The sequence below is a fragment of the Bacillus sp. AFS023182 genome (assembly GCF_002560575.1).
GTDB lineage: Bacteria > Bacillota > Bacilli > Bacillales > Bacillaceae_G > Bacillus_A > Bacillus_A arachidis.
Genome location: NZ_NTRO01000013.1, coordinates 114,047 through 171,717 on the forward strand (window position 1 = coordinate 114,047; position 57,671 = coordinate 171,717).

The 57,671-nt window shown below is 35.5% G+C and carries 62 protein-coding genes and 4 pseudogenes (2 of these 66 running past the window's edge); 36 read left to right on the top strand and 30 right to left on the bottom strand.

Annotated elements, in window-relative coordinates; all coding sequences use genetic code 11:
- Together CN288_RS07165 and CN288_RS07170 are read left to right on the top strand one after the other, a co-directional pair.
- Positions 1-8, top strand: partial view of a YuzD family protein gene (locus CN288_RS07165; RefSeq protein ID WP_026594208.1) — the 3' portion only. 301 nt of this gene lie to the left of the window's left edge; 8 of the gene's 309 nt are visible here — the last part of the coding sequence; its start codon lies beyond the left edge, outside the window; the stop codon is at positions 6-8.
- Positions 9-92: 84 nt separating this feature from the next.
- Entirely contained in the window at positions 93-899 is an 807-nt protein-coding gene (locus CN288_RS07170) for a nucleotidyltransferase domain-containing protein (protein WP_243764993.1), read from the top strand.
- A 109-nt stretch (positions 900-1,008) separates the two neighbouring features.
- On the opposite strand, the gene CN288_RS07175 is transcribed toward CN288_RS07170, so the two are convergent.
- The 5 genes from CN288_RS07175 to CN288_RS07195 form a co-directional block, all read right to left on the bottom strand.
- The gene (locus CN288_RS07175; RefSeq protein WP_081811128.1) at positions 1,009-1,167 is read right to left on the bottom strand and encodes a YqbF domain-containing protein; all 159 of its coding nucleotides are present in this window, start codon (positions 1,165-1,167) and stop codon (positions 1,009-1,011) included.
- Between the two features lie 189 nt (positions 1,168-1,356).
- Positions 1,357-1,560 carry a zinc ribbon domain-containing protein gene (locus CN288_RS07180; protein WP_051588622.1) on the bottom strand — a complete coding sequence of 68 codons (204 nt, stop codon included), beginning with the start codon at positions 1,558-1,560 and terminating at the stop codon, positions 1,357-1,359.
- 11 nt (positions 1,561-1,571) lie between these two features.
- On the bottom strand, positions 1,572-2,360 hold the full coding sequence (locus CN288_RS07185) for an ABC transporter permease (protein WP_026594210.1): 789 nt from the start codon (positions 2,358-2,360) through the stop codon (positions 1,572-1,574).
- The gene (locus tag CN288_RS07190; protein ID WP_098302028.1) at positions 2,344-3,003 is read right to left on the bottom strand and encodes an ABC transporter ATP-binding protein; all 660 of its coding nucleotides are present in this window, start codon (positions 3,001-3,003) and stop codon (positions 2,344-2,346) included. The genes CN288_RS07185 and CN288_RS07190 overlap by 17 nt, the downstream gene beginning before the upstream one ends.
- Positions 3,004-3,115: 112 nt before the next feature.
- Positions 3,116-4,186 carry an NAD(P)/FAD-dependent oxidoreductase gene (locus CN288_RS07195; protein WP_098302029.1) on the bottom strand — a complete coding sequence of 357 codons (1,071 nt, stop codon included), beginning with the start codon at positions 4,184-4,186 and terminating at the stop codon, positions 3,116-3,118.
- A gap of 449 nt (positions 4,187-4,635) precedes the next feature.
- On the opposite strand from CN288_RS07195, the gene CN288_RS07200 reads away from it, so the two are divergent.
- The 5 genes from CN288_RS07200 to CN288_RS07220 all read left to right on the top strand — a co-directional run bounded on the left by CN288_RS07200 (position 4,636) and on the right by CN288_RS07220 (position 7,524).
- Positions 4,636-4,875, top strand: coding sequence for a YuzB family protein (locus CN288_RS07200; RefSeq protein ID WP_026594213.1), 240 nt, complete (start codon positions 4,636-4,638; stop codon positions 4,873-4,875).
- 452 nt (positions 4,876-5,327) lie between these two features.
- Entirely contained in the window at positions 5,328-6,194 is an 867-nt protein-coding gene (gene dapF / locus CN288_RS07205) for a diaminopimelate epimerase (protein ID WP_098302030.1), read from the top strand.
- A gap of 41 nt (positions 6,195-6,235) precedes the next feature.
- Entirely contained in the window at positions 6,236-6,589 is a 354-nt protein-coding gene (locus CN288_RS07210; protein WP_026594215.1) for a HesB/IscA family protein, read from the top strand.
- Positions 6,590-6,826: 237 nt separating this feature from the next.
- Entirely contained in the window at positions 6,827-6,976 is a 150-nt protein-coding gene (locus tag CN288_RS07215) for an FbpB family small basic protein (protein ID WP_170833692.1), read from the top strand.
- Positions 6,977-7,170: 194 nt separating this feature from the next.
- A complete protein-coding gene (locus CN288_RS07220) occupies positions 7,171-7,524 on the top strand; it encodes a YxeA family protein (RefSeq protein ID WP_026594216.1) in 354 nt (117 codons plus the stop codon).
- Between the two features lie 32 nt (positions 7,525-7,556).
- Here the strand turns inward: CN288_RS07220 and CN288_RS07225 are convergent, their stop codons facing one another.
- The gene (locus tag CN288_RS07225) at positions 7,557-8,009 is read right to left on the bottom strand and encodes a DUF523 domain-containing protein (protein ID WP_026594217.1); all 453 of its coding nucleotides are present in this window, start codon (positions 8,007-8,009) and stop codon (positions 7,557-7,559) included.
- Between the two features lie 84 nt (positions 8,010-8,093).
- Between CN288_RS07225 and CN288_RS07230 the strand changes: the two genes are divergently transcribed.
- The gene (locus CN288_RS07230; RefSeq protein WP_026594218.1) at positions 8,094-8,975 is read left to right on the top strand and encodes a helix-turn-helix domain-containing protein; all 882 of its coding nucleotides are present in this window, start codon (positions 8,094-8,096) and stop codon (positions 8,973-8,975) included.
- A 17-nt stretch (positions 8,976-8,992) separates the two neighbouring features.
- Here CN288_RS07230 and CN288_RS07235 read toward each other — a convergent pair whose 3' ends face one another.
- From CN288_RS07235 to CN288_RS07250, 4 genes and pseudogenes are all read right to left on the bottom strand, one after another.
- Positions 8,993-10,240, bottom strand: coding sequence for an MFS transporter (locus CN288_RS07235; RefSeq protein WP_026594219.1), 1,248 nt, complete (start codon positions 10,238-10,240; stop codon positions 8,993-8,995).
- Positions 10,241-10,469: 229 nt separating this feature from the next.
- Positions 10,470-10,787 (bottom strand): DUF4870 domain-containing protein, encoded by a 318-nt coding sequence (locus CN288_RS07240; protein ID WP_026594220.1) that lies wholly within the window; start codon positions 10,785-10,787, stop codon positions 10,470-10,472.
- Positions 10,788-10,965: 178 nt separating this feature from the next.
- Positions 10,966-11,315, bottom strand: a pseudogene (locus CN288_RS07245) (GyrI-like domain-containing protein); the annotation flags it as partial.
- 79 nt (positions 11,316-11,394) lie between these two features.
- Positions 11,395-12,384: an NAD(P)/FAD-dependent oxidoreductase gene (locus CN288_RS07250; RefSeq protein ID WP_026594221.1), complete on the bottom strand. Its 990-nt coding sequence runs from the start codon at positions 12,382-12,384 to the stop codon at positions 11,395-11,397.
- A gap of 475 nt (positions 12,385-12,859) precedes the next feature.
- Here CN288_RS07250 and CN288_RS07255 point away from each other — a divergent pair, with 475 nt between their 5' ends.
- Entirely contained in the window at positions 12,860-14,068 is a 1,209-nt protein-coding gene (locus tag CN288_RS07255) for an NAD(P)/FAD-dependent oxidoreductase (protein WP_026594222.1), read from the top strand.
- Positions 14,069-14,142: 74 nt separating this feature from the next.
- Here CN288_RS07255 and CN288_RS07260 read toward each other — a convergent pair whose 3' ends face one another.
- Positions 14,143-14,577 carry a DUF5391 family protein gene (locus CN288_RS07260; RefSeq protein WP_026594223.1) on the bottom strand — a complete coding sequence of 145 codons (435 nt, stop codon included), beginning with the start codon at positions 14,575-14,577 and terminating at the stop codon, positions 14,143-14,145.
- Between the two features lie 259 nt (positions 14,578-14,836).
- Between CN288_RS07260 and CN288_RS07265 the strand changes: the two genes are divergently transcribed.
- The 6 genes from CN288_RS07265 to CN288_RS07290 all read left to right on the top strand — a co-directional run bounded on the left by CN288_RS07265 (position 14,837) and on the right by CN288_RS07290 (position 19,292).
- Complete coding sequence (locus CN288_RS07265) at positions 14,837-15,331, top strand: NUDIX domain-containing protein (protein WP_026594224.1); 495 nt, start codon at positions 14,837-14,839, stop codon at positions 15,329-15,331.
- Positions 15,332-15,346: 15 nt separating this feature from the next.
- The gene (locus tag CN288_RS07270; protein WP_026594225.1) at positions 15,347-15,664 is read left to right on the top strand and encodes a YuiB family protein; all 318 of its coding nucleotides are present in this window, start codon (positions 15,347-15,349) and stop codon (positions 15,662-15,664) included.
- 85 nt (positions 15,665-15,749) lie between these two features.
- Positions 15,750-16,376 (top strand): 3D domain-containing protein, encoded by a 627-nt coding sequence (locus CN288_RS07275; protein WP_026594226.1) that lies wholly within the window; start codon positions 15,750-15,752, stop codon positions 16,374-16,376.
- Between the two features lie 299 nt (positions 16,377-16,675).
- Entirely contained in the window at positions 16,676-16,930 is a 255-nt protein-coding gene (locus CN288_RS07280; protein ID WP_098962706.1) for a hypothetical protein, read from the top strand.
- A 132-nt stretch (positions 16,931-17,062) separates the two neighbouring features.
- Positions 17,063-17,413, top strand: a complete 351-nt coding sequence (locus CN288_RS07285; RefSeq protein WP_098302032.1) for a DUF6080 domain-containing protein — start codon at positions 17,063-17,065, stop codon at positions 17,411-17,413.
- Positions 17,414-17,807: 394 nt separating this feature from the next.
- Positions 17,808-19,292 (top strand): leucyl aminopeptidase, encoded by a 1,485-nt coding sequence (locus tag CN288_RS07290; RefSeq protein WP_098302033.1) that lies wholly within the window; start codon positions 17,808-17,810, stop codon positions 19,290-19,292.
- A 68-nt stretch (positions 19,293-19,360) separates the two neighbouring features.
- On the opposite strand, the gene CN288_RS07295 is transcribed toward CN288_RS07290, so the two are convergent.
- The 3 genes from CN288_RS07295 to cdaS all read right to left on the bottom strand — a co-directional run bounded on the left by CN288_RS07295 (position 19,361) and on the right by cdaS (position 21,722).
- Entirely contained in the window at positions 19,361-20,500 is a 1,140-nt protein-coding gene (locus tag CN288_RS07295) for a mannosyltransferase family protein (RefSeq protein ID WP_026594228.1), read from the bottom strand.
- A 163-nt stretch (positions 20,501-20,663) separates the two neighbouring features.
- A complete protein-coding gene (locus CN288_RS07300; RefSeq protein ID WP_026594229.1) occupies positions 20,664-21,023 on the bottom strand; it encodes a hypothetical protein in 360 nt (119 codons plus the stop codon).
- A gap of 90 nt (positions 21,024-21,113) precedes the next feature.
- A complete protein-coding gene (cdaS, locus tag CN288_RS07305; protein WP_090693892.1) occupies positions 21,114-21,722 on the bottom strand; it encodes a sporulation-specific diadenylate cyclase CdaS in 609 nt (202 codons plus the stop codon).
- A 203-nt stretch (positions 21,723-21,925) separates the two neighbouring features.
- Between cdaS and CN288_RS07310 the strand changes: the two genes are divergently transcribed.
- The 10 genes from CN288_RS07310 (at position 21,926) to CN288_RS07355 (ending at position 33,308) form a co-directional block, all read left to right on the top strand.
- Positions 21,926-23,653 carry a phospho-sugar mutase gene (locus CN288_RS07310; RefSeq protein WP_098302034.1) on the top strand — a complete coding sequence of 576 codons (1,728 nt, stop codon included), beginning with the start codon at positions 21,926-21,928 and terminating at the stop codon, positions 23,651-23,653.
- 265 nt (positions 23,654-23,918) lie between these two features.
- The gene (locus CN288_RS07315; RefSeq protein WP_026594232.1) at positions 23,919-24,260 is read left to right on the top strand and encodes a hypothetical protein; all 342 of its coding nucleotides are present in this window, start codon (positions 23,919-23,921) and stop codon (positions 24,258-24,260) included.
- Complete coding sequence (locus tag CN288_RS07320; protein WP_026594233.1) at positions 24,253-24,591, top strand: EamA family transporter; 339 nt, start codon at positions 24,253-24,255, stop codon at positions 24,589-24,591. The genes CN288_RS07315 and CN288_RS07320 overlap by 8 nt, the downstream gene beginning before the upstream one ends.
- A gap of 18 nt (positions 24,592-24,609) precedes the next feature.
- Complete coding sequence (locus tag CN288_RS07325; RefSeq protein ID WP_098302035.1) at positions 24,610-26,535, top strand: DUF2142 domain-containing protein; 1,926 nt, start codon at positions 24,610-24,612, stop codon at positions 26,533-26,535.
- 27 nt (positions 26,536-26,562) lie between these two features.
- Positions 26,563-27,279, top strand: coding sequence for a glycosyltransferase family 2 protein (locus CN288_RS07330; RefSeq protein ID WP_026594235.1), 717 nt, complete (start codon positions 26,563-26,565; stop codon positions 27,277-27,279).
- A complete protein-coding gene (locus CN288_RS07335) occupies positions 27,276-27,674 on the top strand; it encodes a DUF2304 domain-containing protein (protein WP_026594236.1) in 399 nt (132 codons plus the stop codon). Before CN288_RS07330 ends, CN288_RS07335 begins: the two co-directional genes overlap by 4 nt.
- A 389-nt stretch (positions 27,675-28,063) precedes the next feature.
- Positions 28,064-28,954 carry a UTP--glucose-1-phosphate uridylyltransferase GalU gene (gene galU, locus CN288_RS07340; protein ID WP_090693883.1) on the top strand — a complete coding sequence of 297 codons (891 nt, stop codon included), beginning with the start codon at positions 28,064-28,066 and terminating at the stop codon, positions 28,952-28,954.
- A 140-nt stretch (positions 28,955-29,094) separates the two neighbouring features.
- A complete protein-coding gene (locus CN288_RS07345; RefSeq protein ID WP_026594238.1) occupies positions 29,095-30,102 on the top strand; it encodes a glycosyltransferase family 2 protein in 1,008 nt (335 codons plus the stop codon).
- Positions 30,103-30,114: 12 nt separating this feature from the next.
- Positions 30,115-30,537 (top strand): GtrA family protein, encoded by a 423-nt coding sequence (locus CN288_RS07350; protein WP_026594239.1) that lies wholly within the window; start codon positions 30,115-30,117, stop codon positions 30,535-30,537.
- A gap of 92 nt (positions 30,538-30,629) precedes the next feature.
- Positions 30,630-33,308 carry a YfhO family protein gene (locus CN288_RS07355; protein WP_098302036.1) on the top strand — a complete coding sequence of 893 codons (2,679 nt, stop codon included), beginning with the start codon at positions 30,630-30,632 and terminating at the stop codon, positions 33,306-33,308.
- Here the strand turns inward: CN288_RS07355 and CN288_RS07360 are convergent.
- The 5 genes from CN288_RS07360 to CN288_RS07380 form a co-directional block, all read right to left on the bottom strand.
- On the bottom strand, positions 33,303-34,706 hold the full coding sequence (locus CN288_RS07360; RefSeq protein ID WP_098302037.1) for an O-antigen ligase family protein: 1,404 nt from the start codon (positions 34,704-34,706) through the stop codon (positions 33,303-33,305). The genes CN288_RS07355 and CN288_RS07360 overlap by 6 nt on opposite strands.
- 12 nt (positions 34,707-34,718) lie before the next feature.
- Positions 34,719-35,786 carry a glycosyltransferase gene (locus CN288_RS07365; RefSeq protein WP_026594242.1) on the bottom strand — a complete coding sequence of 356 codons (1,068 nt, stop codon included), beginning with the start codon at positions 35,784-35,786 and terminating at the stop codon, positions 34,719-34,721.
- A complete protein-coding gene (murJ, locus tag CN288_RS07370) occupies positions 35,779-37,335 on the bottom strand; it encodes a murein biosynthesis integral membrane protein MurJ (RefSeq protein WP_026594243.1) in 1,557 nt (518 codons plus the stop codon). The genes CN288_RS07365 and murJ overlap by 8 nt, the downstream gene beginning before the upstream one ends.
- A 192-nt stretch (positions 37,336-37,527) precedes the next feature.
- A complete protein-coding gene (locus tag CN288_RS07375) occupies positions 37,528-38,124 on the bottom strand; it encodes a biotin transporter BioY (protein ID WP_098302038.1) in 597 nt (198 codons plus the stop codon).
- 50 nt (positions 38,125-38,174) lie between these two features.
- The gene (locus CN288_RS07380; RefSeq protein ID WP_098302039.1) at positions 38,175-38,918 is read right to left on the bottom strand and encodes a DUF3298 and DUF4163 domain-containing protein; all 744 of its coding nucleotides are present in this window, start codon (positions 38,916-38,918) and stop codon (positions 38,175-38,177) included.
- Between the two features lie 93 nt (positions 38,919-39,011).
- On the opposite strand from CN288_RS07380, the gene CN288_RS07385 reads away from it, so the two are divergent.
- Entirely contained in the window at positions 39,012-39,389 is a 378-nt protein-coding gene (locus CN288_RS07385; RefSeq protein ID WP_090693865.1) for a hotdog fold thioesterase, read from the top strand.
- A 152-nt stretch (positions 39,390-39,541) separates the two neighbouring features.
- Here the strand turns inward: CN288_RS07385 and CN288_RS07390 are convergent, their stop codons facing one another.
- The 3 genes and pseudogenes from CN288_RS07390 to CN288_RS07400 all read right to left on the bottom strand — a co-directional run bounded on the left by CN288_RS07390 (position 39,542) and on the right by CN288_RS07400 (position 44,216).
- The gene (locus tag CN288_RS07390; RefSeq protein WP_098302040.1) at positions 39,542-41,413 is read right to left on the bottom strand and encodes an LTA synthase family protein; all 1,872 of its coding nucleotides are present in this window, start codon (positions 41,411-41,413) and stop codon (positions 39,542-39,544) included.
- Positions 41,414-41,617: 204 nt separating this feature from the next.
- Positions 41,618-42,994 carry a glycine--tRNA ligase gene (locus CN288_RS07395; RefSeq protein ID WP_098302041.1) on the bottom strand — a complete coding sequence of 459 codons (1,377 nt, stop codon included), beginning with the start codon at positions 42,992-42,994 and terminating at the stop codon, positions 41,618-41,620.
- A 485-nt stretch (positions 42,995-43,479) separates the two neighbouring features.
- Positions 43,480-44,216: pseudogene (locus CN288_RS07400) on the bottom strand (DNA alkylation repair protein).
- A 98-nt stretch (positions 44,217-44,314) separates the two neighbouring features.
- On the opposite strand from CN288_RS07400, the gene CN288_RS07405 reads away from it, so the two are divergent.
- On the top strand, positions 44,315-44,776 hold the full coding sequence (locus tag CN288_RS07405) for a hypothetical protein (RefSeq protein ID WP_098302043.1): 462 nt from the start codon (positions 44,315-44,317) through the stop codon (positions 44,774-44,776).
- A 263-nt stretch (positions 44,777-45,039) separates the two neighbouring features.
- Here CN288_RS07405 and CN288_RS07415 read toward each other — a convergent pair whose 3' ends face one another.
- Entirely contained in the window at positions 45,040-46,365 is a 1,326-nt protein-coding gene (locus CN288_RS07415; protein WP_026594252.1) for an ArsB/NhaD family transporter, read from the bottom strand.
- Positions 46,366-46,644: 279 nt separating this feature from the next.
- Here CN288_RS07415 and kapD point away from each other — a divergent pair, with 279 nt between their 5' ends.
- A complete protein-coding gene (gene kapD / locus CN288_RS07420; protein WP_098302045.1) occupies positions 46,645-47,268 on the top strand; it encodes a 3'-5' exonuclease KapD in 624 nt (207 codons plus the stop codon).
- A gap of 40 nt (positions 47,269-47,308) precedes the next feature.
- Here kapD and CN288_RS07425 read toward each other — a convergent pair whose 3' ends face one another.
- Positions 47,309-47,692 (bottom strand): kinase-associated lipoprotein B, encoded by a 384-nt coding sequence (locus CN288_RS07425; RefSeq protein ID WP_026594254.1) that lies wholly within the window; start codon positions 47,690-47,692, stop codon positions 47,309-47,311.
- Between the two features lie 153 nt (positions 47,693-47,845).
- Between CN288_RS07425 and CN288_RS07430 the strand changes: the two are divergent.
- The 3 genes and pseudogenes from CN288_RS07430 to CN288_RS07435 all read left to right on the top strand — a co-directional run.
- Positions 47,846-47,929, top strand: a pseudogene (locus CN288_RS07430) (DJ-1/PfpI family protein); the annotation flags it as partial.
- Between the two features lie 27 nt (positions 47,930-47,956).
- Entirely contained in the window at positions 47,957-48,133 is a 177-nt protein-coding gene (locus CN288_RS28665; RefSeq protein WP_170833691.1) for a hypothetical protein, read from the top strand.
- A 69-nt stretch (positions 48,134-48,202) separates the two neighbouring features.
- On the top strand, positions 48,203-48,745 hold the full coding sequence (locus CN288_RS07435) for a superoxide dismutase family protein (protein WP_098302046.1): 543 nt from the start codon (positions 48,203-48,205) through the stop codon (positions 48,743-48,745).
- A gap of 36 nt (positions 48,746-48,781) precedes the next feature.
- Here the strand turns inward: CN288_RS07435 and CN288_RS07440 are convergent, their stop codons facing one another.
- Positions 48,782-49,933, bottom strand: a complete 1,152-nt coding sequence (locus tag CN288_RS07440) for a MalY/PatB family protein (RefSeq protein WP_098302047.1) — start codon at positions 49,931-49,933, stop codon at positions 48,782-48,784.
- Positions 49,934-50,050: 117 nt separating this feature from the next.
- On the opposite strand from CN288_RS07440, the gene CN288_RS07445 reads away from it, so the two are divergent.
- Positions 50,051-50,302, top strand: coding sequence for a DUF1871 family protein (locus CN288_RS07445; RefSeq protein WP_026594257.1), 252 nt, complete (start codon positions 50,051-50,053; stop codon positions 50,300-50,302).
- Between the two features lie 99 nt (positions 50,303-50,401).
- Here the strand turns inward: CN288_RS07445 and CN288_RS07450 are convergent, their stop codons facing one another.
- Both CN288_RS07450 and CN288_RS07455 read right to left on the bottom strand, forming a co-directional pair.
- The gene (locus CN288_RS07450) at positions 50,402-51,241 is read right to left on the bottom strand and encodes an alpha/beta fold hydrolase (protein WP_026594258.1); all 840 of its coding nucleotides are present in this window, start codon (positions 51,239-51,241) and stop codon (positions 50,402-50,404) included.
- 96 nt (positions 51,242-51,337) lie between these two features.
- Positions 51,338-52,300 (bottom strand): 2-hydroxyacid dehydrogenase, encoded by a 963-nt coding sequence (locus CN288_RS07455; RefSeq protein WP_026594259.1) that lies wholly within the window; start codon positions 52,298-52,300, stop codon positions 51,338-51,340.
- A gap of 243 nt (positions 52,301-52,543) precedes the next feature.
- On the opposite strand from CN288_RS07455, the pseudogene CN288_RS07460 reads away from it, so the two are divergent.
- A pseudogene (locus CN288_RS07460) lies at positions 52,544-52,729 on the top strand (winged helix-turn-helix transcriptional regulator); the annotation flags it as partial.
- Positions 52,730-53,069: 340 nt separating this feature from the next.
- Complete coding sequence (yugI, locus tag CN288_RS07465) at positions 53,070-53,414, top strand: S1 domain-containing post-transcriptional regulator GSP13 (protein ID WP_026594260.1); 345 nt, start codon at positions 53,070-53,072, stop codon at positions 53,412-53,414.
- A gap of 114 nt (positions 53,415-53,528) precedes the next feature.
- Here the strand turns inward: yugI and CN288_RS07470 are convergent, their stop codons facing one another.
- On the bottom strand, positions 53,529-53,762 hold the full coding sequence (locus CN288_RS07470) for a DUF378 domain-containing protein (RefSeq protein ID WP_026594261.1): 234 nt from the start codon (positions 53,760-53,762) through the stop codon (positions 53,529-53,531).
- Between the two features lie 355 nt (positions 53,763-54,117).
- Between CN288_RS07470 and CN288_RS07480 the strand changes: the two genes are divergently transcribed.
- Both CN288_RS07480 and CN288_RS07485 read left to right on the top strand, forming a co-directional pair.
- The gene (locus tag CN288_RS07480) at positions 54,118-55,470 is read left to right on the top strand and encodes a glucose-6-phosphate isomerase (protein ID WP_026594262.1); all 1,353 of its coding nucleotides are present in this window, start codon (positions 54,118-54,120) and stop codon (positions 55,468-55,470) included.
- Positions 55,471-55,659: 189 nt separating this feature from the next.
- Positions 55,660-56,070, top strand: a complete 411-nt coding sequence (locus CN288_RS07485; RefSeq protein WP_026594263.1) for a YugN-like family protein — start codon at positions 55,660-55,662, stop codon at positions 56,068-56,070.
- On the opposite strand, the gene CN288_RS07490 is transcribed toward CN288_RS07485, so the two are convergent.
- Together CN288_RS07490 and CN288_RS07495 are read right to left on the bottom strand one after the other, a co-directional pair.
- Positions 56,057-57,055: a potassium channel protein gene (locus CN288_RS07490; RefSeq protein ID WP_098302048.1), complete on the bottom strand. Its 999-nt coding sequence runs from the start codon at positions 57,053-57,055 to the stop codon at positions 56,057-56,059. The genes CN288_RS07485 and CN288_RS07490 overlap by 14 nt on opposite strands.
- 103 nt (positions 57,056-57,158) lie before the next feature.
- Positions 57,159-57,671, bottom strand: partial view of an MgtC/SapB family protein gene (locus CN288_RS07495; RefSeq protein WP_026594265.1) — the 3' portion only. Its footprint extends 168 nt past the window's final position; the window shows 513 of its 681 coding nt (coding positions 169-681); its start codon lies off the right edge, out of view — the gene reads right to left on this strand; its stop codon occupies positions 57,159-57,161.

The window sequence follows — 57,671 nt, forward strand, 5'->3', positions numbered from 1 at the left end:
ATTTATAATATAAAAGCCTTTGTGGTTGCAAAGGCTTTTCTTATATATCTATATGGAAAAAATAGTTATTAAAGGTAATTTTATTAAGGAGGATGCATGTGAAGGGTGTAGTGAAACAGGAGTTGCCAGAGGAAGTAACGAGTCTAATGGAGCAATATGTGATGGGATTACAAGATATTTTCTTAAATGAAAAATTAATTGGGGTGTACGTATACGGTTCAATCGCTCTAGGTGCATTTCATTTGGGGACGAGTGATGTTGATTTTGTAACGGTAACGAGGGAGACAGTCAGTGAATTTGAGAAGTTGCAAATAAGTGATTTACATAAAAAATTGAGTAAAAATAAGCTCGGAGGACGGATGGACGGTATGTATATCCCGCTTGCTGATTTAGGAAAGAATAATCAAGAGATAGAGCAGTATGTCTATTGTGCTGATGGGAAAGTTAACGTAGGTCACTGGGATGTGAATGCTGTGACGTGGTGGACGTTAAAGAACCATGGAATTACTGTGACTGGAGAAGAAGCAAGTGAACTTCCGTTTGAGGTCTCATGGAATAGGGTTGTAGAAACAATGAAATATAACGTAGAGCAATACTGGGGTGAAAAGGCATCACGTACATATTTGTTTTTAATTGAAGAATGGGTAGAATCAGCCGTTGTAACGATGGGCCGTATTTTGTATACGTTAGAGCATAAAACAATTGTTTCAAAAGATGAAGGATTACAATATATGATGAAATCGTCCACTGATAAATGGATGCCTTTGCTACAAGAGGTAGAGCGGATACGTCATAATAAGGGAAAGAAACGAACGATTTCCATTTGGAAGCGGGCAGATATGACGAAGAAGTATTTGCTTAGTGGGATAGAGGAATGTCGGAAGAAGTGGGAAGGGTAGTTTATTTCAAAAATTAAGATGGTGCGGATATAAAATAGTAAGACCTCTGTAGTAGTTACTATAGAGGTCGGTTTGTAGATGAAGTTATACACTACTTAGCTACTCATTATTATGCTGTGGAAGTATCCTCGTCTTTACGTACTTCAAAAAACTCATTTTTGCACAAGTATTTAAAAATTCTTTGTGTAACTTGCTCTTCTTGATCTAATAAGAAGCGATGATCAAACGCGTAGAATGATTGTCCTTGAATTAATTTAACGTAATACATTATATATACCTCCATTATAGAACGATACAAATTTAAAGATTCATTACTTATAATATCCATAAATTGGTTTAAAATACTTAGAATGTTAATCAGGGATCTTAAATAGAAGTATGAAGAATGCAAATATGAAAATAAATACTGTAATCAATAAGGAGATAGTTAATATAAAAGAGTTNNAACTCTTTTATATTAACTATTTTTCCATCGCTCTAATTTATTTTCAACAAGCTGTTTCATCTCGCCTACTGTAATATGCGGAAGGGCGAATTTTTCATTTTCATAGCAATGACTGCAATACGTTGTACTTTTTTCTCCATTTTTTTCTGTACCGCCACCATTTTCATCTTTTGAAAATGGCATGCCACAGCTTTGACAGTTCTTATGTTTCTTCATGAAATTCGCCTCTAAGATTCCATCTTTTTTAACTGACACCGCCTATTAAAAAATGTTTTATACCCAAGTTGTAAAAAGATAATGACAGAAAAAGCTGTACTTCCGGAAATACCAAGTATAATCACAATTTGATATTGAATGGCGGTAAACGGTGAAATTCCTGATAAAATTTGTCCTGTCATCATACCTGGGAGACTAATGATTCCCATTCCGACCATAGAATTAATCGTTGGCAAAATAGCTGAGTCGAAAGCATCGCTTATAAGTGGGGTAGCTGCTTGTTTTGGGGTTGCTCCCAGCATCAGTGCACCTTCAATTTGCTCACGTTGTGATTTCATAGTTTTTAAGAATGTATTTGCACCGAGTGACACACCGGTCATGGCATTACCAATGAGCATTCCAGCGATTGGAACGATATATTGCGGAGCATACCAAGGGTCGTGTCCAATAATGACAAAGATAAATAATAAAAGTGGCCCGATTGATCCTGCAATCATTGAGAGTGCGGCCACACGTTTTAACTCTTTTGACATAGGGATATTAACTCGCTTATAAATGTTAAAAATAGCAAATGTAGTAATAGAAGTAATAATAGCAATTGTATAAAATGGATTACTATTTTCAAATATGTATGTAAGTACGTATGCAACAAGCACAAGTTGAATGGTCATACGGAATGTAGCGATCGTAATTTGTTTTTCACGTGGTATTCCTTTTAATTTTACAAGGCCGATTAAAATGATAATGAAAATATATGCTGCAGCAAGTTGCCAAAGTTGTAATTCAATAACGCCCTTCAAATGCGTGCACTTCCCTTCTAATAGCACCTTTTGTTTTATTAATTTCAATAATGTCGTCTGCTATTTCTTCTGGAAGTAGTTGTGAGTGGGTAATAAAGATAACAGTTTTCTTTTTTTGTTTCGCAATTGTAGTGAAATTTTTCATGACGCGTTTTTCTGTATCAACATCTAATGCAGATGTTGGCTCATCTAATAAATAAACGGGCGGATCCATAAGTAAAACACGAGCTAAGGAGAGTCTTTGTTTTTCACCACCGGATAATGAGGAAGCGATATCTGTTAACTCTTTTTCTAAGCTTACAATTGCGAGAGCTTCTTGTAGTGCTTCATCAGGTGGTAAAGATTTCTCCGAAAAGCGAAGCCCTATTAACAAATTATCTTTTACTGTTCCGTCAAATATTGGAGGAGTTTGTCCTAGCATAACGACTTCACGACGTAATTGAATAGGCGGATAAGACGAAATGGGGGTATCGTTATATTTAATTTCGCCAGTTGTTGGTGATTGTAGATCATTGAGCAGGCGAAGTAACGTACTTTTTCCGCTGCCACTTTCAACGATGATGCAGGTGGTTTTTTCTTTGTGGATCTCTAAGTAAGGAATATGTAAGATGTCTTTATATGTTACGTCTTTTAATAAAAACATAATTTTCTCCTTTCTGATTCTATATAAATTCAATTTGTTTTTATATATTCATATCGTATCAAAAAAGGAGAAAAATAGAAAAAACAAGAGCGACCCGCTCTTGTTTTTCTGTTTAGCCATTATGATGTTTGTACATCCATAGAATACCGGACTTTAAAAGTCTAGGCACTCTGCCCATTAATGGTTGATTTGCCAATAATCCAAATCCATGTTTCTTACCGAGAGAGCCGAGAACGCCTTTTAATTTAATAACAGGTAGTTCATCAGGAAGTGGCTCATTGTTCCAACGTTTTAATAATATTTGGACAATTTGTTCACCTTGGCCTTCAGCAAGTTGTGCAGATGGTGCATGTGGAAGAGAAGCGCAATCTCCTACAACATAAACATGCTCATTGTTCGGAATATTATGATATTTTGTTAATACAACCCGTCCGCTACTATCTTGCTCGACTGGAAGGTTTCGAACAACTTCGTTTGCTTGAATACCTGCTGTCCATACGATTGCATCGCATTTAAGCGGTTCATCATGGTTGTACACAACATTTGGTTCTACTTTCGTAATGTCAGAGTTTCGTATAATCGTAACATTATGCTTTACGAACCACTCTTCTACGTATCTACTTAATTTTTCTGGGAATGGGAATAAAATGCGATCCTTTCTATCAAATAAGTAGATCTTTAAATCAGAACGACTTTCCCGAAGTTCACTTGCAACTTCAACGCCGCTTAAACCAGCACCGACAACAGCGACAGTTGCATTCGGTTCCAAACCATTTAATTGTTCGTACGTTTTACGAGTTTGTTCAATTGATTGAAGGCTATGTGTATATTCTTTCGCACCTGGTACGTTATGATATTTGTCTTCGCAGCCAAGACCAATAATTAAGTCATCATATTCGACAACTTCGCCTCCATCAAGATGAACGGCTTTGTTTTCAAGGTCAACATTCGTTACAGTGCCGTATTGAATGTTGAGACGCGGGTGTTCAGGAAATGGAATGCGAATATGCGTTTCTGAAATTGTACCCGCTACTAATGCGTAATATTCTGTTTTAAAACAGTGGTATGGTACTTTGTCGATTAATGTCACTTGGACATCATCTGGAAGTTGATTGCTTGGAAGAAGCCGTTGCAGAATTCTCATGCCACCGTAGCCACCGCCCAGTAATACGAGGTGTTTCATGATGGATTACCCCTTTTCTGTTGAAATATCCCCTAATCATACAATTATATATTGAAAAAATATTTTGACTTTACTCACTCAAATTATATCGAATTTGTGAACAAATAACAATGCATGAATGTGTACTCTGTTGTACAATAAGAAGAAAAGTGGACAAACTGTTTTGATTTGTATGTTGGAAAAACAACAGATAGGTTAGAAAAAACGATAGAAGCTGCCATTTCCTTCGGGTGAAACCAGAAGAGGGAAATGAGTGGAGATCTTTTTCTGATTTCATAGCAGTGATTTATATGTTGGGAAATCCAAGTGAATTGATATAGAGAAGATCTTTCGATTTGAAATGAAGTAGTGAAGCAACGAAATATTGTAGTAGGTGTAATGGAAACAACAAGAAACAGCTTAGTTTTCTTAGTATAGATTTATTTTTTTGAGGTACAGGGGGGATAGTTTTGATTAAGCCATTAATCGAGTTTTGTGTAGGTAACCTTGCGAGTGGATCACAAGCAGCGTTAGAAAAATTAGAAAAAGATCCGAATTTAGATGTCATGGAATATGGTTGTCTGGGGTATTGTGGTATTTGTTTTGAAGGTCCTTTTGCACTGGTGAATGGTGAAGTTGTACAAGGGACAACGGTAGAAGAGCTTGTGAAAAATGTATATGATTATTTAGATGAAAACCCAATGTTTTAAGGCGTTGCACTTGAGCAACGTCTATTTTATTTGTTTCATCAGAGTGAAAATTCTTTTAGAGGAAATGCTAACAAAGAATTTGAGCTTTAGAGGTGACAGAATAAATATTATTTAGGTACTCGCTGGTCTTTTCGGTTTTCCAGATGTGTCACTGCAATTTATATTAGATTACATGTTTTCATTGCTTGCTTTTGTCATTGGTGTACCATGGACAGAAGAGGTCATTGCAGCTGAGCTGGATATTAAGTGCTGCAATTGCAAGGACGTTTGTATGAATAAAAAAAGGCCCTTTCCGAGAAGGGCTTTTTTCTTACACAATGTGTGTAAGAACGGCTCTTATATAAAGGCCATCAAAATGTTGTCAAATATGAGAAACGGGGGACGTTCTTATTGTGTTCCAAAAGCATGCATTTTATACTTAGAACAACAAATTTTTTTTGGAGTGAATGAGGATGAACCAATTTTCTTTTACAAAAATGCATGGTCTTGGGAATAGTTATATATATGTAAATATGTTTGAAGAACAAATTCCAGAAGAGGCACTATCTCTTGTAGCGGAAAAAGTATCAAATATCAACACTGGAATTGGTGCGGATGGAATGATTTTAATTTGTCCATCAGAAGTAGCACAAGTGAAAATGCGCATGTTTAATAATGATGGCTCAGAAGGAAAAAGCTGCGGGAATGGACTGCGCTGCGTAGCGAAATATGCGTATGAGCATAAACTAGTAGAGGAGAATATTTTTACAATAGAAACATTGGCCGGAATCGTAACGGCTGAAGTGACAGTAGAAGACGGTATCGTTACCTTAGCTAAAATTGATATGGGAGCACCTCGTTTAACTCGTGCAGAGTTACCGATGCTTGGAGAGGGAGAAACGCCTTTTATTCGTGAAGATTTCCTATACAATAATCATCGCTATGCGTTTACTGCTGTTTCGATGGGGAATCCGCATGCGGTTATTTTCGTTGATGATGTGGAAGAAGCACCACTTACAACATTAGGTCCAGTACTTGAGACGCATGAGATGTTCCCGGAACGAGTGAATGTTGAATTCATTGAAGTTGTAAATGAAAATGAAATGAATTTCCGCGTTTGGGAACGTGGATCAGGTGTGACGCAGGCGTGTGGCACAGGGGCATGTGCAGCAGTTGTGGCAGCAGTATTGAATGAAAAAATGAAGCGTGGTGAAGAAATTACGGTTCATTTAGCGGGCGGAGATTTAATGATTGCCTGGACAGAAGAAGGGAACGTTTTGATGAAAGGTCCAGCGGAAGTAATTTGCCGCGGAGTGTATGAGTACAAGATAGGAGCGTAAAGATGTATAATAGAACGAGAGATGAAAGGAAGGTGGATTTCATGATTGATGTAACAGAACAAGCGGCATTTCAAATTAAAGATATGTTAAAAGATGCTGAAGAAGGAGAGAAATACGTTCGCCTTGCTGTACATGGCGGTGGATGTAGTGGTCTTTCTTACGGCTTAGGATTTGAAAGAGAACCAAATGAAGATGACACAGTTCTTGAGTTTTATGGTGTTGAATTTGTTATTGATAAAGAAAGTGCTCCGATTGTTAAAGGAGTAAAAATTGACTATAAGCAATCGATGCTTGGCGGTGGATTTACAATCGATAACCCGAACGCAATCGCATCGTGTGGATGTGGATCATCTTTCCGTACAGCTTCGAATGCTGGTAAGCCAGAAGAGTGTTAATCATAACCTTCTCACAAATGAGTGAGAAGGTTATTTTTTATTATTTTACAAACTAGTTGTGAAATAATTGTTTTCATTAAATTCACATAATGTTCAAACAAATAGGTTTAAAAACTCGGAAGTTATAGTACTCTTGAATTAAGAATAATTTTTCGACAAATAAAGACAAAAAATTTATGGTAATCGAAAAATTTTATTTTATATCTGTGATTACACAGACAATAAGGAGAAATGATTATGGCGAACAAACGTTGTAAATTACTTCATAAATCGTTTAAAGAATTGGTAAAAGAAAATAAACAAAAGATATTAAATGATAAACAAGAGATGGAAAAAATTGAACAACGTATTGAACAACGTTATACAATTAATAAATCGGCTTCCTAATTAAGATACGAAAACGTCGTTGATATACAAAAAAGAAGATAATCGACTAGGTACAGTAGTTGGTTATCTTCTTTTTTGTTTTTTTAGTGTGTAATCTTACAAAAGTGTAATGCTCATGTCACGTTTTTGAATTTCTCCTTAAATGAAAAGGGATTATGATAGCAGTATAATAAAAAACACATGAGGTGAAAGACGTGAAAAGATATATTGCACTTTTTAGTATTTTAGTTGTATTTGCTAGCTTGTTAGTTGGTTGTGATTTAAACCGTATGGGAAAAGATACGTATTATGTTCAAATTACGGCTGATGGAAAAGAATACAAGGGAAAATCTGATAATGGTACACCATATACAAATTACCAATATAAATTAGCGGGATTTGATGAAGAGGGTAAAGAAAAAACAATGGAATTTAATGCGCAAAAAAATCTTCGCAAAGAAGCGTTTCTACATGTATACTACTCCGATAAAAAAGGTGTGACAGCTTGGGAAGAAGTGAAAAAAGACGAGCTGCCTGCAAAAGTGAAAGAAAAATTAGGTGTGAAATAATGAAGAAGGAGTTGGGGTATGGGCCAGCTCCTTTACTTATTTTCAAAATCTTCTTCTGAAATGACTGTAAAGCCATGTCTTCGAAGCAATGCAGTTGTTACACCGTAACCCTCTTGTTTGTTTCCATTAAATTCGCCCGTATAAATGGTGGAGCTTCCGCAAGACGGACTACGTTCTTTTAAAATGATGTATTCGGGATGTAGATCTTTTATTTCTTTTAATGCTTTATAAGCGCCTTGGACAAAGGCTTCTGTTACATCGTTCCCCTCTTTATCTATCACCTTTGCTTTGCCGTCTAGTACATCATCACCATTGCCACCAATAATTTCTGCTGAGGGGCGTGGCGTTGGTAATCCACCTAATACTTCTGGACAGACAAGAACGGTTTCTTCTTTCTGCAATAGCTCTTCTATTTTTGAGATTAGATTGTCATTTCCGTCGTAACGACAAGCAATACCAGCTAAACAGGCACTAATTACAATCATGGTTTCTACCTCAGTTCATTAAGAAAATTTTTTGAAAACGCCCATTTTGCTTCATGGGACCTATGTATATATGGGGTGATGAAAATGGGAACTTTCTATAACTTAATGAAAACATATAGCGAATTTCAAAGTAAAGAAGAATTCAATGTATATCAGCAGCAAATTTTCGTACGTTATCAAGCTGATATAAATAAAACAGATTTTTTAGTAATTCGTTTGTTAGGGAGATATGCAATTAATGAAAAACAAAAAACAGTAGGAGTCGCTTGTCCGTTAATGGAAACAATTGCGACTAAAATAGGAAAAAGTATTCGTACGGTGCGTCGCTCTGTTGCGAAATTAGAAGAACTCGGGATTATTGAAAGGATCCCTACGAAAGAGAGACATAAGCGCGGGGGATATAGTGCAAATTTGTATGTGTTTCGTAAAGCTGCCATTGACCGCATGGATGGCCGTATGAAAATGACCGCATGTGAAAATGTGGAAAATGTAGATGGGTGTAAGAAGGAAGAGGTGCGAGAAGAAAGGGAAACGATTCTTTTTAAAAACTCTTCTAAAGAAGTACAAAAGAAAAAAACAACGTATGAGCTTGATGAGACATATTGTCGTCATGATATTCCGGCTAAGTTTGTACATGCGATTGTACCAATGTCACGGAATCCACAAACAATTAATGTGCTTTGGAGTAAAGTAGAACTGGCTTATAAAAAGAGCGGATTATTAGAGCAAGGTGTATTTTTGGAACAGCTGCTTGTTGATGAAGATATTCAGGAAAAGCTTATCTGGCGTGTGAAAAGTGTTGTCAGAGCGTATAAGTTAGGGGAAATTCGGAAAGATGTTAAGGCTCTTTTGTATAGTACGATGCGAGATCTATTTTTAGATATTGAGTTAGAATGGGGGGCGGCTATAAGAAGGAACACGAAGGTGACGTTATTTGATCCATTCAAAAAAGAGTCATGCGTGTAATACATGACTCCTCTTAATCAATCAAATTTTCGTACAACAGGAACGCGAATCGCAACAAATAATACGAAGATAATAACTGCGATAGCGCCGCTTTTCATAATCGTCACAATCGGAATACCAGCAGCAAGTGCGAGTGATGTGAATGCATAGGAAAGCGGGATGAAGCCCATGGATGAAAGCATCATTAAGCTCATGACACGGCCCATCATTTCTTCTTTGACGGTAGATTGAATCATCGCCATTAATGGAACGATGGCCATGGCAATTGTAATACCGTAGAAGGCGCCTGCGAGTAGTGCTTGCCAAAGTGCTGTACTGAAGTTAATAGATAGGAAGAAAACGCCAGATAACAGCATCATAATGATACAAAATAAGCCGCGTCTACGATTAATGTTCTTAAGACCAACAATGACGGCACCGATTGCCATGCCTGCTCCAACAGCAGCTTCTAAATAACTAAATTGAAGCGAGTCACCATGAAGAACGTTTTTGACAAATAGCGGGAAACCAACTTGCATTGGACCGATTAAAAATAGATTTAAAAAGGCACTACAGATGAGAAATGTTGAAAGAAAAGGCGATTCCTTTACGTATAAAATTCCTTCTTTAATAGATGTAAACATACCTTTATCTTTATCTGTTTTTTCTTGTACTGTAAATTGTATTTTTTGGACGAGTATAGCAGCAATAATGAGGAGCAGAATGGTAATGGAAAAGATGGTCTCATAATTACTAAACTTAATGAGAATCCCACCAAGTACAGGTCCTAAAATTACTGATGCTTGGTTCGTCATTTGTGTAAGTGAATTCGCCTGTGTTAAGCGATGTTTTTCTACAAGTTCAGGGAGAATGGAACCGTCTGCTGACCAAAAGAAGGCATCAGCTAATCCGAACAACAAAGCAAACAAAGCAAATGTATATAAGGTCACATGACCAACGATAAACCAAGTTAAAATCGTTGCGACAAGAAGTGCACGAACGATATTTGAGTAAAACATAATATTTTTTTTCGGGAATTTATCTGCGACAGCTCCCCCAACAATCATAAAGACGAGCCTTGGTACGCTAAGCGCAACAAAGACAACGCCTAGTGAGGCCTCAAGATTTAATGTTTTTGCTATGTACCACGTTTGAGAAAATGTAAAAAAGGCTAAGGCAAAACTTGAAAATAGAGTAGCTGCCCAGAGGAATAGGAAGTTTGTATTTTTTAATAAAGGTGTTCCACTTTCTGCTGGAGCAGGTTTGTTTTGTTGTAGTTCCTCCATATTGCTTCCTTTCTATGTAACCATTTTGAATGGATATAAAATCCTATTAACAATCGTTTTATACAGTTTTTAATATTTCTATACTGCACTTTTTCATTGTAGACAATAATTGCACATTTGCCCAGTGGATTTTTTAAGGCAAGATAAGAAGAAGCGAATGTGATTCCGGTAGAAAATAAAAAAACCATCAGACGTTCTCTTCCCTTGGAGTAGTTGATGGTTTTTCTTGTTAGGATTTCATAACTTGGATTCCTTTTATGATATTCCAGATAAAGAAGTACAGGCTAATGATACCGCAAATACATACAGTGATAATAGCACCGATACCAAGTGTTACATCGGGCTCATTGGAACCGAGTCCCATAATTCCTAATACAATCATCGATATAAAGGCTGCAATACTTGGAATAATATGTGTCCATAAAGCTTTTTTTGCATGAGCTTTCGTCTCGCTGTCACCGAAAATCCAAACGATGATTGGGAAAAGAAGCGGTGCAAAGAAAATACTCCAGTAGGAAAAGGCGGATAATAATTTGTTTCCGTTCATGTAGGTCACCTCATAAGCTAGTGTTTGTTATTATACGTTTAGTATGCAGGCAAATGGAGTGAGGCACTATCGTTTTATCTTACAAAAACATGACAGTTTTGTAAGATTTGATGAGATAGGGTATATAAGGGCGCCGATATAATAAAAGTGTAGTGTAATCATGCAAAAAACGTAGCGATTATTCGCTGCATTTTTTGTGGAAAGAGTGTAAATCGATGAATTTAGCTAGTGCAATATAAATATCAATTTGGGCATCATTTGGATCAATAGATGTTCACCGTATCGTTCAAAGTCTATCGTGAAAGCGCGGTTGTTTTCTTTTGACCAGTTCCAAATATCTTGCCATGCTTCTGCGATAACTTTTGATATTGGACCTTTTCGAGTTGTAAATAACGCATATGTACAAGCAGGGATTGCAAGAGGTGTCATATTTTTCGGGATATTTTCCAATGAAGAAACTGGCATGCCAATTGTGTATCTATATGCTCCGGTTTCATCGGACTCATAATTTGAATACACTGCTAGTGTTACTTGTGAAGGTTGGCTAGGAGTTAATTTATTCAAAAAGACTCCTTCTGTATGAAAGGAGTCCGCTTCACTTTATATATTAAAACATACTAGAACTATGCATTGGTTGCAGTTTTGCATTTGGATCGAAGTAAGCTTTGGCATTGTTTACCGCTGTTGGTGCTTCACCAAAGCCACATGCAATTAGTTTTACTTTTCCTTCATATGTACAGATGTCACCAGCTGCGTAAATACCAGAGATGTTTGTTTCCATTTTAGAGTTTACAACGATGCTGTTCTTTTGAATGTCTAAGCCCCAGTTTTTAATTGGACCAAGAGAAGAAACGAAACCATAGTTTACGATGACATCATCAACGTCAATAACAACCTTTTCTTCTGTTTTCACATGTTGCAGAACAACTTGTTCAATTTTGTCTTCACCAATTAGTTCAATTGGAACGTAAGGTGTTTTTACGTCTGCTCGAGAGTTCATTAAGCTTTCTACGCTGTGCTCATGAGCACGGAATTTATCACGACGATGAACGATTGTTACTTGTTCAGCGATTGGTTCTAACATCATTGTCCAGTCTACAGCAGAGTCGCCGCCGCCAAATACAACGACGCGTTTCCCAGTGAATTTTTTCATATCATCAACGAAGTAGTGAAGGTTTTTTTTCTCGAATTTTTCTACTCCTTCTAATTCTAAACGGCGTGGTTGGAAAGCTCCGTTACCAGCTGTAATAATGACAGATTTAGAATAGTGTGTTGCTTTATTTGTTACAAGCTTAAATACGCCATCGGCTTGTTTTTCAAGTGTATCAACTGCTTCTTCTAAGCAAATAGTCGGCTCAAACTTTTTCATTTGTTCTTTTAAATTATCAACAAGTTCTTGCGCACGTACTTTTGGGAATCCGGCTACGTCATAAATATATTTTTCAGGGTATAGTGCGGATAATTGTCCTCCAAGTTGCGGTAAGCTTTCAATAATTTTTACACTTGCCTGTCTCATGCCGCCATAAAACGCTGTGAATAATCCTGTTGGACCTCCACCGATAATCGTTATGTCGTAAACTTTTTGATTTTCTGTCACTATTTATTCCCCCTATAGATGGAATTTAGATATTGATTCCATATATTGTTCATATGTATACGGAAATCCTGCAAACAATATTGCAATTTACAATAAAAATGATAACATATTTCAGTTTAGAATACTGCAAGAAATGACTGAATTATATGTAAGCTTCTGCATAGATAGGATGAAAATGTATAAAATATACCGAGTAGGAAAATAGATGAAAAAAAGGTTAAAAAACCCTTGAAAACGCTATGTTATTTTAAAATATTGATAATTCTCTAGGCGCTTGAATTATGAAATAAAACCGACTAATATAGGAAAGTATTATGTTAATTTTTTATGACAAATTTCGTACGATTTTTTGAATACGTTTTGTTATGCTTGAGAATGTGAGGAATTCCACATTCTTGACAAATTGAGTGTTTAGCACTTTGATTTTATTTTTGATTTTGATTACTTATTATATAAAGAAAAGGGTTGTGATTCGGTGAAAACTCCAAAAATCGTAGTTTTAGGTGCAGGTTATGGCGGGATGATTACGACTGTTCGTCTGCAAAAAACATTATCTGTAAGTGAAGCTGAAATTACGTTAGTAAACAACAACAGCTATCACTACCAAGCAACTTGGTTACATGAAAGTGCAGCTGGTACATTACACCATGATAAAATCCGTCTCGATATTGAAGACGTTATTGATACAAACAAAGTAAACTTTGTGCAAGATACAGTTGTAGAAATTAAGGCTGCTGAAAAGCGCATTATCTTAAAAAATGGTGAGTTAACATATGATTACTTAGTAATCGGCCTTGGTTTTGAATCTGAAACATTCGGTATTAAAGGTTTGAAAGAGCATGCATTCTCTATTACTAACATTAATGCGACTCGTCAAATTCGTGAGCATATGGAATACAAGTTCTCTCAATATGCGACAGAAAAACGTGATGAGCTAGTAACAATTGTGGTTGGTGGTGCAGGATTTACAGGTATCGAGTATGTAGGTGAGCTTGCAAATCGTATTCCTGAACTTTGCAAAGAATATGATGTTCCACGTGAAAAAGCACGTATTATCTGTGTAGAAGCTGCTCCAACAGCGCTTCCTGGTTTCGATCCAGAATTAGTTGAGTATGCGGTAAAACAATTAGAGAAAAAAGGTGTAGAATTCCGAATCGGTACAGCAATTAAAGAAGCAACTGAAGAAGGTATTCTAGTTGCAAACGGTGATGATGCTGAGTTACTTAAATCTGAAACTGTTGTTTGGGCTGCCGGTGTTCGCGGTAACGGTATTGTGGAAGAGTCTGGCTTTGAAGCAATGCGTGGACGTGTAAAAGTTGATGAGTATATGCATGCTCCAGGTCATGAAGATGTATTCATGGTTGGTGACGCAGCGTTAATCATCAATGAAGAGATTAACCGTCCATATCCACCGACAGCACAAATTGCAATTCAACAAGGTTACAACATTGCACACAACTTAGCTGTGCTAGTTCGTGATAAAGGCGAAATGAAGAAATTCGTTTTCGATAACAAAGGATCTGTATGTTCATTAGGACATGACGATGCAATGGGCGTTGTGATGGGGAAAAAGTTAACGGGATGGAAAGCTTCCTTCATGAAGAAAGTAATCGATAACCGTTACTTATTCTTACTTGGTGGACCTTTATTAGTTCTGAAAAAAGGTAAACTAAAGTTCTTTTAATATATAGTAGAAAAGAGCAGAAGCGGCTATGAGTCGCTTCTGCTCTTTGTGTTATGTAAGCTTTTCTTAAACTTCTATCGTGCATTCAGTGTATAAGTAGAAGTTCTTTTTGAACGAAAAGCAACAAAAAACCAAATTACATTTGTGATGGATACTGCTACGCAAAGCATGATGACTCCTAAGAAAGAAGAGGCGTTATAGTCACTTACGCGCATTGTAATAAATACGACTGTAAGTATCACGAGATGTATGAATAGCCCCATACCGCAAAGAAAAGCCATGATGAATCGCATTGCCTGTATTCCTCCTATATAAAGAAGTAGAGGTACAATATAAAATAGTAAAATCATGCCGATTGATTTCCACATGCCTAGAGAGTTAAATTTATTTGCATTAGGTCCCAAATCAGCAAGTGGTGAAAGTGAAGTGGCAATTAAGAAAGAGCAGAAGAGTAATGCGGAAACTAATGTTACAAATACAATCCTGGACTTTTGTGATAGATTTCTCATTTTACTTTTTACTCCTTTCGCAATGAATAGGTGTGATGTAATATTCAAAGCAGAATTTTGAAGGGATTCGAGGTCTTTCTACAGAGGAAAGAATACCCTATATTCACATTATATCAAATATATGGAAATTAAGAAGGGTAGAAAGAAATGTAGTAACTGAGGAACAAGGGAAGATTATATTATTCTCACTGAAAAATATAGTATAATACATAGAAAAGAATGAATATTCTGTTCGTTTGACTGAAAGGGGTTTTACATCATGGGAAAGCGTGGGAATGTTTGGCTAGCTGTAAGTGGATTAGTGACTACAAAAGATGGTCGCTGGCTCTTCGTTAAGAAAAAATACGGGGGGCTAAAAGGAAAATGGTCATTGCCGGCTGGTTTTGTAAATGAGGGAGAAACGATTGATGAAGCTGTTAAACGTGAAATTTTAGAAGAGACAGGAATTCGGGCGCATATAAAAGGGGTTATTGGAATTCGTTCTGGAGTTATTCGTGATGAGATTAGCGATAATATGATTATTTTTTTACTCGAACCAGAAGGAGAAGAAATCACTGTACAAGAAAAGGAATTGTCTGAAGTAGCATTTTTACATCCAAAAGATATTGCATATAATCAAGATGCTTCTATATTAATTCGATATTTACTGGAAGGTCATACAGAATCACTTCTGAAGATGGATACAACATTAAATCCAGGAGATCAATTTGGATATACAGCCTATCATGTATTTACGGCAGGAGATAAGAAATAGAAGGAGTGGGAAAAAGTGAGTATTCCAGTATTACTTATTTCAATGATGTTATTTTTTATACTTTTCTTTGGAATTGGATTTTTACTCAATATGATTTTACGTGCTACTTGGGTAATGGTTATCATTTATCCAATTGTTTGTATGCTGATTATTAATAAAGCAAGTGTCTGGGACTACTTTTCAAAGCCGAAAGAAACATTTTCCTCATTTGGAACAAGTGTCTCGCATCTTGGACAAGCCGATCTTTTTATTCTATCCACAGGGTTAATAGGGGCGATTTTATCAGGAGTTGTGATAAAGAAACTTCGGAAAAGTGGTTATCAAATGTTCTAATCTCCAGTTTACTGGAGATTTTTTTTCTGCATATTTCTTAATCGTATAGGGAATGATGAACGATGAAGGAGTGTGGAATATAAAAATGTTAAAACGATATGGTATTCGCATTATGATGACTTGTTTACTTGTAGTCGCATTATGTGTGACATGGCAAGCGTTCACTGGAGTGTCTGTACTGGAGCTTGTAAAAACATATCAAGAAAGCAATGTAAAAGAAGTACATGCAGCAGAAAGAGGGCACCAAGTTGTTCCGAGTAAAGAAGTGATAAATGCTTTAGAACAGGGGAAAGACTGGTCTAAATATCGTGTAATGGAAATGACAGCAACTGGTTATACGTCAGGTGTAGAATCAACCGGTAAAAACCCTGGTCATCCAGAGTATGGCATTACATATTCAGGTGTAAAGGCTAAAAGGGACATATATTCTACAATTGCAGCTGATTTACGTGTATTTCCAATTGGGACCATCCTTTTTGTACCAGGCTATGGATATGGCGTGGTAGCAGATAAAGGTGGCGCTATAAAAGGAAATAGACTCGATTTGTACTATGATACGGTTCAAGATGTGTATAGTCAATGGGGTAAGAAAAAAGTAAATGTATATGTAGTGAAAATGGGAAAAGGTAAGTTTACAGAAGAAGAGTTAACGATGTTAAATCAAGACGAAACGATGCAAGTGTTCCGTGGTCAATATTTAAAACAAAGGTAGTCTAGTGGTAATAACACTAGACTACCTTTGTTTTTTATTTGAAAATATATTGGTTATTATTTGGAATGTATTGTCAACTGTGTTTGGAATGAAACTGATTTGTTATATATGTTTACTAGATTGGCTAAGTATATTTTTTTGTAGCCTCTTTTTTCATGAAAAGATTTATGATATGATTTTTTAGGTTGGACAATTTGTGTAAAAATTTTCTAATTTTTTTCAAAAGGTAATAAAGTATTTTTTAGAAATAGAAAAGTGTAAATTTAGTTGCGATTTGTTTTGTGTACTATCCATTAATTATGAGAGAAAAAATAGCAACTAAAAATTTTCATATTTCAAATATATTTTTTGCTTTTATTACAGCTGGAGTTACAATAACAAATTCAGCGATGTGGTTTATTGCGAGTATTTTGGTATATAAAGGAACGAAGAGGAAACTTATTTGGACATTCATTCCTATCATTCTTGTAGTCGCGGCATTTATAGGGGTTATGCTAGTGAATCAAGTGACTTTGCAAGAAGCGATAGGAGGTAGTACCCGTTTTACTCTTTAACAAGAATTTTCAAAAGAGTATTTAAGTTCTAAAATAGGGATGTTTATTCATTCACTTCTAGGATCACCTTTAATTTTGGGTAATATTTCTGAGGTTCTTTTACGGACACACCAAGATTTTCCATGATTCAATTTGTTACCATCTCATCCATTAAGAGGATGGATTGTAATTATAACTGTATATGGAACGATTTTATGGGTTATGGCAAAAAATATATTAAAAGATCGTTTTGTTCTATTTTTGGTAGGGTGCTTAGGATTTAATGTTTTGCTACATGGGATTTTTGGATTTGGATTACCAGAAGCATTTATTTATGGGTCACATATTATTTTTATATTACCGTTACTTCTAGCATACGGATTTAAGAAAGTAAATCGTTTGAAAATTATAACGCTAAGTATATTTGTACTGATAATTGCTTTAAATAATATAGATAAAATCATTTATTTATATCAATTTGCAGTGTTGAAATATCCAGTTTAATGTAATTAGTTTGACTAAATTGGATGATACGAAATTTTTATAAAAAGGAGTGCAGTGCCTGTCTACAAGAGGTATGCACTCTTTTTTGCTTTCCATCTAATCATAAACTTCATTGTGTAATCAGTTTGTGATTTTAGGAGAATCATAATTCCATATTTTTTGTTAAGTGTGTTGAGTACTATATATAACGTTATTTTATTTTGGAGACTGTAGTTGAAAGTTTTGGAAGGATTATTTGTATTTCTTCATTAAGATAGTGTTAGAGGTGTAAATGAAGGGGGAAATCTTTCGTAGTAGTTGCAGGATGGAATTTGAATACGGAAAGAGTTGGAATTGTCGCATTTTATCGAAAATAAAGTTATAATGAAAAGAGAGAAATTTAGGGGGTCTGAGCATGTTTCAAGTACAAAAAGAATTAGTGAATCACGAAGCGGTAATTGTTGCTTTATTTGAAGAAGAGGTAACGAGTAGTTTTGTACAAGAACTGGATAAAGCATTTGAAGGACAATTACAACTTTTATTAGAAGAGAAAGAGCTTAGTTCAAAGAAAAAAGTTATTTCTAAAGTACATAGCCTAGGAAAAACAAATGCAAAACGCTACTATTTTGTCGGTCTTGGCAAAAAAGAAGCATACACAACAGAAACGTTACGTGCTTCACTTAGTAAAGCATTTAAAACATTAAAAGCTGCAAAGGTAAAAGATGCAGCGATTTTACTTGATTCTTTCGTAACAGATAAGTTAGGTGCAATCGATGTTGCACATATTGCAGCGGAAGTGTATTGCCTAGGTACATATGATTTACAAACCTATAAAACAGATAAAAAAGAAAGTGTAGAGTTAGAAAACTTTGCGGTTATTACAGTAGAAGACGCAAAAGAAATCGAAGCTGCATTAACAGTAGGATATGTGCACGGACGTGCGACAAACTCAGCTCGTACACTTGTAAATATGCCGCCTAACGTATTAACAGCAACAAAACTTGCAGAGTATGCTGTTGAATTAGCTGAGACATATGACATGGATTATAAAGTACTTGAGAAAGAAGAAATGGAAGAGCTTGGTATGGGTGCATTACTTGCCGTGAATCAAGGTTCTACTGAGCCGCCAAAAATGATCGCTCTTATTTATAAAGGAAAAGAAGAGTGGACAGATGTGATCGGGCTCGTTGGAAAAGGGATTACATATGATACAGGTGGTTATTCTTTAAAACCACGCGAAGGTATGGTTGGTATGAAAGGTGATATGGGCGGTGCTGCAGCTGTTCTTGGAGCGATGGAAATTATCGGTGAACTTCGTCCTGAGCAAAACATAGTCGCTGTTATTCCATCAACTGATAACGTTGTTAGTGGTACTGCATTCAAACCAGATGATGTGATTACATCTATGAGTGGGAAAACAATTGAAGTATTAAATACAGATGCAGAAGGTCGTCTAGCATTAGCAGACGGGATTACGTATGCGAAGAAACTTGGTGCAAACTATCTTGTTGATGTTGCGACATTAACAGGTGGTGTCATCGTTGCACTTGGAAACCATACAACGGGTGCGATGACAAATGATGAAACGTTGTTTGAACAAGTGTTAGAAGCATCAATGGAAACGGATGAGCCAATTTGGCAATTACCGATTTTCGAGCGTGATAAAGAACGCGTCCGTAACAGTAAATTTGCAGATTTAAATAACTCACCAGGTCGTGAAGGTCATGCGGTAATGGCAGGAACATTCCTTGGTGAGTTTGCAGAAGAAACACCATGGGTACATTTAGATATCGCTGGAACATCTGATACAACGAGCGCACATGATTTAGGACCAGCAGGAGCAACAGGAGCAATGGTTCGTACGCTTGCGACGCTTGTTGAGCGTTTTGGAGAAGAATAAGAGAGTTGGAAAAAAGCTGTCCCAAAAGGGCGTTACGTACAGACCTTTTGGAGACGGCTTTTTTTATCTTACAGGTTCCATATATGATGAGTGAAATTCCATGCGCTCATAAACGATACAATCGCAAAGAAAATAATAATTATCCGTTGAATTGATTTAGGTACAACAAGTGGGATGATAGCATAAATTGGGAATAAAACACTTAAATATCTGAGCGTGCTATGCATCGGCAGACCGCGTGTACCAAAACTGAATATAAAAATAATCGTGATACATACAAAGAGCATTGCGCTAATACTTTCCCATTTTAAATGAGATTTCAAACGCCAAATATATCCAATTCCAAAAAAGGCGAATAATACTGCTGATATCCATAGCCCTTGTCTTATTTCTCTTATGTCTACAGTAAATGCTGCATAAAAGCCTTCAATGATTTGAATCCATGGTAAAACGGCGTAATGACCCCAGTTTTCGGCTTGTGTCGTTGAGAAAACCAACGGATCTCCGAATACACGATATAGGTAAATCATATATCCTGTTAAGCCAACTGTACAACTTAGTCCCCATAATAGAGAATTTCTTACCAATTTCCAATTTTTATTCCATATGGACATAATAAAAAGGGTAAATGGAAAAATGCCGAATAATAAAGCTGGTGCTCGGGTGGATGTTAAAATGGCGGCAAATATATAAGCGTAAAGCCATTTTTCTTTTATAGCCATGTGAAGAGAAGCAAGGGAGAAAAGAACGATCCAGACTTCTGTATAAACAGTGGCATAATAAATTGCACAAGGATTAACTGCGAAAAGCCAAATGCCTGCTTTTATTTGGGAATCATTCATGTTACAGCGCTTGAAAAATTCCTTCAGCAAATATAAGCAAATAAAAAATGCGACCTGCGTCACTGCAATGACAGTATAGGGGTTGCCAAAGACTTTGATTAGTATTGGTACAAATGGAAAAAACGCAGTAGCTTTTCTTGATTCATATCCATTTTCAGCGATTTCAATGTACCAAAGACTATCCCAATTAATAAGAGCATGCTTGAAGTGTTCTAACGTCATTCCTTCATGGAAGTTATTATAATAGGGTAATAAAATGGCCAAAATTAAAAGAAGATAATGAGCTAGAATGGGTTTTAACCACCAAATTTTTTTGTGTGGCTGTTCAGAGTATAAACGTCTTTTTTGTAATAGACTGTTGTGCATATATGTAACTCCTCAATTGACTTGGTATTTCTATCTTATCAGACATTTCTATTGTAAAATCACGTATCTTATGTTTAGAAGCGGGTACATAATTAAAAGTTTGAAAGTTCTTTTTATGTATTAAACAATATTGACCTCTANNTAGAGGTCAATATTGTTTAAGTTATTTATTATATCCTACAATTTCATTTGTATCGATATCAACATATACTTCAACGTTTTTGGGTGCAGATGTATCAGATGGGAAATGAACGAGATAAACAGTCTTTCCTTCATATTCCTCATTTGATTGATGGCTATTATGCTTGTGAAATGTTGTTTTTGTCATTGTAGCATTTTCCCAATCACCAATAATATATTGCTTTTCTTGATTGGATAATTGATTCCAAACGGCCTTTTTAATACTTTTTTCGGTTTCTTGAGGTTGATTGGAAGAGTTGCTCGAGCTATTCGCATCGATACAACCTACAAGTATAAAGCATGTAAAAAATATTGTGAAAAATAGATAGAATGTGTTTTTCATGATTCCTACATCGCCTTTCTATCCTCATAATGTATATACTTCAATTAGCAGAATGAAAATTCCTGTTATATGTAAAAGAAATATAAGATTTTATAGTGAAAATGCATATAACATTCCAGCTAAGGCAAAAGATGTTTTTCCGGTTTCTTCAGATACAACAAGAATAAGGGCATCACTTACTTCGGAAAGCCCAATTGCTGCGCGATGACGTGTCCCTAATTTTTGATGCGATGCAAGTGTTTGATGTGATAGTGGAAGTATATTGGCTGCGGATATAATATGGTTATTTTTCACAAGAACAGCACCATCATGAAGAGAGTTTCCAGGATAAAAAATAGATTCTAACAATGGAACGGTTAAGTGTGCTTGTAGTTCTATCCCGGATTGGATAAATGATTCTACCGGTTGATCTCTTTCCACAATAATGAGAGCACCATGCCGTTTTTCAGATAAGTGCCTGATTGCTGTTAGTAGATGAATGTAACAGTCTGTATAGGGAGATAGATACGTTTTGACATAGTAGGATGCCGTTTTTGATTGGATATGTAGTAATAATTTTTGTATATCTTCAACTTTACATAAAATACATTCATTATTATTGTCCAGTGCAGTTTGCATATCTTGAAGTGCAAAAGAAATATCTTTAATAGTTTCTTGAATATGCTGTTTCATTGTTTTTGTCAGTGCCCATTCTTGCATTGTATTCACCCTATTTAAGAATATATTTATTACGTATAGTTTTTCGTTCCATGCAGAAAGTATGCGTAAAGGAAAAGAATGTTTACATAGATTACATAGTTTTGTATATAAGGTAAGATTTTCTAGGGATATAAAATAGTATTGAGGAAAGCGTTATTTTCGCCATATAATGAGATTATGTTTGACTGAAAGGAGAGAGGAAAATGGATTGGACAAAAGAATATGAACGCTGGAGTAGTTTTGCGAATTTAGATGCAGAGTTAAAGCAACAATTAGAAGAAATGAAGGAAGATCCGAAGAAAATCGAGGACAGTTTCTATAAAAATTTAGAGTTTGGTACAGGTGGTATGCGCGGTGAGCTTGGTGTGGGAACAAACCGTTTAAATGTATATACAGTACGTAAAGCAACAGAAGGATTAGCACAATTTATTGAAAAACAAGGTGATGGAGCAAAAGCGCGCGGTGTTGTCGTTGCGTATGATTCACGTCATAAATCACCAGAGTTTGCAATGGAAGTGGCAGCGACACTGGGTGCTCATGGCATTAAAACATATGTATTTGAAAGTTTACGCCCAACACCGGAACTTTCATTTGCAGTGCGTTATTTACATACATATAGTGGAATCGTTCTTACTGCAAGCCATAATCCACCAGAATACAATGGATATAAAGTATATGGAGAAGATGGAGGACAATTACCTCCAAAAGAAGCGGATGAATTAATTTCGTACGTAAATGCGGTAAGTGATGAGCTAGTAGTAGAGATTGCGGATATTGAGCAATTAAAGCAAAACGGTCTATTAGAAATTATCGGACAAGATGTAGATGATGCATATTTAGAACAATTAAAAACAGTGATTATTAATAAAGAATTAGTGGAAAAACATGGAGAAGAATTGAAGGTTGTCTTTACACCATTACATGGTACTTCTAATATTCCTACTCGTCGTGGTTTAGAAGCAGTAGGATTTAAAAATGTAACGGTTGTAAAAGAACAAGAACAGCCGGATCCTAACTTTTCTACTGTAAAATCACCAAACCCAGAAGAGCATGCTGCATTTGAATTAGCAATTCGTTACGGTGAAGAAACGCAGGCTGATGTTTTAATTGCAACAGATCCAGATGCAGATCGTCTTGGTGTTGCAATTCGAAATCATGCTGGTGAATATCAAGTATTAACAGGAAATCAAACAGGTGCGTTAATGCTGGAATACTTATTATCTCAAAAGAAAGAAAAAGGTATATTACCAGAGAATGGTGTTGTCTTAAAAACAATCGTTACTTCAGAATTAGGACGTACAATTGCAAAAGCTTACGGGCTTGACACAATTGATACATTAACTGGATTTAAATTTATTGGTGAAAAGATTAAGCAATACGAAGAAAGCGGAGAATATGCATTCCAATTCGGTTACGAAGAAAGTTATGGATATTTAATTCGCCCGTTCTGCCGTGATAAAGATGCTGTTCAATCGGTATTGTTTGCATGTGAAGTAGCAGCATATTATAAATCACAAGGTAAAACATTATATGATGGATTGCTTGAAGTATTTGAGAAGTATGGATATTTCCGTGAAGGACTTGTTTCTCTAACATTGAAAGGAAAAGATGGTGCGGAGCAAATTCAAAATATGATGACATCTTTCCGTGAGAATCGACCAACAGAAGTAGCAGGTTTAAAGGTTACAATTGCTGAAGATTATAAAGCGAGTGTTAGAACAAAAGTTGTGGAAGAAGCTACTGAAGAGATTCATTTACCAAAATCAAACGTATTAAAGTATTACCTTGAGGATGGTTCTTGGTTCTGCTTACGTCCGTCTGGAACAGAGCCGAAAATTAAATTTTACTTTGGAGTGCAAGGCGATTCCTTGCAACATAGTGAAGAAAAGCTTGAGAATATTAAAAGCGATATTATGAATCGCGTTCAATAATAAAAGAAGCATGGACATGGAGATGTTCATGCTTTTTTGTTATTGAGTAGATAGAAATAGGAAATTTTCATATGAATGATTCATGGGTATACAATTGAAATTGTCACATTTTAGACACAAGCAAGGAATGCGCCGATATAAGTTCAGAATGAAATTTTTAAGTATTTATGTTAAAATTTTATTTTGTATGAATAAAGTTTGGGGATGAAAGTTAGTAAAATAAGTGATGATATAACTATCATTTTTAAAAAAGAGAGTTGAGTGTATGAAAGCATCTATTAAGCATTATGTATTTTTACATGTTGCCTTTTTTTTATACTCTATCATAATGGTGTATATGAAATGGGCAGCGCAATTTTCAGTCGGTTCAATTTCTTTTCTTATGGCCTATATGGTTCTTGTTATCCTTTTGTTTGGATATGCAATTATATGGCAACAAGTCATTAAACCGTTTGAAATATCTAAAGCGTATTCACATCGGGGTGTTATTATTTTATGGGGGCTTTTATGGTCCGTAGTATTCTTTGGGGATACGATAAGATGGAATAACGTTCTCGGTGCGATCGTTATTATTATAGGGATTGTTGTGGTGGTAAAAGATGAATAAATTTGTTTTGCTTTATATTTTTGGTGTTATTTTAGCAAACTACTCCCAAATTTTACTAAAAAAAGCAACGTTAGTCACTTATGATACAAAGTGGAAAGAATATGTGAACCGATATGTAATAGTTGGATACTCTTTATTTGTAATTAATGCTGGTTTAAATGTTATTGCAATGAAAGGTGTCACATTAAAGCAAGCGCCTGTTATAGAATCGCTTAGTTACGTTATTATTTTAATATTCGGTTGGTATTTTCTTGGTGAAAAAATTACGAAAAGAAAAGTAGTAGGGAATATTATTATTATCGCGGGTATTGCAATTTTTTGCATTCAATAAACATAAGGAGATTTAAAGATGGTGATGAAAAAAAGAACCAAATGGTTAATTAGTTTTTTAGTCATATTTACAATAATGTTATTGTATGCCAGTTCTCGATCTAGCCTTTTAAGATCAGAAGGTGGCAATTTCAAAAATACAAAAGAAGGATTTCAACTGCAACAGGGAGATACGATTACACAACAGTTATCTAATAGTCATAAAGATATGAAGGCAATTTCATTACATTTGAATTCTGATGTGAAACAAGCCCATTTTACTGGGGAATTGAAGTTGATTACTAAAAATGAGACGGAAGAAATTAATGTTACATCAGATATGTTTAAAGAAGATGGAGAACTTTATATTCCTCTTCCTGAAAGAATTCAAAAAGAAGCAACAGATTTAAGGATAGTGTTAGAAAAAATTAAATTTGATGAAAATAAAGGAATATATATTACTACAGCTTTTCCTATAGAAGGTAAAATGTTAAATGTGAATGGTGAAACAAAAGACAATAAAGTATTAGTTGTTGACTATAAGTTATCTTCTGTGCCTTATTGGAAATGGGGTGTACTTTTAACTCTATCGGTACTAATTGCGACGTTATTTGTATGGGTAGGAAAACGTATTGTCGTTGAGTATACTTTAATTGCAATGATTTTTGGGAGCTTTTTTGCTGTTTATACACCTATTCATCAAACCTCTGATGAATGGGTTCATTTCTTAAAGAGTCAGGACGTTGCCCAAGGGAATTTAATTACACCAAAACATGAAGGGAATGTAGGGTACTTTGTTTCCCAAAAAATATTAGATACTTATCTTCATCCTGTTAAAAGGGATGAAAAAATCAATCCAGATGCAATTGATTATGTTAAACAATTTAGTATCAGACCAGATGCAAAAGAACAGCAAGTATTTGAGCCACAAGCTACAACTGCGGTATATACTTTTATCCCTTATATCCCACAAGCGATAGGGATTAAACTAGCTATGTTAGCTGATACAAATATTTGGACAGCAAATATATTAGGGCGTTTAGTAAATCTATTTGCATTCATTGCAATGTCTGCATATGCATTGTATAAAATGCCTGTAATGAGACGTACATTTATGTTCTTTATGTTAGCACCAATTATCATGTTCCATGCGGCAAGTTTGTCTGCTGATGCGGTATTAATGGGATCTAGCTTTATATTCATCGCATTACTAATGCGCCTATGGTTTCATAATGAAGGTCTTACAAAGGCAGAATTTATCTCAATGGCGGTATCAGGAATCATAATGACACTTTGTAAGTTTACGTATTGGCCACTGCTACTGCTTATGTTATTTGGTGGCGTAGCCAAACATGGAACGAAAAAGAAATATTGGTTATTTAATATTGGTGTAATAGGGGGAGCGGCAATACTTGTTGCGGGTTGGAACATATTTGTAATGAAATATGTTGGTGACGGATTAAATAGTGGAGATGTATCTGCGACAAGGCAAATTAGCTACATGTTGCATCACCCGCTTGAAGCATTAAAAGTATTTATTCGTTCGTTTGATCATGGATTAGATGAGTGGATTGAAATGTATAATGTCTTTGGTTTCTTATCTACACCTTTAAAAGGGATTCTATATTTATATCCGATTGTGTTTGTTATAATTGCAATCATTGATCAAAAAGAAGGAGTTCCTACTTTAGATTGGATGAAAAAATGGAGTTTAAGATTTTGCATTGCTAGTGTAATATTGCTAGTTATGTTAAGCTTGTATATGACATGGACAACTGTAGGAAGCCCGTATATTTTGGGAATACAAGGTCGTTACTTTATTCCTATTATTCCGTTTATTTTGTTGTTGGTTCAACAGCATTTTAAGTTTAAGATTGAAAAACCAGATGTCGCTATATTTGCAAGTAAAGCGGCAATATTATTTTTAACATATGCGTTTGTATTTTGGCTTGTAAAGTTGTTTTAATTTGAAAAGCAAGGAGAGGAATTCCCGTTGTTTAAAAAAAAGCTTATTATTATTCCTGCCTACAATGAATCGACAAACTTAATACACGTTGTAGAGGATATAAAAAAGAATGCTCCAGACTTTGATTATGTTATCATTAACGATTGTTCAAAAGATGATACTGAGCAAATCTGTAAAGATAATAATTTTAACTATGTAAGTTTGCCAATTAACTTAGGAATTGGTGGAGGTATGCAGACTGGATATAAATATGCCCAGCGTTATGGATATGATATCGCTGTACAATTTGATGGTGATGGTCAACATGATGCAGCATATTTAGGGGATCTTCTTCAGGCGATGGAGGAGAAGCAGGTTGATATGGTTATCGGTTCACGATTTATTAATAAAGAGGGTTTTCAATCTTCTTTCACAAGAAGATTAGGAATTCGTTTCTTTGAAAAGCTAATTAAAATTGTATCCGGAAAACAAATTACAGATGCGACTTCTGGATTTAGAATGGTGAATCAAAAGATCATTAATGAGTTTTGTGAATATTATCCGAAAGATTATCCAGAACCAGAGAGTATCGTGTCTGTATTAAGAAACAATTATCAAGTAGAAGAAGTTCCTGTGCTTATGCGAGAACGAATTGGAGGGACATCTTCAATTGTAAATTACAAAGCAATCTACTATATGATTAAAGTAACGCTTGCGATTACAATTGATAGATTGAAACCAAAGAGAAAGGAGAATGTTTCGTGACAATTCGCCTTCAAATTTTAATTATTTTAGGTGTTATAGTAGGACTAATGATCTTTACGAACTTGGTTCGTAAAGAGAAATTAGAATTGAAATATGTACTAACATGGTATGGTGTATTAATTGGTATTTTAATTATCGGGATTTTCCCTAAATCGATTGATGCTGTTTCACATGCTTTAGGGGTTGCTACGCCGATTAATGCGCTTTTCTTTTTAGGATTTATATTTGTTACATGTGTGTTATTCTTCTTAACTGTAGTTGTATCAAGGTCTTCTATTCGAGTTAAAGAATTGACACAAACTGTTGCGATTTATCAGTATGAAAATGAAAACATGAAAAAAAAGCTTGAATCAATGAACGATAAAGAACAAAAACAAAAAGTAACGATTGAATAATAAACGAATGAAAAAAGCCGTTAGTATGTATATATCAATGGCTTTTTTTTATTAATGGTTAATCATAATTGGTTACACAATGTTTGACTATCAATTACATGTATAAAGTGTCAAATGTAAAATAGAGGGCATGAAGTGACCTTGACGAATAAAGAGGCAATCATGTAGAATTTGTACGGAGTGTTTTTTACAGTTAGTGAAGAAAGTAACATGTAAAGCTTGTAATATGACACATAGATTACTAGATATATAATGTGGAAATTTGCGCGTATTTGGATAAGAACAAAATATATCCAATAAATATGATGTGGCAGGGAAAAGTAAGAAGAATAAATACTACTTGGATGAATGCGAATATAAACCAAGAACGAAAGAAAGAGGTTATAAGCATGAAAAAAGTTAGAAAAGCGATTATTCCAGCCGCTGGTCTCGGAACACGTTTTTTACCAGCAACAAAAGCAATGCCAAAGGAAATGTTACCAATTGTTGATAAACCAACAATTCAATATATCGTTGAAGAAGCTGTAGCAGCTGGTATTGAAGATATCATTATCGTTACAGGAAAAGGAAAACGTGCAATTGAAGATCACTTTGATAATGCGTTTGAATTAGAACAAAACTTATTAGAAAAGAAAAAATACGAGTTGCTTGAGAAAGTACAAGCTTCCTCTAAAATGGTAGACATTCACTATATTCGCCAAAAGGAACCAAAAGGTTTAGGACATGCAGTATGGTGTGCTCGTAAATTTATTGGTGATGAACCATTTGCTGTATTACTTGGAGATGATATTGTACAAGCAGAAAAGCCTTGCTTAAAGCAATTAATCGATGAGTATGAAAAAACACTTTCTTCTGTAATTGGCGTACAAACTGTTCCAGAAGATGAAACGCATCGCTACGGTATTATCGACCCATTAGAAAAAGAGGGACGCCGCTACCAAGTAAAGCAATTCGTTGAAAAACCAGCTCAAGGTACAGCACCTTCAAACTTAGCAATTATGGGACGTTATATATTGACACCAGAAATCTTCCGTTTCTTGGAAGAGCAACACGTAGGTGCTGGTGGCGAAATTCAATTAACAGATGCAATTCAAAGTTTAAATGAGATTCAACGTGTATTCGCATATGATTTTGAAGGCAAACGTTATGATGTTGGTGAAAAACTTGGGTTTATTCAAACAACAATTGAAATGGCCCTACAGCATGATGAGCTAAAAGAGGATTTACTAAAAATTATGCAAGAGCTTGTAACTGAACAAACAAACGCTGTAAAAAATTAGTTCATTTATAAATATGTACGGTTAGACATAGTGGATTGGAGAATGAGGTATTCTAAGACAAACTTCCAGTTTACTATGTCTAATCTGTGCTTATAAATTATTCTTTATGAGAAAGCTTGAAAAAGAAAGGAGTACCTTCTTTGAAGACCATTACAATTTTAGTGCCGGCATATAATGAAGAAGAAGTATTAGATCAATTATATAGTCGGTTAACAGGTGTATTTCAAGGAATTCCAAATTATAAATTTGAAATTTTATTTGTGAATGATGGAAGTAAAGATCGTACATTAGATATTATTAAAGAATTTAGAGAACACGATGAGCGCATTTCATATGTGGATTTATCACGAAACTTTGGGAAAGAAACAGCGATGATTGCAGGTCTTGATCATGCAATGGGTGATGCTGTAATTATTATTGATGCAGATTTACAGGATCCACCTGAGCTTATTCCTGAAATGATTAAATACTGGGAAGAAGGCTATGATGATATATACGCTAAACGACGCTCTCGTGCAGGTGAGTCATGGGCGAAAAAATGGACAGCGGGTAAATTTTATGGCTTATTAAAGAAAACGACAAGAATCCCTATTCAGGAAAATACAGGAGATTTCCGTTTATTAGATCGCCGTTGTGTAGAAGCATTAAAGAAAATCCGCGAAACACAGCGTTATACAAAAGGAATGTTTAGCTGGATTGGTTATAATAAGAAAGAAATTTTATTTGACCGTGATCCACGTGCTGCAGGCGAAACAAAGTGGAATTATTTTAAACTAATGGATCTTGCGATTGAAGGGATTACATCCTTTACAACAGCTCCACTCCGTCTTGCATCATTCATGGGATTTACTGTTTCATTCGGAGCATTTGTCTACATGCTTTGGATCATTATTAAGACGCTTATGTACGGTGAGTCGGTAAGTGGATATCCATCCATGATGACGGCGATTCTATTCATCGGCGGCGTACAATTAATTTCCATTGGTATTATTGGTGAATACTTAGGACGTATTTTTAACGAAACAAAACAGCGTCCACTATATTTTGTAGATGAATATAACGATGACAAAGTAACAAATATAGATGGCGATAAAAAGATGGCAAAATTATATAGTGTAGAAGATCGTAAAGTAAAATCCAATCACTAGGGGATTATAAGTGTGAATAATAAAACGAAGGAAATATTTAATTATTTATTTTTTGGTGGTTTAACAACACTGATTAATATTGTAACTTATTTCATTTGTGCAACTTTAGTTGGAATGGACTATAAAATAGCAACAACGATTGCGTGGATTGTAGCTGTATTGTTTGCGTATATTACAAACAAAAAATATGTCTTCAATAGTCAACAAGCTAATTTGACTCATGCGTTGAAGGAGTTCTTTTATTTTATGGGATTTCGTATCCTATCGTATTTTATAGATCTCTTTGCGATGATAGCATTTATTGAATGGTTAGGTATAAATGATTTAATTACAAAAGTTATTGCAAATATTATTGTTGTTGTCTTTAATTATTTTGCAAGTAAGTATGTTATTTTTAGAAAGAAGACCGATGTAGAAAATGGTCAAAATGCTTAAAAAACAAATGGCTTGGCTTTATGCCGGCTATTGTTTTTTATACATATATTTTTGTAATAAATTATTAACAAAGAATGTTATGGAGGAGTATAATGCAAGCACTGTTAGATTTGTTTAAGAAAAAGAAGGTTTTATATACATTTGCTTTCTTACTTCCTTTTTCTATTTATGGTGTAGTTTTCATGTTACTTGGTGTGGCGCCATTTGGATCAAAATCAATCCTTGTAACTGATTTACATACACAATATGTACAATTTTACACGTACTTATATGATGTTTTCAAAGATGGAAAAAGCATATTTTATAGTTGGGAAGGTGGAATGGGCCTTAATTTTATTGGTGTATTTGCCTATTATTTAGCAAGTCCATTTTCCATTTTAATTCTCTTTTTTGATCGTGCACATATTCCGGAAGCGATTATGTTAATGACGTTATTAAAAGTTGGACTAGCTGGTGTAACAATGACGTATTATTTAAGTCATATGATGAAGCGCCGAGAAATCACAATTACACTATTTTCAACTTTTTACGCATTAATGTCATTTGTAACTGTGTATTCATTCTGTGTAATGTGGTTAGACGGGATTTATTTACTACCTCTCATTTTGTTAGGGGTTGAAAAACTTTTAACACAGAAGAAATATGGATTATTTACGTTTAGCTTAGCACTTACATTTATTACAAACTTTTATATCTCTGTTATGGTAGGGATATTTACGTTTATCTATTTTGTAGCACGTTTTTGTGTGCTGTACGATGTTCGAAATATAAAGTTATTCATACAAAGATTTGTTTGGTTCTGTATGGGAACAGGTTTAGCAGCAGGGATGTCTGCCTTTATTACCTTACCAACATATATGGACTTAAAGAGTAACTTTGTGGAACGTGCAAAGCTACCATTTTCTACAGCATTTAATTTTGATCTTGTAGAATTCTATACACGATTCTTTAACGGAGTAGTCGATACAACAGTAAATGGTATGCCAAATGTTTACGCTGGTGTTTTAACACTATTATTGCTTCCATTATTCTTTATAACAAAGAAAATTGCTTTAAAAGAAAAGATCGTATATGGAGCAGTTTTACTATTTTTAGTTCTATCGTTTGAAATTCCATTTTTAAATATAGCTTGGCACGGTTTTGAACCACCAACGAACTTCCCATATCGTTATTCATTCACTTTCTCTTTCATGCTCATTTTGGTTGCAGTTCGAACATTTATGGTGTTTGAAGAGGAGTTAATACCGGCTTTAAAAAAGGTTGTTCTTTTTAACCTAGTTATGCTGTTATTACTTGGGAATTTAGCTCCAAGCTATATACAATCGAATAAAATTATTACAAATGTGTTCTTTATTGTTGTATATGCATTATTGTTAATTGCAAAAGTACGCTTGAAAAAAAATAAAGCAATAATCTCATTTGCTTTAGTAGCCGTGGTATCACTTGATGTTGCACTTAATACAGTCTATATGGTTAAGTTAATGGGGTATGAGTACGGTTATATTAATCGTCAAGAGTATGCTTCACCATATCCAAGATATGAAGAAACAATTCAAAAAGTCGCTGAAAAGGATAAAGGACTTTATCGCATGGAAACGACGCGAGGCGTTACATGGAATGACGCATTGCGTTTTGGGTATAAAGGTGTGACGCATTTTAACTCCGTAGCAAACGGCCATTTAAACTTATATATGCAGGAGTTAGGTTATGGTTATTTAGAGGCTCTAATTTTACAAAATGGTAAAGGCATTATTTCTACAGATGCATTGCTCGGAATGAAATATATGATTTCAGATGAACCACTTAACAAGTATGGATGGTCCGAAATTGATCGTGTAGGTAAGAACTATGTATATGAGAATAAAAATGCTCTTCCATTTGGGTACATGGTAAATAAAGAGGAATTTGATATAAAAGGAAAAGATAAGTTAAAGGTTCAAAAAATTAACTATGTAAATTCCTTTGAAGAACAAAATAAATTTATTGGCAAATTAAATGGGCAAGATATTAGCTACTATAAACCACTTGAACCAAGTTCTGTAGAATATAATAACTTGGAGGTTGTAGAAAAGGAAAAAACGAAGCAAGAATTAGCTGCTGAAAAGAAAAAAATAGCTCAGACGAAACAAAAGCCAATTGAATTGATAAAACAACAAGATGGTAAAACAGCTAGCATTAAATATGTATTTGATGTCAAAGGTAAACAACAGTTGTATACGAAATTACGTGTAGAGCCAACTGATGTTACAAAAGTATATGTAAATGGAAAATCTCTTGGTAAGAAATTTACAGAGTATCCGCGTTATTATTGGAATAACGGTATCCTTGATTTGGGATATTTTGAAAATGAAAAAGTAGAAGTTGAAGTAAAAGTAAACCATCAGTCTATTGAGCTAGAACAACAATTATTCTATGGGCTTGATGTAGATGCATTGGATCAGCGAGTGAATGAATTAAAACAGCAGCCATTTGACGTAACAAACTACACAAGTCGTACTGTATCTGGAAAAATTGATGTGAAAGAAGATGATTATTTATTCTTATCGATTCCATACGATAAGGGCTGGAAGGCGACTGTAGATGGAAAAGAGACGAAGTTACTGAAATTAAATGATGCGTTCCTTGGATTAGATTTAGAAAAAGGAACACATACAGTTGAATTAAAATATACTTCTCCAGGGTTTGTAATAGGAGCAATCGTTTCTTCTATTAGTTTAATTGTTACATTGTTACTTGGTTTCGTGTTATCAAGAAAACAGAAAAAATTATAATATAAAAAGAAAGAGGACTACTGNNCAGTAGTCCTCTTTCTTTTTCAATATACATCCAGCTGTGAGAAAGAAATATATCATAAAGATTCCATTCTCTAAGATATTATAAAAAGCACTTCCGACGATAGCGCCGACGCATAAATATAAGAGGAGGGGACCAAATGGTGCTTCTTTTCTATATTCCCAAAACAGCCTTAAAAAACCAAATGCAAATATAGCGCATAGGATGACTCCAATGAGGCCCGTTTCAGCAAGGATCTGAATGTACTGGTTATCCGAATAAAAATTCCATGTAATATTGTACTGCTTATAAATTGGTGAAGAATGTGTTTGAGTAGCTGCATCACCAAATGTACCGAAACCATATCCTGTAATCGGTTTGTCCTTGAAAATTTCTACTGCTTTTTTCACATAATAGATTCGTCCATCTTGCTTACTTAGTTCAACAGTTTCTTCGGATAAAGCTTCTGAAAAACGTTTAGCTCCGAGAGCATCTCCTTCTAAATAATTCGTCACAGAAGAGATACCTGCAGCACACAAGGATGATATTAGCAGTACGGAAAGTAGTGATTTCCAATACGGTATACGTCTATAAACGATGATATAAAGAACTACAAATATCATCACTGTTAAAAAAGCGCCACGTGAATATGTTAATAATAACGTCGTTGCGATAAGCGTGAGTCCTATATAGACGATATATTTCATTTTGGTTGAAGCATCTCGCAATAAATAGAGTGATATGAGAAATGCTAATATTAAATAAAGTGCTAATTCATTTGGACCGCCGGCCATCCCGTATATACGTATTTTATTTGTAGGGGCTAATACGAGTTCTTTCCATGCCTCTGGAAGCAACATACTTCGTAGAGAGAGTTTTTCAATTAAACCTTGTATTGAAATGATAATGGAAGCGATGAAAGTTATTTTTGCAAAAAATAACAAATCATCATGATGGAAAGAAAGCCGCGATACAATATAGAATACAAAGTAAAATAGTAACAGGGTATGTAGCTGCATTACAATCGCTGTAAGGGAAACGCCATTTACTATTCCTAAAATAGATCCGAATAAACAAAATACAAAATATGCAATTTCAAAGTAATGAAATGAAAATAGCTTTGAAATATTATGTCGGTATTGTAAAAACAATTTACATAACAAAGAGAGAATAATGAGAGAACCGATCAATTTGAATCCAGCGTTATAGGCTGTAAGAAAAGGACGCATCGGAATGAATAATAGTAAATAAGCAATACCGAGCTTTTCATCTCGGAAAGCAGAGACTGCTAATAAAGCTGAAATGAATAGCCCGGTATAAGGTGATGGGAATAACAACCCTAATGTAACAAAGAAAATGCTGAGCAGTATATAATGAAATCGAGTAAGGTGTATCATATATAGTCTCCTTTAACATGATGATGGTATGCGATAAATATTGTTTACTTCTGTTAGCATTTTAGAGAAAGTGAAGTTTTGTAAATAATATTCGCGTCCGCATTCTGCCAAGGAATGGTATAGCTTTTCATCTTGTAATAATCTTGCTAGTGCAGTTGCTAATTGTTCTTCATCTCCATATGGTATAGAGATACCCGATTGATTTGGAACAATAACTTCAGGTAACCCACCAATATTTGTCGCAATCACGGGTTTTTTCATGGCAATTGCCTCAATTGCAACGTAGGATAATCCTTCATTTTTTGACGGAATCACGATTATATCATGTGCTTCGTATTCTTTTATAATGTTATCTTGAAAACCTAATAAAGAAACGGAATCATCTAATTGTAACGTCGTGATTAAGTTTTCTAATTGACTTTTTAGTGGCCCGTCTCCAATAATATTACATTGCCATTGTAAAGACGGATATTGTGTTTTTAACTTGTGTAAGCTTCTTATAAAAAAAGGTTGCCCCTTTTCCTCGCTTAACCTTCCAATTACAGCGATTTTCATCGGTTTATGAAGAGCGGGTAATGCATTTGAATAAGGGTCTTCTAAACCATTGTAAATCATTTTTAATTTATCCTTTTGAACCCCTTTTTCAAGAAGCTGTTGTTTCATAAACTGTGAAATACAAATAATCGTGTCATTGTAACGAGTAAAAAAAGCATTGCACCATCTTAAAGGACGTGCCATTGGAACATCCACATGATATGTCCAGATGACACGTATGGATGCTCCTAATAGTTTTGCTAAAATTGCAATATAGTTCTCACGTAAAAATTGTGCGTGAACTATATCTACTTGTTCTTTTGCGATTATTTTTTTAAGTTTTCTTGCAGCTTGTATATCAAAAGGATGGTGCATTTCTATACGATATATGGGTATGTTTAATTTCTCAAACTTATGTAAGAAAGGGCCAGGAGTAGAATATACAAGAACACAACGTTTTGGATCAATAGATTGAATTAAATCGAGGACATATTTTTCCGACCCACCATCCCCGACATAATTCAAAAGGTACATAATTTTATTCATTTATATCCTTCCTTTTACCTAAAAATAGCGATAGCAATTGTTGTAGCTCCTTTACTCTTAACATGTAAGTAATAAGTAAGTAAATGATAGCACCGACTGTTATTGCTAATAAGATAAGTAATTTTGTATCATGTGAGAAATGAAGCAGTAGTTTGGAAGCATACAAACTTACAAAAGATGCAACGGTACATTTCAATAAAAAGCGAGTGTAGTGCAAATTTATCTGTTCTTTCTCTTTCATATACTTTTGCAACATCCATAATAACAGAAATACTGTACTTACTGATGCAATAGAGGTTGAAAGTGCAGCACCTGCTAAACCAATATAATGAACGAGTACGATACATAATATAACATTTACAACCATAGAAACGATAGATACGTACATAATATAACGATTCAGTTTTAGTGAAAACAATAAGCGATCAAGTAAATCTTTTAAAGGTTGCATAAGAGCAGCGACTGCATAAAATTGTAGTGCGGTTGCTGTTAGCTCAATAGAATCCTTTCCGAATGCACCATAGTTATAAATCACTTTTACAATTTCTTCAGTAAAGAATGTAAAATAAACACAGACTGGGATAAATAAAAATAACAGTACTTTAATATTCGTTTCAATGAGCTGAATGAATGGTTTCCAATTCTCCTGGTTTACATATTCAACGAATTTTGGGTACATGACAGTTAAGACAGGAGCAGCAATTAATCCAAGTGGAATAAAATATAACTTTTGAGAATAATTAAGAGCTGCAATAGACCCTTCTTCCAGTCCGGAAACTAACGTTCGATCTACGAGTAAATTAATTTGAATAGACACACTTGTAATAAATGCAGGGATACTTAAGGCCATCATCCTTTTTAAAGAAGGATCTTTCCAATCAATTAAAAATTTATAATGGTATCCTTCGCGTCTAGAAGCAACGTAGACAAGTATAGTTTGTACAATATTTCCAAGTATAACACCTAATGCAAGTGCATAAATTCCAATCCATTGTACGAGCAAAACAAAGATAAGTAGTGTAATCCCATTTAACACAATCCATTGTATACTTGTAATTCGAAATTTATGTAAACTGTTTAAATAAGCATTGAAGATATCAATAAAAAATGTACAAAATACAGTTGGAAAAATAATTTGCAGCAAATAGGCTGACAATACTGCTGTTTGCTCGGGTAAACCATGTGCAAACATTTTAATAAAAAAATGTGGTTGCAGTTCAATGAGCAAAAGCGGAATAAAGAAAATGAGTAAAATAATATTTAAAAAGTTATTCATAAATCGATATGCTTTAAGAGGATCTTTGCCTTTTAGTTCCATGAAAATAGGAATGAATGAGAAGGCAAAAGCGCCTGTGATACCAGTGAATACAATTGTTGGTATATTTAAAGCAACCACATATGCATCTACAGCATAGTTTGTACCGAAATAAGCTCCAAGTGTAACTTCTTTTGCAAATCCAAGTAGTTTGCCTAAAGCTGTCCCAAGTGTGAAAAATAATGTTACGATGAGAAATCTTTTTGCCTTGTCTTGCGAGGCTGTTCCTACCATTTATAATCAATTCCTTATGCAATTTTAATTCTTTTCAAGCATAATTTATTTATATGTAAAAATCAAATTTATATCAGTGCAATCAAGGATGTTTCTAAAAGAAAAGGATATCATCGATTTTGATGATATCCTTTTTGTGTCTTATTTTCTAAATTTATGATTTACTTCAAATGGTTTAAGGATCAACGTATTCTATTTTGGAGAGAAACTAGAATTGCGTTGATATACAGAGTTATGAACCGCATAGTATATACGAGGTGCAATGATAGCACCGATAATTGTAAAGATGATATCTTTAACAGCAAACCACATCATAATCGTCCAAGCCGCTTTGTAACTCATATTTCCGCCCATCCAGAAGTTTACAGCCGCATACATATAAGTTGTACCAATGATATAAGTTAAGATAATTCCAGTGGCAGATGCGATTGCAAATGTCCCAAGTTGTGGTTTTTCTCTTTGTTCTACTAGTTTTCCTGTTACATAAGCAACAATAATGAATGCGATAATAAAACCACCGGTAGGATCTAACAGTGCGCCAAATCCAGCTTGGAATTTAGCGAAAATTGGTGCTCCTGCAACCCCAATAAGCATATAAACAGTCATAGATAAGGCCCCAAGTCTGCTTCCGAGAAGAAGACCCGCTAAAATTGCGAAGAATGGTTGCATCGAAAGGGGAACACCAGCCACTTGTAAAAAGGGTGCCCATGATACGATATTCGCACCAATTGCCATAAGCGCAACAAACATAGCTGCTAGTGATAAATCCGAAACGCGTAATTGCTTCATAATGTTAACCTCCTGTTGATGTTCAGTTAACATTATCGTAGCTAATTCGTTTATCTATTGTCAATCAAAATGTTTTGATAAGTAGGATTCAATGAATCCCTTAGTAATGTGTATGGAATACGAAATTGCGGGATTCCACTTGAATAAGGTGCGATTTCATATAAAGAGAAATAAATGACAAGGTTATCTGGTTCTAAAAAGTAGTTGAATTTCTTTGTACTCATCACTTTGTCAGCAGCATCTGGAAAATAAATACTTTCATTTTGTTTAATTTGTCTAATGATTTCTGTACGAATAATATCTTTATAGTTACTGTCTTTTTGAAATAAATCAGCTAGACTGAGTATCTTCTTTTCTTTTAAATCAAACGTATTTGCTTTCCACGTATATAAACCATGTGCACCGCCTGTATATTGGTAATAGTTTATGTATAAGCTTAATAAAGGAGAATTTTGCAATGTCACTTTATAATCGACATTTACAACATATGGATGAAAAGGTGCATTGGATTCCTGAGCCTCTTTATAATATTTTTTTGCTTCTTTTGCTAATGTTGTTTTAAAGCGATCTGTTGTTGTTTTGTAGTATGTATTCAATTTGTTCTGAAATTTTTCATCGTAAAAGTTACTAAAATAAGGTCTGCTAATTTGATACTCTAAATAAGGCTTCTTACCTTTTTGCGTGACAGTCTTTATATCGATTGTCAAGTTAGAAGGGTGGGCTGCTTTCGTACAATTTGGTACAATAATGAGCAAGGAGACTAAGAGTAATAGAATACAGAATTTGTTTTTCATGTAGATGGAACCTCCTTAGATAAATACTATGGATAGTTTGAAAATAAATAGAGGAAATTATACATTTTTAAACAAGGAAAAGGGAGAAATAGTATGCCGAAAACATTAATGGATGCACTTGGGATTGAGCTGTTAGAAATGACAGAAGAGAAAGTGGTAGCAACTATGCCAGTAGATGGACGCACACATCAACCGTTGGGATTTTTGCACGGTGGTGCATCAGTTGCATTAGCAGAAACTGTAGCGAGCGTAGGAGCGTATAATTTAATTGATCAAGAAAAGTGTATTTGTTTTGGACTTGAAATTAATGCGAATCATATTCGCTCGAAACGCGATGGAATCGTAACAGCAATCGGTACGCCGATCCATAAAGGAGAAACAACAATGGTTTGGGATGTACGAATTATTGATGAAAATGATGACCTGCTTTGTATTTCAAGATGTACAGTTGCTATTAAAGAAAAAAGATAGCGAATAGACGAATTGATCGTCATACAATTAGAAGCGTCCCCTATTAAAAGAGAACGCTTCTAAATTAAAATGAGGGGAACTTCTTTAGGGTGGTGTATGAAGTAAGAAGGATGTCCTTCCTGCTTCATACATCACTATGGGATGGTTCCTTTTTATTTTCTGATTTTGGGAATTAAGTCTCCTTCTAGGAATAAGTCAGACACGTGTAGCCTAAAATTAGCCTGATCAAAATTTTCCTTGGACAACCCATTTTCTTGTTCTCCATTTTTAAAGTTCCAAACATTCTTTGGAGTAAAGGAGCCAGTTGTATTTAAGAAAATATAATCTCCTTTGGCAAAGGAACCATCTCGAAATGGAACGTAGTGATTGTCAGTATTTTGGTCAAATAAAGGCTTGCCTAAAAAATAGCGATCATTTTGTGATATACCCAATAAGTATAATAATGTTGGTGAAATATCTAAGTGACCACTGGCTTGTTCATCAACTAGACCTTGTTGTTCTGTTAGTGCGCTACTATGGATGAGGAAAGGTACTTTATCAAATTGACGATCAAATTGTTGGTTTAATCCAATTTTATTTAATTCTTCTAGTGGCAATCCAGCGTCATGATCACCATAAATTACGAATATAGAAGAATCATAGATTCCTTTCGCTTTTAGTCCTTCAATAAAAACCCCAAGTGCTTTATCTAAATAATGAACAGAGTGAAGATAATTCCCCATTAAGGAACCTTCTAAATCTCCAAGTTCTAATTCACGATGGTGCGGCGGTAAGTCATATGGATGATGATTTGATAGCGTAATTAACATGCTTAAAAATGGTTGTTCTAATGTTGGTAACGCATCTTTCATCTGGTTTAGGAAATCTACATCTGATATTCCCCATCCAATATTCTCAGCAGGCTTAAAGTCTTTAGAAAACATAGATTGTTCGAACCCTAAGCTACGATGCATGAACGATCTGTTCCAAAAATTACCGTCATAACCGTGCGCTGAAAGTGTTGAATATCCATGCTCACTTAAAATAAAAGGTAAACCTTCAAATGTATTATCTGCGAAGTTAAAATAAATACTTCCATTAAAGCGAGATGGATGCATAGAGACTAAAGTTGTAAATTCCCCATCAGAGGTTCTTCCCTGATCTGTTTGATCAAAGAAATTTGGATAGTATATGCTTTCTTTTTTCAAACGATTTAAGTTTGGAGTAATCTCCTGCCCTGCAATACTTAAATCGACAACGAAGTTTTGGAGAGATTCAGCTTGAAATAGAATGACGTTTTGTCCTTTTGCTTTTCCGAAATGCTCTCCCTGTATAACCTGCCCATTCTCAGTATGGAACCATTGTTTTAACTCATTTATTTTTTTGTCCGAAATATCCTCTTTTAAGACCATGTTATTAACGTACTTATAAATATCAAATATATGATAGTTTATAATTCCTAGATGGTCTGCCACCCACATATTTGAAAAACGTGCATCTGCAATTCCAGCCGTCACAACATATTTATACTTTTCGCGGAGTGGAATGCAAAAGAGAAGTACAATCATTAAAAACACAACAAGGTGACGGACAAATTGTTTCGAACGGGAGAACCAGTTATATTTGTTCATAATGATATAGACAACAATTAATACAGGTATGTCAGCGAAATAGATAATATCTTTCCATTCAAATAATGTCCAAATACTATCTGTTAAACTAGATACTTGTCCAAATTGCTTAATAAGGCTGATGGAAAGTAAATCTTGGAAGTATCGATAATAGATCACATTTGCAAGTAATAGGACGCTAAGCGCAATATCTATTAAAAACAAGCTAAATATCCTCCATTTATTGGAGAAAAGATGTATGATTGGCAGTACAAGTAATATTTCGAAAAACGTTAAGCGTACGACAATATCTTGTGGTTCATTGGATAGAGAGGTAAAAAAGAGAACGAGTTTCCAAAATGAAAAAACCGTAAAAATAATAAAATCTAATTTTGTTAAGGCAAATCTTTTAAAAAACGATAATAAATTAGACATAAAAAGACCCCTTTTTCTATGCGTCTAAGTTGTAGGAAAGACCTTCTGTAAAAGCCCCTTTATTTATCCTGTATTAACATACAGCAACACTCCTACCATTGATAGAAGTGTTATTTTATTGCTATATGGCATAGTAAACACTTTAAAAAATAAGAAACTGAATAGGAAAAATCCAATCCAGTTTCTTATTTAACAGTGTCAGTATTAAAACTGAATTTTCTTCTCTAAGAAGCTTTTCAATTCGCTAATTGGCATACGAACTTGCTCCATTGTGTCACGGTCACGTACTGTAACAGCTTTGTCTTCAACAGAGTCGAAGTCATATGTGATACAGAATGGTGTACCGATTTCGTCTTGGCGACGGTAACGTTTACCGATAGAACCAGTTTCATCAAAGTCTACCACGAAGTCTTTTGCTAGTTCTGCGAACACTTCTCCAGCGCCTTCAGATAGCTTTTTAGATAGCGGTAAGATCGCTGCTTTGTATGGTGCTAAAGCAGGGTGGAAACGAAGAACTGTACGAGAGTCGTTTTCTAGTTGCTCTTCTTCGTATGCATCACATAAGAATGCTAATGTTACGCGGTCTGCGCCAAGAGATGGCTCGATGCAGTATGGTACGTAACGTTCATTCGTTTGTGGATCGATATAGTTAAAGTCTTCGTTAGAGTGTTCCATGTGACGCTTTAAGTCGAAGTCTGTACGAGATGCAACGCCCCAAAGTTCGCCCCAACCGAATGGGAATTTGAATTCAATATCAGTTGTTGCATTACTGTAGTGAGATAATTCTTCTTCACCGTGGTCACGAAGACGCATGCTTTCTTCGTTCATACCAAGTGATAGTAACCAGTTTTTACAAGTGTTACGCCAGAATGTGAACCATTCTAGTTCTTCACCTGGTTTACAGAAGAATTCAAGTTCCATTTGTTCGAATTCACGCGTACGGAATGTGAAGTTACCAGGCGTGATTTCGTTACGGAAACTTTTACCGATTTGACCAATACCAAATGGAAGTTTTTTACGCATAGAGCGTTGTACGTTTTTGAAGTTTACGAAAATACCTTGTGCTGTTTCAGGACGAAGGAAGATTTCGTTTGTACTAGATTCAGTAACGCCTTGGAATGTTTTAAACATTAAGTTAAACTGACGGATTTCTGTGAAGTCTTGATTGCCGCAATCTGGGCATTTTACTTCATGTTCTTTCATTAAGTCAGTCATTTGATCGAAAGTAAGACCATCAACGATCATTTCGATACCTTTTGCATCTAGAGCATCTTCAATTAATTTATCAGCACGGTGACGCGCTTTACATTTTTTACAGTCGATCATTGGATCGTTAAAGTTACCAACATGACCAGAAGCTATCCAAGTTTTTGGGTTCATTAAAATTGCTGCATCTAAGCCAACGTTGTATGGAGATTCTTGAATGAACTTTTTCCACCAAGCTTTTTTCACATTATTTTTTAATTCGATACCAAGTGGACCGTAATCCCAAGTATTTGCAAGGCCACCATAAATTTCAGAACCAGGGAAAACAAAACCGCGATGTTTCGCTAAGTTTACAACTTGTTCCATTGAATACATAATAAAATCCTCCTTTTAAAAGTTAACGTATTGGCGATGACAGGGTGTACTTGTTGGATAGCAATTTCGTGAGCAAGCCGCTTGCGCTTTTAAATACAAAAAAGCTCGTCTCTAGGCATTTTTGCCTAGGGACGAGCTTGTATATACCCGCGGTTCCACCCTAGTTGATGTGCGTATAAACGCACAACCACTTTATCACGTATTGCTCAAGACTGCCGTTTCCTCGCTTTTTCAGGCTTTCACTATCCCTGAATCGCTTTTTGTGCAAGTACTTATAAGTCCGTCATCGCTACTATATTTAATAATAATGACCATATTCTATCATGTTCCTTTTTAAATCACAATAGAGGAAGAAGCCTTTCTTTTTAGATGGACGAGAGTATCCGTCGATGGATAGAGGCGGAAAGTGCTTTTTTCGCCTCATGCCAAGTGAAAACAAAGGGAGGAAATGAGAGCATCACTTCTTTTGTTTTCATGGCAGGGACTTAAATCGATATATATGATAGAGTTTCGCCTGTTTTATTATTCTTTATTCGGAAACGATGCTCATAGTAGAGCGAATATGTTTAATTGCTTCACGTTTGCTTAAAGGAGCAAGTTCATTGTTTTGAACGTATTCCCATACAGCATTTGGGCTTGTTTTCGCATATTCACGAAGTACCCAGCCAATTGCCTTTTGGATAAAAAATTCTTTTGAAGATTTGAGTTGTCCAATGATTGAGAAGAGAAGTTTTTCATCCATTTGCTCTTTATATTTCAGCTGAAATAAGATTGCAGAGCGTTGTAACCATATATTTTCTGAAGCAATCCATCTTGGAATATAGGTAGGAATGACTTCTGGATGTTTCAAGAAAATGCTTCCTAGGAATGTTGGGACAATGCCATCAACGGAATCCCACCATGACTTCGTTGTAATAAGCTCCTCTAAGAATGGAATATGAGTTTCATCGAGATGCCTTTTGTATTTTTGTAATAGATCGAGTGCGGCAGCTTGAAATTCGCGTTCGGGCAAAGTCCAAAGTTCACGGATGACGAGTTGAAATTCCTCGTTGTTTGGGAGCTTATGTACTTGTATAACTTCACGTAATAGCTTTCTTCTTTCCGGTGTTTGAATACCGAAAAACGAGAAGTGGTTTTTCATATAACGAGCCATTGGTTCTGCTTTTTCCGGATTTTGATGTGCAATAAATTGTTGCTGTAATGCTTCTACAAATGGGCGCATAAAACTGTTCTCCTTTCAGGTTTCTCTTTCATATTATATAAAGAAGTGATACGAAAGTGATATAAGAAATATGGTAAGAATGGAAAGGAGGGAGAGCAGTGGAGGATCAAAGTATATTAGCAGGTTTTTTTGCTCTTAGTTTTACTTTCATTTTGATTATTGTAATTTGGGGTATCATTGCATATGTATTAACGGCATTTTCACTTTATACAATGGCAAGAAATGATGGCGCTGAGGATGGGGTTCTTGCTTTTATTCCATTTTTAAATAGTAAAGTTTGGGGAGACTTGGCAAAGGAGAAATTACCTAGCTTTTTGAAAGAAGAGGCAGGATGGAAAATATTCGGAATATATGTTTTGTGTTTTATTTTGAACTTTGTTCCGATTTTAAATGTGCTAGCAACAGGGGTATCGCTTGTTCTGTCGATTTATTTGATATATGCCATTTTAGAGCGATATGGAACGAACGCAGTTTTATTTACAATTATTCATGTAATAACATGTTCTATTTTTCTTCCGATTCACTTGTTTTTGATTCGAAATGAGCCGACGAAATATTAGGGTTTACTGGGGATAATCGTGTTGAGTATTGTTGGAAGATCGATATATGGGAAGAAAGAATTGGTATATTATAAAAATGAAAGGCTATCGCTGCGTGCGATAGCCTTTTATCTTTAAACGAGCTACTGTCGCTTTTTAATGAAGCCAGCTCCAGTGGCAAGAATGTTCGGTGGCTTCGTTTCTTCCACCGAGGCAAAGAGCGCCTCTATGTCAGAAGCTCCATCCCCCTCACATTCTGAACGAGCCACTGTCGCTTTTTATGACTACATTAAGTAACGCAGATAAATGTAGATGTGAGAAATGATAAGTGACACGATCATAATTGGAAAACCGAATTTTAGGAACTCCATGTAGCTAAATCGGTGTCCTTCACGGCTTGCGATTCCTGCTACGATTACGTTAGCAGAAGCACCGATTAATGTACCGTTTCCGCCTAGACAAGCTCCGAGTGCCAATGACCACCATAGTACATCGATTTGCACATCGGAAGGTGATAGGCCAAGACCGACTGCCATATCGTTAATGAGTGGAATCATTGTTGCAACGAACGGAATGTTATCAATTGTTGCGGATGCAATACCGGATACCCATAAAATAAGGATAGATGCGTAGGAGATATCGCCACCTGTTAAACCAATTACTTTTTGTGCTAATGTTTTGATGAGTCCAATATCAATAAGTCCACCAACGAGTACGAATAGACCAGCAAAGAAGAAAATTGTAACCCACTCTACGTGAGCGAATATGTCTTCAATTTCATGCTCTTTTACACCGATTAGCATAAGTACAGTAGCACCCGTTAATGCAATTACTGCTGCATCAATGTGGAAAATAGAATGAGTCATGAACCCTAGAATTGTAAGACCAAGTACTGTCAAAGATTTTTTCATTAACACAGCATCTTTAATGTATTTCTTTTCATCTAAACTCATTAATTTTTTTATTTGTACAGGATCAGCAATTAGCTGCTTGCGATACATAAAGTAAATCATTGTAGCGGTAACAGCAATAATGATAATTACGATTGGAGCTAAGTTAAATAAGAAAGCATTAAAATCTAGATGTTTATTGGCAGAACCAATCATAATGTTTGGTGGATCACCAATTAATGTCGCGGTCCCTCCAATATTTGAAAAAATAATTTCGGAAAGTAAATATGGGACAGGATTTACTTGTAAAATACGCGTAATAGATAAAGTAACTGGAACAACAAGAAGTACAGTTGTTACGTTATCTAGAAATGCGGAGCCAAGCGCGGTAAGCAAAGAAAGAGAAATTAAGATTTTAATTGGATTTCCTTGTGCTTGTTTAGCGGCTTTAATTGCGACATATTGGAATACACCTGATTTACTCGTAATGTTTACTAAAATCATCATGCCGATCAGTAGTGTGATAGTTCCCCACTCAATATGTTTTGTAAAAGCAGTGTGCAGGTCAACGACTCCAAAGATCACCATAAGTGCAGCACCGAGAAGTGCGATAACAGCACGGTTAAGTTTTTCTGAAATAATAATGGCATATGTAATTAGAAAGACTGCGATTGCAAAGTAATATTGCCAGTTTGCAATTTCTTGCGTTGTTTCGTGCAAAAATTCCATCTCCTTTCGGGTAACTTTTCTTAGTGTGTCATAAATGTATGGAACAAACACACTTAAAGCCATTATAAAGTAGAAAAATGTCGGATGTAAATGGAAGGGTTTGCTTTGTCCTATTTTCTGTTTCGGTTAATTTTTCTTGTTTTTGAAAATATTTGCGGTTATTTGACATATACATAAGATACATCCAAATCTGAATGTATCTTATGTAATAGCATTCGAGCCTGTTCGTGTAGGAGGATAAAGTAGATAGAATGATAAGGAAGGGATTGTATGGGTGAACAACAATTTTTGTTTTTAGATTTTGAGTTCACAATGCCACAAAATAGGAAAAAACCAAAGGGTTTTTTTCCAGAGATTATTGAGGTAGGACTCGTATCGGTTGTTGATTGTATAGTGGAAAATACGTATTCATCTTATGTAAGACCAGAAGCTTTTCCAAGTTTAACAGATCGGTGTAAAAAATTTTTAGGAATTAATCAAGAAGCAGTAGACAGAGGGATTTCCTTTTTGGAACTTGTCGAGAAGCTTGTGCAATATGAAAAACGCTGTCAAACAACAATTGTAACGTGGGGCAATATGGATATGAAAGTACTGAAGCATAATTGTGAGGCTGTAGGTGTTGAGTTTCCTTTTTCAGGGCAGTGCAGAGACTTATCGCTCGAGTATAAACGTTTCTTTGGAGAGCGGAATCAAACTGGACTATGGAAAGCGATTGAAGCGTATGGGAAAGTAGGAACAGGGAAGCATCACTGTGCAATTGATGATGCGATGACGACCTATAATATTTTTAAGCTGGTTGAAAAGGACAAAGAATATTTAGTAAAACCATCTCCGCCGACTTTAGGTGAGCTTATTGATTTTTCAAAGGTGTTAAAGAAAGTGAGTACACAATAGCGACCAAATTACAAACTGTGTAATTTGGTCGCTTTGTTTTTTATAGCTTGTAATCTTGTTTTAATTGCTTTAGTACCTGCAAACTACGCTTTGCAAAAGGAGAGTCGTCTTCTTGAAATGCATTCACTTGTGAGTCTAATGCTATTTTCAGAGATTCTTTATAATCCGGGATATTCCCTTCATATTTTTTTACCATTGGTTGCGGAATATTTGTTTGTTCGCGAAAAGCTAAAGCACGTCTTTCATGGAAAAATGGTACATCAGCTTGCTTTACATTATGTAAATCACCTTGCGTAGGATGTTTTAAAACAGCTAATACTCTCACAACGTAGCTTCCAGGACGGCTGTTTGTAATTTCACCGATATATTTTCCTGTTTTATAGATGCCAGTAACGATATCACCAATTTGGAATGTTTCGCTCATATTTTTCACCTCAATTTTATAGTAAGGAAAGAGTGGGATGGAGTCAAAGAAATCATCTGCCAGAGAATGATTTTGAGAAGTTAGGTGCGCGTGTGATTAGAGAGATGTTATAATTTGAAAAGATGTAACAGAAAATTCTGATGAATCAAAAGGATGAAAGTGTACATCGTTTGCTTCGATGAATTCACAGATATAGATGTATTTTTGCTCAGGGATTTACTGAATAGAGTAAGAGTGTAGAAAAAACAAAGGAGTGTGATCTTTATGATGCCTTTATATTTTCCAGAAGATAAAACAGAATATATTATTCCAGGGATTGTTTGTGTTTTATTTATAGTCGGTGCAATTGCAACTTGGCGTATGTTTATTCGTGTATCGAAGAGAGAGGCAGAACGTTTGCAGAAAGTAGAACAAAAGTTGTTAGCGGAAAAGAAACACTAATTCGCTTTTGTATGTTTCCCTCTATGCTCGGACAATCTAAGGGCAGAATGTATTTTGGAGGGAATTGTGATGAAAAAGCAGCTTTTATTTGGGTTTTGTTTGCTGTTTCTTATGGCAGGTTGTGATAAAGGGAAACCGAAAGAAATAGATGTAAAGTTATATAATGCTTCTGGTGATAAAGTTGGAACCGCAAAGGTGGTTCAAAAAACAAATGGCGTGAAAATATCCATTAAGGCAGAGGGATTTACGCCAGGAGCACATGGATTACATATTCATGACATTGGGGAATGTAAAGCACCTCTTTTTATATCAGCGGGTGATCATTTTAATCTAGATAAGAAAAAGAAACATGGACTTATGAATCCAAAGGGAGCAGAGAATGGCGATTTGCCGAATGTAATTGCTGATGATAAAGGTGCGATTAAGGCGGATATTGAAGCACCTAATATATCGCTTGAAGAAGGGAAAACGACACTTCATCGAAAAGATGGGGCAACGATTATTATTACTGAAAACGCTGATGATGGTATGACGCAACCTGCTGGAAATTCAGGGAACCGAATTGCTTGTGGGGTTATTGTAGAAAAAGCATCAGCCGCTAAGAAAAAGTAGAAGCTACCTTTTGAAAGGATAGCTTCTTTCAGTTAACTATGAAAATGTATACTGGAGTCTGTGCAGTATCTCTTCAAGTTGTCTTCTTGGACAACCGATGTTAATACGAATATATTGCTCTCCGCCGGTTCCGTATTTTTCACCTGGTTCAACGATGATCTTCCCTTTTTCTTCAAGTTGTTTTGTTCTTTCTTTTTCAGACAAATCAAGGCGAGAACAGTCAACCCATAGTAAAAAAGTACCTTCTGATTGAATGACAGAAAGTATAGGAATATGCTGCTTGATAAATTCACGAGCGAACCGGGCATTTTCTTCTATATATAAACGGATGTCTGCTAACCATTCGTTACATTCTGTATAGGCACTTTGCATTGCTACATAAGCCAATGTATTTAACCCATGAAAACCTTGACGGTGTTGTACAGATGTAAAGGCATCGCGAAGTTTTTTATTAGGAATAATAATAATAGATGCCTGCAGTCCTGCAATGTTGAACGTTTTGCTTGGTGCCATGCAAGTGATTGTGCGTGCCGCTAATGATTCAGATAAGGAAGCAAATGGTGTATGGGTATGATTTGAGAAAATAATGTCTGCATGGATTTCATCCGTGACAACGATTACATTATATTGTTCACATAATGCTCCAAGTTTTGTAAGTTCTTCCTTTGTCCAAACGCGACCGACAGGGTTGTGTGGACTACAAAGGAGCATAAGTTTCACACCCTGTTTGAATTGTGATTCCAAATGTTCAAAATCCATTGTGTATACGCCGTCCTGCAAGAGTAATGGATTTTCGCATACAAGACGGTTATTTTTTGTGACCATATCAAAGAATGGAGGATAAATCGGTGGTTGCACCAGTACGGCATCATTTTCAGTTGTGAAAGCTTGTACACTAGTGCTGAGAGCAGGGACGATTCCTGAACTAAATACAATCCATTCTTTTTTTATATCCCAATTGTATTGACTTTTTGTCCACTGACAAATCGTATCTGTGATTTCTTCTGGTGGCATTGTATAACCGAAAATAGGATGTTCAAGGCGTTTTTTCATTGCAGATTGAATTGGCTTTGGAATAGGAAAATCCATATCTGCAATCCATGCATGTAGCAGTTCTTCATTCTTATATGTATCCCACTTTACGCTATGAGTTCCCCGGCGATTTACAGTTTTATGAAATTGCTGCATATTATTTGCCTCCCTTTACTTGAATCGATGATTTTGTGAAAGTTCCTCACTTCTTCTAGCATAGCTGATATGATACGATAAAGAAAAGAGTGAAAAATAGGAAAAGGCGGGAAGTAGATGGGCGCATATGAAAAGATGGTGGAAATGGTGAAGAATTGGGATCCTTTTCAAATGGGACCGGAATTTTATGAAACAGAAGCAAGTGATGTCGTGTACGTGGTAAGTGCGTTTGACGATCCGAAGTATATTGCGAAAAAAATCCAGCATATTTATTTCATGTCTTTTGAAGAAGTACCATCTATTGAGAAATGTGAGAAATTAGCAGAGGAATTACTCATATTAAAAGAAGGTGGAAGTTGTTCATTATAGGCTGTCGGGTGTTCCGACAGCCTTTGCTTTTGTAGTAATTTTGATGTTGTATATCGTGAAATGATTGATATAGTAGCTGAAGCCGCCGATATATGGATGTTACTGTGCTGAAAATGCCACGATTTCTTCGTATACATGCTGTGGCTTCTCTTCTGGCAATAAGTGTCCAGCATTTTCGTATGAAATAAATGTAGAGTTTGGTAAGTCTTCGTGTAACCGTTGCCCAACATGAACGGGAACAACACGGTCTTTTTCACCCCAAATAAGCAAGGTAGGCGTTTCAATTTTACGTAATTCAGCTGAAGATAAATCACCTTCTCGGTCCCGAATCATTCGAGTTAAAGCCGGGAAAATACGGTTATCATAAAAGGGAGCTGAGTAGCCTTCCATCATTTCATCATCAATTAAAGAGTGATCATAAACGACATTCATTAAATTATGAACAATGCCTCTTCGTATAATCCAATTTTTTACGTATAAATGGAAGAACGGTAAATAGGAAGTATAGATGAGCGGGAACTTTGCCCTTGTTAAGTAGCTTGAGCTACATAGTAAGATTGTTTTTGTAATTAAATCAGGGCGTATACGATTGACATAGAGTGAGATTTGTCCGCCCATTGAATGCCCAACTAGCACAATATTTTGCAATGCTAAATGTTCCACTAAATCGATAATTATAGTTGCTAGATTATGATAGGAATATGTAAAGTGATTTGACTTATCACTTTTTCCAAATGGTGGTAAATCGAGAGCGACAACAGTTCCTTCTTTTGTAAGCAGTGGGATGAGTCGTCGGTAACTAAATGAGGACGATAAAAAACCGTGAACGAGTACGAAAGTTGGCCTATCCTCTTTACTTTGGTATTCATATAACTCGTAATGAACGGTAGTGCCGCGAGTGGAAAAAGTGAAGTAAGGATGTTTTGTCTCATGGTTCATTTTTTTTCACTCCATTGATTTTTTTCATATTATTTCCTAGTAGAAAAAAGTTTATGTTAGTAAAAAAAGGCAAGATGGAGGGCCATCTTGCCTTTTTTATCCACGTACAATATTTGGAGGTGTCTTTCCTTGTAACCCAGCAACTAGATTTTCGGCAGCTGTCATTGCCATTTTGTGTCTCGTTTTTAATGTCGCAGATCCGATGTGCGGCAGCGTAACGACGTTTGTTAACGATAATAACGGATTATCTTTTTCCACTGGTTCTTGTGTGAATGTATCAATGCCAGCTGCAAAGATTTTCTTTTGTTTCAGTGCATCAATTAATGCATTTTCATCGACTGTTTTCCCGCGGGAAGCATTAATGAAAATAGCTGTTTCTTTCATTAATGAAAATTCCTTCTCGCCGATAAGATGGTATGTTTCCTCTGTTAAAGGGGTTAGAAGAACAATGAAATCTGATTGCGCTAGTAATGTGTTTAAATCACAGTACGTCGCTTCGAATTTTTGTTCAGCGTCTTCTTTACGGCGACGATTATAGTAAAGAACATTCATATCAAACCCGAATTTGGCACGTTTAGCAACAGCCTCTCCAATTCGGCCCATGCCAATAATTCCAATTGTACTATGATGTACATCCATTCCGAAATGCTCCTTTGTAATTTCGGAATTCCAATTACCATCTTTCACATAAGAATCAAGCTCGCATACGCGGCGTCCCGCTGATAACATAAGAGCGAAAACAAGATCGGCTACTGTATCATCTAATACATATGGGGTATTCGTACCAATCACATTTTTGCCCCGCATCGCTTCTAAATCGAAATTATCATAGCCAACAGAAATATTGCTCACAACTTTTAGTTGGGGAGCTGCTTGAAATAATTCCTCATCAATTTTTGCACCAAAGTTAAGTAAACCATGCTTATCTTTTACTTTTTCTAATAGAACTTCACGAGGTATCTTCTCATTACTATCCCATTTTTCATATTCACAATGCTCAGAGATATATGTTTCTACAGACTTTGGAACGCGTTCAGCAATATATACTTTTGGTTTCACGGTTTCAGCCCCTTTTTCTTTTTCCCCGCTTTAACGAGCCGTAAAATCCACACCTAAATAGTTAGAGAGAAGTGAGGAAGAAAGGTGAAGACAGGCTATCCGTTAAAGCACAATTGGTGATGGTTAATAATCAGCGATAGATGAAGAAAATTTCTACTGATTAAAGTTTCACTCTATTTTTACATAATTCTCTAAAAAAATCTTCTTTTCAAATATAAAAGGAAGGAGGAAGGAATATGATGACTGAAAAAATTAGAATTATTAGCTTGTCTTGAAAAACAGTCGTTTATCCGTAGAAACTTTAGCGGAAATGTTAAATGTAGAAATAGAAGGAGTAAAAGAAATGGTGGAGAAGTTAGAGAGAGTAAAATTATTGTTCACTATGTTACACATATAGATTGGAAAAAAGTAAAAGGACATAGAGGTTTGTAGAAAATAAAAAAAGGACAAAACAGAATATGTTTTGTCCATAAAAGGGGGGGAATACTAGAAAGCCATGTGTTAGTATTCTATCCCAATATTTGAAAATTATACTTACTTGAGGAAAGTTTTTCATGAATTTTGAATGAAACGAGAGCTAGTGGTATAATTTACTAATATAAAGTGAAACTTTTCTCAGCGAGGGAGATTTATCTTTTTACTGAGAATGAGCTTTCACTAATCGGATATTTATGAATAGTTGCATCTGCTAATCTTTTTGGTTTTCTCGGTGGATGTCTTGCTACCTGCAAATAGCAGGGAAAATGGTAAGCGTATAGGAGTGTTTCATATGTCAGAACAATACACAACAGGAGTGGTTGTGAAAGGGAAAGTGACTGGAATTCAAGATTACGGTGCGTTTGTAGCATTGGACGCCGAAACGCAAGGACTTGTACATATATCTGAAATTACAAATGGATATGTAAAGGATATTCATGACTTTTTAAAGGTCGGAGATATGGTAGAAGTAAAAGTACTTTCAATTGATGAAGAACACAAAAAAATGAGTTTATCGTTAAAAGCAGCAAAGCGAAAGCAAGGAAGAATTATCGTACCCAAACCATCTGATAAAGGGTTCAATACGCTTCGCGAAAAGTTAACAGAGTGGATTGAAGAATCACAGTTAACAAAATAAAAGAGGATCGCTAAATCAGCAATCCTCTTTTATTTTGTTATGATATATATTAGCAAATATGATTGCATGCAATCATATTCGTATGTCGGATGGGAAGTGCGGAGCCATGTTTTATTATCGAACTTCGCGTGTTTCTGGGTGTGTTCCAAGGTTTTCGGATGGTTTAAACAATAAACCAAGGTTAATAAGCCCAGAAATACCAACAATACCGTAAATGATTCGTGCAAGTGCGGAACCTTGCCCACCGAAGATAGCTGCTACTAAATCAAATTGAAAGAATCCAATAAGTCCCCAGTTGACGGCACCGATGATAGTGAATACTAATGCAATACGTTGTAAAGTACTCATCTTGAATAGTCCTCCTTAAATTTGAAGCATAAGCAAGCCTTTAGTATTCGCGAGTAATAAGAATCCACCTATATGAAATTGGTGGGTATAAAGCGAAATCCGAAAATGGGAGTACGCATTATACAACTTAACTCTCTTATAGAATGACTCTCCTTTGTTGTTTTTATACATAAAAAATTTTCATTATAGGATGTGTATACATCCATACTAAGAAATACGAATTTTTATGCGAAAAATGAACTTTTTTTTAAAAATAAATATTGGTTACGTTTACAATTCTTCAATTGCTTGATTTACAACTTCAGTTTCGCTAAAGTGAATACAGAAGTACATATACATAATTGGAGGGAAAAAGATGAGCACACATGTAACGTTCGATTATTCTAAAGCGTTATCGTTCATCAGTGAACGTGAACTAACTTATTTACGTGATGCAGTAAAAGTATCGCATCATGCAATCCATGAACAAACTGGGGCTGGGAACGATTTCCTTGGGTGGGTAGAGCTTCCACTTCAATACGACAAAGAAGAATTTGCTCGCATTCAAAAATGTGCTGAGAAAATTAAAAGTGACTCTGACATTTTACTTGTTGTAGGTATTGGTGGTTCTTACCTGGGAGCACGCGCAGCAATTGAAATGTTAAATCATTCTTTCTACAATACACTTTCTAAAGAACAACGCAAAACTCCACAAGTGCTATTTGTTGGGCAAAACATTAGCTCCACTTACATGAAAGATTTAATGGATGTATTAGAAGGTAAAGATTTCTCCATTAACGTTATTTCTAAATCAGGTACAACAACAGAACCTGCAATTGCATTCCGCATTTTCCGTAAATTATTAGAAGAGAAATATGGAAAAGAAGAAGCACGTAAACGTATTTATGCAACAACTGATAAAGCGCGTGGTGCTTTAAAAACATTAGCTGATGAAGAAGGATACGAAACATTTGTAATTCCAGATGATGTTGGCGGTCGTTTCTCTGTATTAACACCAGTTGGTTTATTACCAATTGCAGTGAGTGGTTTAAATATTGAAGAGATGATGCAAGGTGCAGCTGCTGGGCACGATGACTTTGCGAAATCTGAGCTGGAAGAAAATCCTGCTTACCAATATGCAGTTGTGCGTAATGCTTTATATAACAAAGGTAAAACAATTGAAATGCTTGTTAACTACGAGCCGGCGCTTCAATACTTTGCTGAGTGGTGGAAACAGTTATTTGGTGAAAGTGAAGGGAAAGATCAAAAAGGTATTTTCCCATCTTCAGCAAACTTCTCAACTGACTTACATTCATTAGGTCAATACATTCAAGAAGGACGTCGCGATCTATTTGAAACAGTTCTGAAAGTAGGGAAAGCTACACATGAACTAAAAATCGAATTAGACGAGAACGATTTAGATGGTTTAAACTACCTTGCTGGTGAAACAGTAGACTTCGTAAACACAAAAGCATACGAAGGTACATTACTTGCACATAGCGATGGCGGTGTACCAAACTTAATCGTAAACATTCCAGAATTAAATGAGTACACATTCGGTTACCTTGTATACTTCTTTGAAAAAGCGTGTGCGATGAGCGGCTACTTATTAGGCGTAAATCCATTTGATCAACCAGGTGTAGAAGCATACAAGAAAAACATGTTTGCTCTTCTTGGAAAACCAGGATTCGAAGAACTAAAAGCAGAATTAGAAGAGCGTTTGAAATAGGGAAAGCGAAGCCGCCGACCACTCTAGCCATTGTAGCTGGATAAAAAAGCGAAAAAAGCTGTTGGGATAATCCCCACAGTTTTTTTTATTGGAAAAATTGGGATGGGGCTTGTCGAATCATTGATATATCATGCAAGAACAAAGAAGAATCGGGTATGCTAAGGGAAAAGTTTAGGAAGGATGAATAGCTTGATTCCAATTCAATCAAATTTAGAAGGTCATACATATGCCCTTTTTAAATTAGAAGAAACATTAAAACCGCTTGGTTATAGTATTGGTGGCAATTGGGGTTACGACAAAGGGTGCTTTGATTATAAAATAGATGAGGAAGAGGGATATCAATTTTTAAGAGTACCATTTACAGCAACGGAAGGAGAGCTAGATGTGCCTGGAGTAGTAGTTCGCCTTGACACGCCGTATCTTCTTTCGCATGTATATCAAGACGAACTGGATGATCAAGTAAATACATTAGCAGCTGGAGTAAGTGGAGTAGATCAATTCGCAGAGCCACAAGATGCAGATGGAAATATAAAAAGAAAATACATTGATATCGGAAAGGCTTTAGTAAAAGAGCTGGAAAAGCATCTTATTCATGTTTAATTACGATAAATATGTCGCTTTCAATAATAATGAAGGAGCGGACGGGATTGATGTGATATTGTTCATCTCGCTGCACACCTAGCAGTAGGACGTCTTGTTTTAAAAGCAGGCCACTGCAAACTTCGAAAGTTTTTCCGATATAAACTGTAGGAGCATTCATCAGTTGCAATTTATTTTCCGAGATTTCATTATAAAGTGTAAATAATACACCTGAAATGGAAGGGAATAAAAGAGATGCAGTAAAGACGTAGCTTGTTAATTTATTTCCTTCTATAATTTCTGTTGCCCCCGCTCTACTCGCATTTTGAACTTGTTCAGAAGTGAGTATTTCAGCGATACAGTGGATATTTGGATTCAGTCCTTTAGCAGTTAAAATGTTTAAAATAGATTGTGTGTCAGCTAAGTTTTCATTTTTCTCTTTATCTGCCGTGATTAAAATAGTTTGGGCTGTTCGAACATTTGCTTTTAGTAAGGTTTGATCATGATGTGGACAGCCTTTAATAAACTCTAAGTGATGGAAAGATTTCGGAAGCAAAGAAAGGGTTTCATCGATGAGTACGATATCAAGCTTCGGTTCTAGTACATGCATTTGGCTTACGACTTGTTTGGCACGTTCATTCCAGCCGACAATTATCATATGTCCATGGCAGGAAGCTGCTTCTTCACCTTTAATTTTCATATACTGCTTACTAATCATTTCGGTGGCGAATAACACCATATAATAGGAGCAGAAACCTGTTCCTAATAAAATGAGAAGCATGCCTGTAAGTTTTCCTATAGGTGTGTGCGGGACGTAATCGCCGTAACCGACAGTAAAAGTTGTAACAAGTGCCCACCAGATTCCATCAAACCATGTAGAAAAATAAGTAGGTTCAAATTTATATATGAGAAGACCAAAAACAGTAATTAGTAGGATAATGAAGCTAATTAAGCGGAAAATAATGGAGTCACGAAATACATCTACTAGATTAGCGCGTGATTTCAAATTTATATTCCTCCTCACCTTGTATAGCTACATTGTTACCATTATGAAAAAAAGAAAAACTCTCTATTTTGTAAGAGAGTTTTTTAGTGGTTCATCAGAAACGCTATATGCTTTCAACTTCTGTTTGTTGTACACTTTCTAAATGTTGCAACGCATAATAGACGTCAGCTGTATGTCTTTTTTGATCAACAGACAGTTTAAGTTGTAAAAAGTGCGATCCGTTTTCTAATGTTTTGAGTTTCATATTTTTAACTTTTATATCCATTGCTTTTATTTCTTCAATAACAATAGGTATATTGTTCATATTACTTACAACAAGTTTGACAGCGATATCTCGCTGCCTGAGTGACCTAGGACCTAAAATCTTCATTGTTAATGGAATGAGTTCGACGCTAATCATAAGAAAACACATGCCGAAAATTGCTTCAAGATAAAAACCAGCTCCCACAGCAATCCCAATGCCTGATGCTCCCCAAATCATAGCGGCAGTAGTTAAGCCTGCGATACTGTCGTTTCCTCTTCTTAAAATGACACCAGCGCCTAGAAAACCAATTCCTGAAACAATTTGAGCTGCAAGGCGAAGAGGGTCCATGTTGATGTGATCTGTATGAGGTAA

Bases quoted from the DNA above. Each gene is read 5' to 3' on its own strand.
- CN288_RS07445 (WP_026594257.1), top strand. From the start codon at position 50,051: ATGGGCGCATATGAAAAGATGGTGGAAATGGTGAAGAATTGGGATCCT.
- CN288_RS07235 (WP_026594219.1), bottom strand. From the start codon at position 10,240: ATGGAGGAACTACAACAAAACAAACCTGCTCCAGCAGAAAGTGGAACA.
- CN288_RS07300 (WP_026594229.1), bottom strand. From the start codon at position 21,023: ATGAAAAACACATTCTATCTATTTTTCACAATATTTTTTACATGCTTT.
- CN288_RS07375 (WP_098302038.1), bottom strand. From the start codon at position 38,124: ATGAAGCAATTACGCGTTTCGGATTTATCACTAGCAGCTATGTTTGTT.
- murJ (WP_026594243.1), bottom strand. From the start codon at position 37,335: ATGGTAGGAACAGCCTCGCAAGACAAGGCAAAAAGATTTCTCATCGTA.
- CN288_RS28665 (WP_170833691.1), top strand. From the start codon at position 47,957: ATGATGCCTTTATATTTTCCAGAAGATAAAACAGAATATATTATTCCA.
- CN288_RS07260 (WP_026594223.1), bottom strand. From the start codon at position 14,577: ATGAGAAATCTATCACAAAAGTCCAGGATTGTATTTGTAACATTAGTT.
- CN288_RS07230 (WP_026594218.1), top strand. From the start codon at position 8,094: ATGGGAACTTTCTATAACTTAATGAAAACATATAGCGAATTTCAAAGT.
- cdaS (WP_090693892.1), bottom strand. From the start codon at position 21,722: ATGCAAGAATGGGCACTGACAAAAACAATGAAACAGCATATTCAAGAA.
- yugI (WP_026594260.1), top strand. From the start codon at position 53,070: ATGTCAGAACAATACACAACAGGAGTGGTTGTGAAAGGGAAAGTGACT.
- CN288_RS07225 (WP_026594217.1), bottom strand. From the start codon at position 8,009: ATGATTGTAATTAGTGCCTGTTTAGCTGGTATTGCTTGTCGTTACGAC.
- CN288_RS07175 (WP_081811128.1), bottom strand. From the start codon at position 1,167: ATGTATTACGTTAAATTAATTCAAGGACAATCATTCTACGCGTTTGAT.
- CN288_RS07170 (WP_243764993.1), top strand. From the start codon at position 93: ATGCATGTGAAGGGTGTAGTGAAACAGGAGTTGCCAGAGGAAGTAACG.
- CN288_RS07425 (WP_026594254.1), bottom strand. From the start codon at position 47,692: ATGAGCGAAACATTCCAAATTGGTGATATCGTTACTGGCATCTATAAA.
- CN288_RS07290 (WP_098302033.1), top strand. From the start codon at position 17,808: ATGTTTCAAGTACAAAAAGAATTAGTGAATCACGAAGCGGTAATTGTT.
- CN288_RS07295 (WP_026594228.1), bottom strand. From the start codon at position 20,500: ATGCACAACAGTCTATTACAAAAAAGACGTTTATACTCTGAACAGCCA.
- CN288_RS07190 (WP_098302028.1), bottom strand. From the start codon at position 3,003: ATGTTTTTATTAAAAGACGTAACATATAAAGACATCTTACATATTCCT.
- CN288_RS07180 (WP_051588622.1), bottom strand. From the start codon at position 1,560: ATGAAGAAACATAAGAACTGTCAAAGCTGTGGCATGCCATTTTCAAAA.
- CN288_RS07320 (WP_026594233.1), top strand. From the start codon at position 24,253: ATGAATAAATTTGTTTTGCTTTATATTTTTGGTGTTATTTTAGCAAAC.
- CN288_RS07365 (WP_026594242.1), bottom strand. From the start codon at position 35,786: ATGAATAAAATTATGTACCTTTTGAATTATGTCGGGGATGGTGGGTCG.
- CN288_RS07385 (WP_090693865.1), top strand. From the start codon at position 39,012: ATGCCGAAAACATTAATGGATGCACTTGGGATTGAGCTGTTAGAAATG.
- CN288_RS07315 (WP_026594232.1), top strand. From the start codon at position 23,919: ATGAAAGCATCTATTAAGCATTATGTATTTTTACATGTTGCCTTTTTT.
- CN288_RS07280 (WP_098962706.1), top strand. From the start codon at position 16,676: ATGAGAGAAAAAATAGCAACTAAAAATTTTCATATTTCAAATATATTT.
- CN288_RS07275 (WP_026594226.1), top strand. From the start codon at position 15,750: ATGTTAAAACGATATGGTATTCGCATTATGATGACTTGTTTACTTGTA.
- CN288_RS07470 (WP_026594261.1), bottom strand. From the start codon at position 53,762: ATGAGTACTTTACAACGTATTGCATTAGTATTCACTATCATCGGTGCC.
- CN288_RS07440 (WP_098302047.1), bottom strand. From the start codon at position 49,933: ATGCAGCAATTTCATAAAACTGTAAATCGCCGGGGAACTCATAGCGTA.
- CN288_RS07355 (WP_098302036.1), top strand. From the start codon at position 30,630: ATGCAAGCACTGTTAGATTTGTTTAAGAAAAAGAAGGTTTTATATACA.
- CN288_RS07325 (WP_098302035.1), top strand. From the start codon at position 24,610: ATGGTGATGAAAAAAAGAACCAAATGGTTAATTAGTTTTTTAGTCATA.
- CN288_RS07435 (WP_098302046.1), top strand. From the start codon at position 48,203: ATGAAAAAGCAGCTTTTATTTGGGTTTTGTTTGCTGTTTCTTATGGCA.
- CN288_RS07265 (WP_026594224.1), top strand. From the start codon at position 14,837: ATGGGAAAGCGTGGGAATGTTTGGCTAGCTGTAAGTGGATTAGTGACT.
- CN288_RS07240 (WP_026594220.1), bottom strand. From the start codon at position 10,787: ATGAACGGAAACAAATTATTATCCGCCTTTTCCTACTGGAGTATTTTC.
- CN288_RS07450 (WP_026594258.1), bottom strand. From the start codon at position 51,241: ATGAACCATGAGACAAAACATCCTTACTTCACTTTTTCCACTCGCGGC.
- CN288_RS07480 (WP_026594262.1), top strand. From the start codon at position 54,118: ATGAGCACACATGTAACGTTCGATTATTCTAAAGCGTTATCGTTCATC.
- CN288_RS07210 (WP_026594215.1), top strand. From the start codon at position 6,236: ATGATTGATGTAACAGAACAAGCGGCATTTCAAATTAAAGATATGTTA.
- dapF (WP_098302030.1), top strand. From the start codon at position 5,328: ATGAACCAATTTTCTTTTACAAAAATGCATGGTCTTGGGAATAGTTAT.
- CN288_RS07215 (WP_170833692.1), top strand. From the start codon at position 6,827: ATGGCGAACAAACGTTGTAAATTACTTCATAAATCGTTTAAAGAATTG.
- kapD (WP_098302045.1), top strand. From the start codon at position 46,645: ATGGGTGAACAACAATTTTTGTTTTTAGATTTTGAGTTCACAATGCCA.
- CN288_RS07380 (WP_098302039.1), bottom strand. From the start codon at position 38,918: ATGAAAAACAAATTCTGTATTCTATTACTCTTAGTCTCCTTGCTCATT.
- CN288_RS07395 (WP_098302041.1), bottom strand. From the start codon at position 42,994: ATGTATTCAATGGAACAAGTTGTAAACTTAGCGAAACATCGCGGTTTT.
- CN288_RS07310 (WP_098302034.1), top strand. From the start codon at position 21,926: ATGGATTGGACAAAAGAATATGAACGCTGGAGTAGTTTTGCGAATTTA.
- CN288_RS07195 (WP_098302029.1), bottom strand. From the start codon at position 4,186: ATGAAACACCTCGTATTACTGGGCGGTGGCTACGGTGGCATGAGAATT.
- galU (WP_090693883.1), top strand. From the start codon at position 28,064: ATGAAAAAAGTTAGAAAAGCGATTATTCCAGCCGCTGGTCTCGGAACA.
- CN288_RS07390 (WP_098302040.1), bottom strand. From the start codon at position 41,413: ATGTCTAATTTATTATCGTTTTTTAAAAGATTTGCCTTAACAAAATTA.